Source organism: Bartonella sp. B10834G3 (assembly GCF_016102505.1).
Classification (GTDB): Bacteria; Pseudomonadota; Alphaproteobacteria; order Rhizobiales; family Rhizobiaceae; genus Bartonella; species Bartonella choladocola.
This window is the reverse complement of the sequence record NZ_JACFOM010000001.1, coordinates 288,358-346,028: the sequence shown is the minus strand read 5'-3', so window position 1 is coordinate 346,028 and position 57,671 is coordinate 288,358. Positions and strand designations below refer to the sequence as shown.

Below are 57,671 nucleotides of genomic sequence, written 5' to 3'. Positions count from 1 at the left end.
ACTTTCTGGTTATTACCAAAGGTGCTACCCGTATTGCTGAAGTCGGTGCACGTTTTACTTTGGATGCCATTCCTGGCAAACAGATGGCGATTGACGCCGACTTGTCATCCGGTTTGATTGATGAAAAACAGGCACAGGTTCGCCGTCGTGAACTGGAAGAGGAAAGCTCTTTTTTCGGTTCGATGGATGGTGCTTCAAAATTCGTTCGTGGTGATGCGGTTGCCGGTCTCATTATTACAGCGGTCAACATATTTGGTGGCATTGTCATCGGCGTTACCCGTCATGGCATGGATGTGTCGCAGGCAGCAGACGTTTTCACAAAGCTTTCGGTCGGTGATGGTCTGGTCACACAGATACCGGCTTTGATTGTTTCTCTTGCCGCCGGCCTTCTGGTTTCCAAAGGCGGAACACGCGGCTCAACAGAAAAAGCTGTTTTCGGACAATTGGGTGGTTACCCGAAAGCCTTGTTTGTTGCTTCGGTTCTGCTTGCTGTTTTGGGGTTGATGCCGGGATTGCCAGCCTTCCCGTTTTTGACCATTGCAGCACTTCTTGCCGGTATCGGCTTTTCAATTCCGCGTCGTTTGCAACGTCAGGCGGCAGAAGAACAGGCTATGAAAGCACAGGCTGATGCAATTGCTGAAAAAGAAGAAAGCCAATCGGTCAAAGCTTCGCTGGAAAAACCGGCTATCGAACTTGTATTGGGCAAACAATTGGCAACGCGTCTGTTGCCGCATCAAACAGAGCTTGCCAACCGCGTTGCAAAAATGCGCCGCAAATTTGCGACCGATTTCGGTTTTGTTATTCCTGAAATCGAAGTCTCCGATGATTATAAAACACCGCCGAAATCCTATCAGATCAAATTACATGGAACGGTTGTTGCGAGTTACGAAGTCCGTATCGGAGATGTTCTGGTTATGCTTGGAGAAAAACCGGCACCGAATCTTCCCGGTGAAGAAGTCCGTGAACCGGCATTCGGAATGCGTGCATTTGCAACATCCGAGACATTCCGTTCGGAACTTGCACGTGAAGGCTATATGGCTGTTGACAACATGTCGGTGTTGCTCACCCATTTAAGCGAAGTCTTGCGCAATAATTTGGCACAATTGCTCTCCTATAAAGATATGCGGATTCTTCTGGAACGTCTGGGACCGGAATATCGCAAACTTCTGGAAGAAATTTGTCCGGCTCATCTTTCCTATTCGGGTTTACAATCGGTCTTGAGATTGTTGCTGGCCGAACGTGTTTCCATTTGCAATCTTGACCAGATACTCGAAGCAATCGCGGAAATTGCACCCCATGTCCGCCGTGCCGAGCTTATTGTCGAACATGTTCGCATGCGCTTGTCACAACAAATTTGCGGCGATCTCTCGGATAATGGTGTATTGAATGTCTTGCGCCTTGGCAGCCATTGGGATCTGGTTTTCCATCAGGCATTGAAACGTGACGGCAAAGGCGAGATTGTCGAATTCGATATTGATCCGAGAGAACTTGAAAAATTTGGTACAGAGGCTACAAATGCTATCCGTAAACATATGGAAAAAGGCGAAAGATTTGTTCTTATTACTTCGCCGGAAGCACGTCCTTATGTTCGCATGATTATTGAACGCTTGTTTGCGACCTTACCGGTTCTTTCACACGCAGAAATTGCCCGCGGTGTTGAAGTCAAAACCTTGGGGACGATCGCCGACTAAAAGGAACAGGATATGTCCTTTGCACTTTTGCCCATAGATCAGCTGGTGATTGTCGCCATGCTGATCTTTGCGCGTGTAGGATCCTGCCTGATGTTGATGCCGGGTATATCGAGTGCCCGCATTCCAATGTCCTTCAGACTTTTTTTGGCAATTGCCTTTTCATTGATTATGGTGCCGCTTTCAGGTTCCCAATTTACCGAGATCGCCAAAAATCCCACATTAGCCACATTGGTCGTCGGTATAGCAAGTGAATCGCTTGTTGGTGCAACATTCGGTATTATCGCGCAAGCCTATATGTGGGCATTGCAATTTATGGCCAATATTATCGGTATGTCGATCGGATATTCCGGTCAGCCGGGAACCAGTGTTATCGAATCTATGCCCGAAACCCAGGTGGCCAACATGATAACCATCGGTGCGCTGATGCTATTTTTTGCGGCCGACCTTCATATGGTTGTCATTCGCGGGCTTATGACCTCCTATCAGGTTGTTCCGGTTTCATTAACACCGGCTCCCCAATCGGCTTTGACCGATTTTCAGGATGCGCTTTCGCAAACATTTTTGACAACTTTGCGTATTGCATCGCCTTTTATCATCTATTCGATTTTGGTGAATATAGCTGTCGGACTGATAAATAAATTGACGCCGACGATACCGGTCTATTTCATATCCATGCCATTTGTTATGTTTGGCGGGCTTTTGCTCATTTATTATCTGTTGCCGGAAATATTGACATTTTTGGGTGCCGAATATGCTTCTTGGTTGAATAGGGGGCCATAATGCCAACACAGAGCCAACGTTATGCGAGGCTTTTGAAAGCCCAAAAATTGGTGAAAGCGCGTGATGAAGCCGAGCTTGAGGGCACGCAAAGCCAGCGCTCGGCTTTGGAAGATGAAGACAAGTTTTTGTTTTCATTAATGGAAAATGGCTCACAGTCGGATTTGTTCGACCCGATGATGATTTCGCGACGCCTTGAAAAAAATGCCCGTAACGAAGCTGTTCTTGATAATCTGATTGTAAAGCAAAGGAAGACGCTGTTGCAATCAACACGGCGCTGCGACGTTATTGACGAGAAGCGCAAGGCCGCCGAGGATCTCGAAGAGAGAAAAGAACTGGCAAAAATGCTTGAAGAATATGTTGCTGCAAAAATCGTCAAAGACACCAGTTTGGGATAAGCTTTATCACTTATAGTCAAAAAAGCGGGAAAACCGTGTTGTTCGTGTTTACGGCATTCGGGTGTGAACCGCATAGATGAGATTCCGGTATTTTACCGGATAAGAGCTTATAAGAGGACGAATAATGGCCATTCAACCACCTTCTGACTTGGTACTTGACGTGTCAAAAGCGGCGGATCCTCTCGAATACAGAGCTTCGGTCGAAAAATTGCGCAATGCACAAAGTGCAGTGCGCGCTGCAAATCTTGAAATGTCGGGTGAAGGCTTTTCACAATTGGCAAAAGCCGGTGGTGATACGTCAGTATCATCTGTTACCGGACAATATGCCAATCAGGTTAAAATAAAAGAGAAATCACCGAACAGCGACCATACCGAGGCCTATAAGAAATTTGAAGCTTTCATGTTGCAATCATTTATCCAGAATATGTTTACCACTGATACGCCGTCAGTTTTCGGTAAAGGTCAGGCCGGTGAATATTGGAAATCCATGATGGCAGAGTCAATGGCCAAGGAAGTGGCCGATCGCGGCGGAATTGGTGTGGCGAAAATGCTGGCGCGCGATGAAGAACTCAAACAGGGCAAAGTTCCCGACGGTGGAATACAAGGGATGGGTTCGGCCTTCGGCGATCTTGCACGTACAAACCAGAATACTCAGGCAACTGTTGATAATATTGTCCATAGCCACGATATAAACTTCGTGCGCAAACAGATGACTGAAAATACTTGAACGTTTTATTATGATTTATGGTAACATGCTCAATCAAAGGAGATTCAAATGTCTTTAGCTGAGCAATCAGGCGAACAGAATATGGCTTCGGCTCCGGTCGTAAAGGCGCACATTAATGATCCCGCAGCGAGGGATGTTGCCTTGGCGAGGTTTGCAGCGGTTGTCAACGCTCTTGAAGAAGTTGTCGATTATGAAACAAGTGCGCTCGAACAACATCAAAACCCCGATTATAACGATATTAATGCTCGTAAAGCCCGTGGTTTGCGCGATTTGAATCAATCCATGACCGAAGTTGCCCGTTATTTTGATGATAGCGTGGAAAACAAAGTTGAAACATTGCTGAACGGGTTGAAAAAGAAACTTGAACGCAATAGCCAATTATTGAAAATTCATCTGGAAGCTGTTACCGAACTCTCGCAAATGATGCAAAATGCAGCTCGCGAACAGGAGACAGATGGAACCTATGATCCATTTACTGTCAATAGTGGCCAGCAAAAATGATAAAAACTGTTGTCATCGGACTTTGGGTTTGCATCATTGCCTTAGGGTCATTGATGTTGGCTATCAAAATGGGGTCCGAGCCCAAGTCCGCTGCCGCAACAGAAGAGTCTTCGTCGTCGATTGATTTCGACCGGACAGATGTGATGAGTGTGCCAATTTTAGCCGATGGAAAAGTCGACGGTTATATTATTGCGCAGCTTGTCTATACAGTTGACTCAAACGTCAAAAATAAATTGCATGTCCCGCTGGGACTCATTGTTAATGATGCTGTTTTTAACGTTTTTTACGGCTCCTATACCGATACAAAACGGATCGAACATGTGAAGTTCGAGGACGTAAAGCAAAAAATTATTGACGGCGTCAATCAACGTTTTCCTGAACCGGTGATTAAAGACCTGATGGTGGAGCAATTCAATTTTATTCCGGCCGATCAGGTCAGAGATATGAACAAGGTGAAGTAAATTCATTCGGTTCATAGAGTGAAATCTGTCAAATTATCTGAAACTCTCAGGAAAATTTTAATCTTTGTTCAAGACTTGATCGCAATTCTTTGCTAACCGGTAAGGGACGTTGTGCCGGTTGTCGTGAAGGCGGCCAACGCTGTTTTCCTCATTCCGGATTGGTAACATCACCAATTCAACAATGCTTGATTTCTTTCCCGATAATGGAAACGACGGATTTCGGTTTATGACAACCGGTTTTTCTATTTCCGCGTGTTGAATAATCATTTGCCAGAATTGATTGTCATTCCGGTTATTGCTCCTCGTTAGCGCCGCGGAAAATACCGGTTTGAGGCGTTCAATTCCGCCTTTTGTTAACCGTCGTTTACAAAAAATCGAATAGCCGTACGGAATAAGTTCAACGGCAAAAAAAGTGTGTTGTTTTCGGAAGAAGACTGTTTTCGGCTCCACCGCAGACTAAAATCAATCGGTTATTTTCAAAAATCGGACAAGCAGGCGTATTCATGAAGTGCTGCCCGTTTGGTTCTGTCGTGGACATCGGTAAACAGTTCCATATCGAAAATTGAAGCGTTTGAGCGATAGGCTTCAAAATATTCTGAAAATCCGGTCATGCGGCATGAAAAAGAATAGAAATTCGGGCAAGACATATTCATGGGTAATGCCTGATTTCAGCGGGAATATCGATTGTTCAATTCGAGATGAATATCAATGAATGAAATGTCTTATCGGCAGTCAATCTCTTCTCGCCGACAAAATATATTGGCGCCTATACATATATTGGAGCCTATGCCAAAGATCGAAAAACAGTTGGCAAAGGCGATTGATTTCAATTTGTCTATTCAACGTGTGAATATTGATATTCAACTCTATTTGCCTGACGTTTTTTTAAGCCGCGCATTGTTCAATGCGTCGATCAATTGGCGTGTATCGGTTTCATCATCCTGAGGATTTTCAAAAACGACATTATCAAGTTCGACGCCAAAACCTTCAGGCGACATAATGAGCTGGAAAAAGGCAGTTACGCCGTCATTCGAGAATTCCATATCGAGAGTAATCGTCGGCGGTGTATCCCAGTCCAGTTCAAAGCTTCCCCCATTTGCAAAACGCACGGTGTGGGGATAAAAATGCAGTTCGGTCGCCGCGTCGATAATATCACTGATATTGGCGAAATGCTCATCGTGTAGATAAGCAATGAAATCGGCCGGATCGACAAGTTTCAATTCCGGAATAATTCGCGCGACCTGTTTTGCAATCATCATCTCGCGCATTTCATGGACATCATCTTTTTTCATTTTATTTCATAACAGTTTTAGTAGAAGATTAGGGGTTAAGTATTTTTGTCAGTGTATTTTAGTTTTGTCAGTGTAATTTTTGACTGTTAATATAGCGGATCAATTCCGCTACAGCTTGATAGAATTCTTGGGGTATAACCTGGTCGACTTCTACCTGTTTATAAAGTGCACGTGCAAGCGGTATATTTTCTATAACAGGAACGTCGTTCTCGACAGCAATTTCTCTGATGCGAAGAGCCAGAATATCCTGCCCTTTGGCGACAACCACAGGAGCATAATCGGTAGGCGGTTTATAACGCAACGCAACAGAAAAGTGGGTAGGGTTGGCAACAACGACCGTGGCTTTCGGAACGTTGGCCATCATCTGGCGACGGATACGGTCACGGGCAAGTGATCGCATACGCGCTTTGACCATCGGATTACCTTCGATTTCCTTTTGTTCGTCCTTGAGTTCCTGTTTTGTCATGCGTAACTGCCGACGCCAACTGAAACGTGACCACGCAAAGTCAAAAGCGGCAATTGCGACAACGGCAACCGAAAATGAAATGAGAAGTTGGGCAACTTCCGAACGGATATATTCCGGCAATGCCGATGCAACCGTTCCCAATGCGTCGGTAAAAACTGTATTGCCTTTGAAAAAGGAAAGATAAACAATCAGACTGACGCCAATCAGCTTGGCTAGCGATTTTAAAAATTCAACGAAGCCGCTTTTACCGAAAATGCGGCTGAAACCGGCAGCCGGTGAAATGCGGGAAAATTGCGGACGTATTCTTTCCCCTACAACACGCGGAACATTTTGAATCATAGAGGCGGCAATGCCGACGAGTGGAATAATAACCAGAATAGGAAGCAAAGCCAGCCCCACATGACCACCGACCAGCAGCAAAAGATGTTTCACATCCTCTGCTCCATTCAATCGCCAGCTTTCGGGTCGCTCGATCCATTGCACAAGGAAATTGGAAAGCTTCGACATTGCAGGAAAAGCGATGAATATAGCAATCATGCTATAACCGACAAGACCTGCAAAGGTTGGCAATTCCCGCGAAAACGGAAGGTTACCTTTTTCTTCCGCTTTGCTTATTTTGTGTTCGGTCGGCTCTTCGGTCTGGCTATCCTTATCCGGTTTGTCTTCAGCCATTTGTTATCATTCTTTAGGTTTTTCTGCTTCTTTGGTGTCGCCTTCAGGTGCTTTTTGGTCACCATCGGGTGCGCCACCTGCGGCTCCATTTGCAGTTTCGTCTGCTGCCAGACTTATTTTTCCTTCACTCGAAAGTTTGATCGCCTGTTGTGCGATTGTTCTGCGCGCATTGGTAATATCGGCTTGCGTTATCATGTCATTCGGCGATTTCAACTCGGCTTCAACCATGCGGCGACTGCGTTGTGACAAGGAACCGAGAATAGTTTCGGTTGTCTCTTTGTCAGCGTTCCGCAAAGCAGTGATAATGACATCTGCAGGTATATCGTCGAAAAGCAACAGACGGGCTCTTGCCGACAAACGCGGAATGTCCTCGAAAACAAAAAGCTTCGATTTGATTTTTTCAAGATCTTCAGGATCAAGGCCGTCAAGGCTTGCAAGCATTTCATCAATTTCGCTTTTATCGAGCTGGTTGAGAATGTTTGCAATTTCACCATAATGCGATTGGTCGGCGGTTTCGTTCTTTTGCATCAGTTCGGGACGTAAAGCCTTATCCAACAATTCGTCAACAATCGGCATGACCGAGCGTAAATGCAGTGTGCGGAAGATAATATCGCCGCGTTCGGCCATTGTCTGGAGGAGGAGCAGCTTTGCCGCGAGATCGGAAGGAAGTTTTGATACGATATAAGCAATAACTTGCGGATGTTCCTGTGAGAGATGATCCTGCAATTCTTCAGCCGACATTTTGCCCATGATTTCCCATAGGCTTTCCTCCGGAATAGCCGGTGTTGCATTCGGATCAAGTATTTTTGCCGCTTCATCTTCCGGCAAAGTTTCCTGAACAAGATTATCAAAACGTTCACCGGCTTGCGAAAAAGATACGCCTTCTGCGAAAGCATCCTCGAACTGGTGTACCAGAATGTCAAAATCGGCAAGGCTGATGTTGGGTAATGTATGGGCTTGACCACTCAACCGGCGTAAATCATCAGGTGAAAAATGCTTGAGTATTTTTGCAGCCGCCGGTTTTCCCATAGCAACAAGCAACGCGGCAACTTTTTGTTGCCCCGTCAGGCTGTCAATCACAGAGGATGAAGTTTTTCGCGGGCCGGTTGCAGAAACAACAGGCTCTTCATTTCCGGATATTTTTTCCTGTTCTGTTGACGCCATAGCTGTCTTTCAAAGCATTCAAATAGATTATTTGCCGATAATTTCCGTCAAGCTCACCCCGAAACGGGATGAATCATCTTCCATCACGATAACTTCACCACGAGCAATGACACGACCGTTGACAACGATGTCAACCGGATCACCAATTTGTTTATCAAGTGTAATAACCGCGCCGCGTCCGAGATTCATCAAAGTTGCAACAGGCATTGTTGTGCCACCGAGGACGACTTGTACCTCGACAGGAATGCTCATAATCAGATCGGCATTGCCTGCCGGCTCGCTCTGCTGTGCCTGGGTATTGTGCTGCGTGGCCCCCGACGCTCCGAAACCGCCGCCCGCACCAAAATTCGAGCCGGCAGGTTTTTGCGGGTTCGCGCCAAAGCCGCCGGCGGTTCCTGTATGTGCCCCTGCAAATGGAGCTGCCCCGCCAGTCGGGGCATTGGGTTTGAAGCCTCCCCCCGGCATAGCTGTTCCTGCCGGACGTGGCGGCATTGTCGGCTTGGCACCCATTGGTGGTGGAGTCGTTGTCGGTTTTGTATCGTCTGCCATAGTCTCACCGTTTCATTACAGCTATTGCCGGTTCTGATTAAAATTGTACTCTGTTGCCAAGATCTGCTTTATGTACCCTGCGCTGAACAAAAACCGGCAATCCGTTATTCTGCATTGTCTGCGGCGTTGCAGAACGGGTAGGGGCGGAATTTGCTGTCGGGCCATGCGCCTGTGCCGTCAATATACCGCGCAGACGATTAAAATCTCCTTGCAACTGGTTGCGTATGGTTTCCATATGGGCGACAGAACGGTCAACTTCCCTGCGAATGCGTGACGATTCGGTAATGCGCGCGTCAAGCTTTTTATTTTCATCGCGAAAATCCTGATGTTCTTCACGCAATGCTTTGACTGCGCGATCGAGACTTGATGTTGCAGCATGAACCTGTTCGGCCAATTGCCGTCCCAGACGGATTGTACTGGCCAGTTTGCGCGCGGTAATGACAAACACACCAACGGATGTCATCGCAAGAACGGCGCCAATAATATTAACTATGAACCAGTTCATCATACATTTCCTCTTCTTCATCAATCGGGTCGGTAACCCGTACAGAAAAATTTGACCCCACTTTGCCCAGCGAACATTTGTAAAGGGGTTTGTCTCCGCTGCGCATTCTTACCTGCTTGACTGCATTGGCAGGAAGCGGAAGGACTTGCCCGACTTCTATATGCATCAATTCATTCAACGTCATAGACCCTTGAATGATGTAAGCTTCAATGCCGACATGGGCGCGGCTGACTTCCTGACGCAAGCGTTTCGCCCATAACGGGTCTGTCCGCGTCGAAGGCGCCCTCAATACTCTGGTGACTGCTTCCTGTATCGGACGATGGCAGCTTCTGGGCATAAGCAGATTGAGTGTTGTTTCAACTTCACCCGATTTCACCGATAACAGGCACGAGAACATCCGCAATTGTTCAAATTCTTCAATATCGAACTCTTGTGCATTGGTCGTCTCTTTAAAATTGAAGAGTGTACCATCACCATTTCCGAAAACATCATCCATTGCAGCGGATAAGGCTTGCGCCAATGTTTCGCCTGTTTTGGTCTCGACAGGACTGAAAGGCCGTCCATTGCGGTTAAGAATCGCCGGTTCGGGTGCTCCGAAGAAAGCATCCGTTACAACGCTTACCAGATTTGCATCCAGAACAAACAACACGTCACCACCCCAACGGTCGGCTTCGAACCTGACAACCAGCGTATCTCCGGTTATAATTTTCGGGAGTGCGTCGGCTTTCAAAGTGTCGAGCGATTTAACTTCTATAGTGAAAGTAGCAGACGTATATTGCGCCAACCTTGCGCATAAATTTGTCGCCGCATCTCCGAACACATGCTGGAAAGACTGGAGATCGTCACCGGATATTCCGGCGGCACGCAAAATATGCTCGGCCAGAACATCTTTCTTTTTTTCTTCTACCGATTCTGATGGCGCAGCGCTATTTTCTGCCTCAGGCGCGGCCTGGCTTTTTGCTCCGGCAGTTTGCGTTGTTTTATCAGTGGTTGCTTCCGACATATTTTATGCAGCCTCTTTTGTTGCCGGTTGACCGGAGATTGCTTCTTGTTCAACCACATCTATTGTCGGACGATCTTTTGCCGAAATTGTTTTTCGCCCGTATTCCAAAGCAATTTGTGGCATTGCACCATTCATATAAGCCAGCAAAGTCTGCTTGATTACCGTGTAAATTCGGGTTTTCTTGCCGCGGACAAGTTTGATTTTAGAGGCTATCGGAGCAAATACGGCATAAGCAAAGAAAATACCACCGAATGTACCGACCAAAGCCGCCCCGATATAATGGCCTAAAACTTCCGGAGATTCGTTAAGGTGTCCCATTGCTTTGACCACACCGAGAACGGCGGCAACAATACCTAGTGCAGGCAGCGCATCGGCAACTGTTTGCAAAGACGAAGCCGACTTTAATGCATCTTGTGAAATCGTGTGGATTTCCTCGTCCATCAGTGCTTCGATTTCAAAAGGCCGTGCATTGCCGACAAGAATAAGGCGGCAATAATCGCAAATAAAATTGGTGATCGAGTCATCTTTCAATATTGTCGGATATTGCTGGAATATCGACGATTCCTTGGGATTGTCGAAGTGGCCTTCAACTTCCGAACGTGACTTGGAACGCATTTCGCGCATCAATGCATAGAGAAGGCCGAGTAATGAAAGATAGTCCTTTTGTTTCGGGACAGCTTCTTTCATTGCTTCCAATGTGGCTTTGATCGTATCTTTGATGACCGAGAATGGATTGGCAATGATAAATGTGCCAAATGCGGCGCCCAAGATAATGACAAATTCCCAAGGCTGCATAAGAACAGATACATGCCCCCCCATTGCCATGAAGCTTCCGAGGATACAGCCAAGTGCAATTGCTAGTCCTAGAATAACACCCAACGCAAACGCTCCTATCTTTTAAGTCAACGAATGTATAGAATAGCTGCCTTGTGTGAAGCTTGCCATAATAAAATCTATCATTCAGCCCCGATATTATCGCATGATTCTTGCCAGAACGCTAAAAAACAGCCATTTCTAATATTATATTATAATAATAAAGACTGTTATGGTATAATCATTAACAGAGATAGTAGTGATAACAAACTGTCAGTTTTGTTTGTAACGGCGAGTTCAGCTTCGGGCAAGTTTCATCCGTTACACAAGAAATTACTGAGGAAAGGTAATCCTATGATTGGCACTTACGTCAGCTATAGAAGTACGATAGATAATATGTCAAAGACGCTTGACAGGGTTATGAATGAACCTGCGGTCAAACGGGAAACAGACTATTATACTCAGAACATCAAAAGTGTGAACGATGTTGATGATTTCTTTCGCGATCAACGGCTGTACAACTATGCGATGAAGGCTTACGGCCTTGAAGATATGATCTATGCCAAGGGCATGATGCGCAAGGTTTTAACCGATCCCGATTATGCGACTAGGCTTACAGACAAGCGCTATCAACAATTTGCTGCTGCGTTCAACTTCAACAAATACGGTGATAAGGCTACTTCCCAGGACAGTGCAACAAAAGCTACAGTCAATAAATACATGCAGCAGACGTTGGAAGTCGAATTAGGTAACCAGAATGAAGGTGCGCGTCTTGCACTTTATTTTACGCGTACGATTGGCAGCATGGCAAAAAATGGCAGCTTGTCAGAAGATGGATGGGCTTATCAGATCATTGCGGATAAAGCACTTGCAGAGGTTGTTTACACAGCTCTTGATATTCCCGACAGCATAAGGGGTTCCGATGTCGAAGCGCAGAAACGTCTTCTTGAACAGAAGATGAACTTTGATGATCTGGCTGACGGGACAAAATTGGAAAAATTCATCGGCCGGTTTTCTGCCATGTATGATGCCAAGAACCAGCCGCAGGTCAGTCCTGCATTAACACTTCTGCAAAGCACAGGATCAGGTGGCTCATTCGGATTTTCGAATGCGTCGATGATTGCAATGCAGTCGCTCAAACCGGGCGGCAATTGATCTTATAGCTTTTGCTTTGATCTTTTGTCCGCTCTATTGGAAGCCAGACGGCTTGAAACTGTCTGGGCAAGAAAGGACAAAGATTGATGCAAAATCCGGTCTATGTCGGTGTTTCCGGGCAAATCAGTTTAGAAAAGCGCATGGAAACCATTGCGCGGAATATGGCTAATGTGAACACACCGGGGTTTCGCTCGGAAGAGATGAAGTTTGAATCTCTTGTTTCTCCCGTTGCCCGTGACAATAATCAGAATGTCAATTTCAGTAGCGCCGGCAAATCCTATATTTCAACCAATCGCGGTCCGGTTACACAGACAGGTAACCCTCTGGATGTTGCCGTTAACGGAGATTCCTATTTTTCGCTACAAACGCCTAACGGTCAGGTTTATACCCGCGACGGGCGCATGATTATGACACCGGAAGGCGGGCTTGTTTCGGTTCAAGGTTATCCTTTTCTGGATAATGGCGGTGCACCGATTCAGATTGATCCTGCTAACGGTGCTCCGCGAATTTCGGCCGATGGTGCAATTTACCAAAACAACCTGCAGGTTGCTGCAATCGGCCTTTATCAATTCCAGCCTGATAGCAAGTTGAGTTACGGCCCGAATGCTTCGGTCGTGCCTGATAAAGCTCCCATACCCATGCAGGGAGACGCTGCAAACGGCGTCGTACAAGGCTTTCTGGAAAATTCCAATGTGAATGGCGTTGTTGAAATGACGCGTCTTATCGAAGTTTCGAGAGCTTTTGAACGGGTCGAAGCAATGATGCGTCAACAAGAAGAAAGAGGCACGCAGGCTATCCAGACTCTCGGCGGTAAAAGTCAGTAACGGATCAATCATCCGCAATCATATAAGATCGGGTTGAAAATTTTATGGAAAACACTGGACAAAAAAGTGGGCAGTTAAGCATTTCCCCGAGCAATGCACTGTCTTTGCTTGTCGCATTTGCCGAACAGGAAAAACGTCAACGCTCGCCTCTAGTAAGTAAAGGTGGAATTGTGAGCGATGTATCACGTGTCGCCGTTGCCGCACGTGGCCTTTCCGATGATGTGTCACTTGGAGATAATGTCCTGATTGATTGCGGGCGTGATATGGCTCGCGGTGAAATCATTCGTGTCAATGAAGACCATGTGCTGATTAAACCTTTTGATGAAACTATTGTTCCGGCACTTAATGCCTCGGTATTTCCGAATGGCCCTCTCACTGTTTCACCTGATAAATCATGGCGCGGACGTGTTGTTAATGCCTTGGGAGAAGCAATCGACGATCTGGGACCGATTGTAACCGGCGAAAAGAAGATGCCGGTTGAAACCCACGCAGTGCCTGCATTGAAGAGAGCACGTGTCGGTAAAGGATTGCGCACGGGTGTCAAGGTGATCGATATTTTCACGCCCCTCTGTTTTGGCCAGCGTATCGGCATTTTTGCCGGTTCTGGTGTCGGTAAATCGACTTTATTGGCAATGATGACGCAGACAGATGATTTCGATACTGTTGTATTGGCCTTGACCGGCGAGCGTGGTCGTGAAGTGCGCGATATGCTTGATGATACAATGAAGGGAAAATTATCCAAAGTTGTTACCGTCGTTGCAACGGGTGACGAAAGCCCGATGATGCGTCGTCTTGCTCCGGCAATGGCGACAACAATTGCAGAATATTTCTGTTCCTTGGGTGATAATGTATTGTTGATGGTTGACTCTATTACGCGTTACGCTTTGGCTGCTCGCGAGGTTGCGATTGCAGCGGGCGAACCGCCGGTTTCTCGCGGATTTCCGCCAAGTGTGTTTAGTGATTTGCCACGTTTGTTGGAGCGTGCAGGACCGGGTCCCGAAGGAAAAGGGTCGATTACCGGAGTTTATGCGGTTCTGGTTGATGGCGATGACCATAACGACCCGATTGCCGATGCCATTCGTGGTATTCTGGATGGTCACATTGTGCTTGACAGAGCTATCGCTGCACAAGGCCGTTATCCGGCCATTGATATTCCCGGTTCGATTTCACGTCTTGCTCCCCATAGCTGGACGGCCGAACAGAAAAAGCTCGTAAGAAGTTTGAAAGAAATGATCTCGCGTTATGAAGAGACGCGGGATCTGCGCGCCATGGGGGCTTATCATCCCGGATCGGATCCGGTTCTCGATCAGGCTGTGGTTATGGTGCCGCGAATTTATGCGGCAATGAACCAGTCTCCCGATACGCCGGTTTCCCGTGACCCTTACGATGATCTTGCTAAAGCATTGAGAGCTCAAGCTGCCTAGGATAAGTGCAGGAGAATTCCAGTTATGACAGATATAACAAATTTTGGTTCATCTTTCCCGAATTTTGGCAGCAATGAACGCCAAAGCTTCGGCGGTTTCAGGATGAAAGGCCTTGCAAGCAAAAAACGCGGTGACGATACCGAAAGAGAATTGGCAAAACTTTTGCAGGATCTTGAACACATTGATACCGGCACAGCCAGTTCGGGCAATCCGCGCCAGAGTAAAAATCAACATTGGTTATTTTGGCGAAATCCTGATGAAGATGGCGAGACAGACCTTAACCGTAATTCCGGTATTGTCGAGAAACAAAACACCAATTTGTTCAAGAAAGCTGTAGCAGGAATTTCAGCGGCATTTGCGGGAATTCAATCCATCAGCATTGTAAATTCGGTTGCCGGTTCTTCAAGCGGTATGTTTTTCGGAATATTCAATTCGGTCGATTCACTATTGCGTGCTTTCGGCGTGGCCATGGCAATCGGCTGCGGGAGTTTGCCGTTTGTAGTCTATGCCTTCCAGATTGGCGGGCAGGGTGGAGCCAATACGTCTGACAGCAAGCCGGCAGTGTCAAGCACTTTCAGACCGCATGACGGATGGTACAAACGCTCGCGTTTTGAAACAGTCGACAGGGTAGATCCCTATGCTACACGCGATTATGATTCACAAAAAGCAATCATGTCCAACGGTCGTGGCTTGCCCAAGGCTGCCAATCCCGATGAGACGGACGGGAGTTTGAAACCCACCGCACCCGAAGCACAACCTTATGTCGTCAAAGATGTCGTGAACGGAATGGCGATGATCGAATATGGTCAGGGGTATTGGTTTGCAAGACCGGGTAGCAAATTACCTGACGGAAGTTATTATGTAAGGGTTATGAAAGACAGCCAAAGTGGAAAAGTGGCGTTGAAAACGTCAAGAGGGATTGTTCCGGTTGGTCACTAATCGGAATGCTTCCGGTGCACTATTTTCAGGCTTGACGGGAGAGGTCATAAAGTTATCAGACAAAAGTGGAGCGACCGAACGTTCGTAGAGTGATCGATCGTTCCGGAATATGAAGACAGAAGTTTCGGATAAAGAACATAGAATGCCGCAGACGTTGGCTTTTTCAGGTTCAAACGACGTTTCTTGTGTTACGGGTTATTTCGCCGGATTTTACAGTACCGGACATTTGTCGGATTTATATATAATCGGCAAATGGGCGCCGGTTTTTAATAAAAAAATTGAAAATCGACCGGTTTTTCAACGCCGAAGCCTACAAGAATTGTGATTTTTATTTGTTAACTGATTGATTCAATTTATTTATTTATTGACTTTAAAAAACATTTTCTGACGCAAGTCTCGCGCAAGTTTACGCGCCTATTGTTTATTCTGTTCAATAGAGTATACGACAATGGGTCCGGTAAATCTTTTTGATATAGCAAATAAACAAGCTGACTGGTTGGCAACACGCCAAAAGGTCGTAGCGAGCAATGTTGCGAACGTCAACACACCCGGATACAAATCGCGTGACGTTAAAGACTTCGCTGCAATTCTCAACAATGATACCATGGCGATGACTGTGACAAACAGCAAACACATGGATGTCACGGATAATGGCATGGAAGCCCATGCAATGCGGCCTGAAGATACGATTGAAACCACCCACTCCGGCAATAATGTCAATCTCGAAGAAGAGATGCGCAAAGGTGGCGAAATCGGCCAGCAAATGTCACTCAACACCGTTATCGTAAAAGCCTTTCATCGAATGATGATGGCTACAGTTAAAGGAGGATCGTGATTATGTCTGATCCACTTATTGCAGCAGGACGTGTCGCAACAAGCGGGCTTGCCGCCCAATCCACACGCCTTCGTATTATTGCTGAAAATATGGCCAACGCCAACTCGACCGGCGAAACAGCCGCAGCAAATCCCTATCAACGCAAGACGGTCAGTTTTGAAGCCGCTCTCAATCCCTACGCGGATGCGCAAGGCGTCGAGGTCGCACGGATTTCGACTGATAAATCGCCTTATATCGTTAAATACGAGCCCGGTCATCCGGCGGCCGATGCCAATGGTTATGTGAAATATCCGAATGTGAATGCAATTGTTGAAATGGCCGATATGCGTGAAGCAAACCGGTCTTATGAAGCAAATTTACAAGTTATTCGTCAGGCCAGGGATCTTGTGTCCCAGACAATTGACCTGTTGAGAGGTTAATAAGTTGAAAACCATAATTATAAATAAAGATGAAAATCTTTCTAAGCTTGAAGAACAATTGGGTAATAATGAGATCAATATTAAAGGCCAGATTATAAAGATTAGCGATGAAAGTAATTATAAAGCCAATCTCGAAGTTATCTGCCGGTCTGCACATTTGCTTGCGGGCGCGCTTAAAATGACGGGGATGTAATAATGATACAGTCGTTAACATCAGCAACAACACGTGCCGCTCTTGAAAGGTTGGGGCAATCACAAGGCGCTAATGCCAGCCAGACAACTTCATTAGACACGCAAGCTACAGGTCAGGCTCAGGGTGTAAAAAGTCCTAGTTTCGATCAGGTACTGGCTGAAGTTAGCGGTGCTGTCGGCAACAATCTTGAAAAGGCCGAAAGCCTTTCAATGCAGAAAATGGAAGGTGGCGACGTGTCGGTGCGTGAAGTTGTCAATTCGGTGATGGATGCCGAACGTTCATTGAATACCGCAATCGCCATTCGGGATAAAATTGTTCAAGCTTATCTCGAAATCAGTCGTATGCAGATTTAACCGGTTGGTCCGGATAACAAATTTGAACCAACCAGAGCAATAAAGGGAAAAGTCCAATGGTTATGAGATCTTTATCAATTGCGGCCACCGGTATGAACGCCCAGCAGACCAACCTTGATGTTATCGCAAACAACATTGCTAACATCAATACAACAGGTTACAAACGTTCCCGTGCCGAATTCAGCGATCTTATGTACACGACCGATCGCGCCGTTGGCGTTCCGAACATGATGAACGAAGCGACAATTCCTGAAGGTGCCATTGTCGGTCTTGGTGTTCGCACGGCTGCCGTTCGCAAAAACAATATGCAAGGTTCGTTTGTCCAGACATCCAACTCGCTGGATTTGGCAATCCGTGGCCGTGGTTATTTTGAAATTCAGGATCCGAATGGCAATACGTTTTATACCCGTTCGGGTGCATTCAATCTGAATGAAAACGGGCAAGTTGTTACTCTGGATGGTAATCTTGTCCAGCCGGTCATTACCGTTCCGAACGAAATCGGTAAAAACGGCATTATTACCGTGAGCGCCGATGGACGGGTGACCTACCAGCCGGATGCCGATGCTGCTCCTGTTGAAGCAGGTCGTCTCAATATGATCAATTTCACCAATGAAGCAGGTCTTGAGGCGGTCGGTGATAACCTGTTTCGTGAAACACAGGCATCGGGCGCACCGATTGCCGGTAACCCCGGTGAAGAAAATTACGGGTCAATCATGCAAGGCTATCTCGAAGCTTCCAACGTTGATCCGGTGAAAGAAATTACCGAATTGATAGCTGCCCAGCGCGCTTATGAAATGAATTCCAAAGTCATACAGGCGGCAGATGAAATGTCGGCAGTCGTATCGAAGAATTTAAGGTAATTTAAAATGAAAAAGCTTTCTCTCCTTATTGCTGGTTTATTGTTGTCGACCGCGTCGATAACGCAAGCTTATGCGGATAGGATAGGCTTTCTCGTTCCGACCACAACGGTTTATGCAGGACAACCGGTAAGCAATGTCGGTCTCAGCGAAAGAATGTTTTACATCAAAGTCGATGCCGCACCGTTATATGTAACAGATGTCAAGCAGGCTTTGAACAAAGTGGCCAAACGGACATTGCCGGCAGGCCGGCCGATTTCCTTGTCAGCTCTGGGCGATCCGGTATTGGTCGAACGTGGTCAAAATACAAAACTGGTTTTCAATGCCGGAGACCTCGTCATTACTGCATCGGGCGTTTCTATGGAGCCAGGTAGTGCAGGCGATTTTATCAAGGTTCGCAATGTCGATTCCGGTCGTATTGTGAGCGGTACGGTCTTATCTGACGGTAGTGTCAGGGTAGGTGGGCAATGATTGGTCGTTCGTTTGGGATTGGTCGTTCGTTAAAGATTGGTCGTTCGTTAGGACTTGTCGCGGCTTTATTGATGGGGGTTATGCCCGCATTTGCCGATGAAGGTGGCCGCAATGTACGCCATTTCAATTCCGAAGCGGCCTCTGATGCATCATGGCTCGGGTCGGGTGGTGATCCGGCAAAGATGCGCTATTCCGATCTTTCACGCCCCGGTGTTGTTGCCAGACTGAAAGATATTGCAGAAATTCAGGGTGTTCGTGAAAACCAGCTCGTCGGCTATGGTCTCGTTATCGGTCTTAACGGTACAGGCGACTCGCTACGTAATTCACCTTTCACCGAACAATCTTTGCGTGCCATGTTGGACAATCTGGGCATTAGCCCGCCAGCCGGTGCTTCGCGTGCAAACAATATTGCCGCTGTTATCGTTACGGCCGATATTCCACCATTTGCAACGCCCGGTTCAAGAATTGACGTAAGCGTTTCCTCGCTTGGTGATGCCAAGTCCTTACAAGGCGGTACACTGGTTATGACACCGCTTCTCGGTGCCGATGGCGAAACTTATGCTGTTGCACAAGGTAATATGATTATTTCCGGTTTTGCTGCACAAGGAGCTGCCGAGAGCGTAACACAGGGTGTTCCGACTTCAGGTCGTATTCCGAATGGCGCGCTGGTCGAACGCAAAGTCGAAGGAAACTTCAACCGCGATGCCGATATTGTTCTGGAATTGCATAATCCGGATTTTTCAACCGCTATTCGTGTTGCCGATCTTGTCAATGTTTTTGCCAATAAACGCTATCATCAAAGTGTTGCCAAAGAACGCGATGCAAAAACGGTCGTTTTGAAAAAACCCGCCAGCATTTCGGCTGCCCGTTTCATTGCAGAAATCGAGGGGCTTCCCATTCCGACAGACGAAGTTGCCCGCGTTGTCGTTGATGAACGCACCGGCACAGTTGTCATCGGCGAAAAGGTTCGTGTCTCGCGCGTTGCAATTTCTCACGGCAGTTTGACAGTTCGTGTTACCGAAACGCCTTATGCTTCACAACCCGAACCCTTCAGTGAAAACGGTGAAACAGTTGTAGTGCCACAAACGGCAGTCGACGCAAATGAGCAAACTTCCAATATCGGTATTCTTGGTGGAACCGATCTTGATAATCTCGTCAAAGGGTTAAACCAGATTGGCGTTAAGCCCACCGGTATCATTGCTATCCTTCAGGCGATAAAAACATCTGGTGCACTTCATGCGGAGCTTGTGGTTCAATGATGAGATCGCGGCGTAAAGTTCTGGCAGTTCTGGGTTTGGTTCCGTTTTTCGGGCTTGTTAACACTGCTCTTGCACAGAAGGCGGGCAATACAGCCACTCAAAATAAATCTGCAACAGTTCCTTCAGCCCCGTCTGCACAGCGCACACTTCCCTCTGCCAATGCCTCGCAGGATGAAATTGAAAAATTCTGCGGTAACATTGATAGTCAGGCGGCGGATGCCCGTTTTGAATTGCAAAGCCAGCAATTGCAACAATTACGCACGCAAATTGATGATCGTATAAAAGTTCTGGAAGAAAAACGTCAGGAATATGAGAACTGGCTGAATAAACGGAACGAGTTTTTGGCCAAAGCACAGGATTCGCTGGTCAATATTATTTCCAAAATGCGTCCGGATGCGGCAGCCGCCCAATTGGCGCTGGTTGATGATTTTGCTGCTGCTGCCATTATGCTGAAACTGACGCCGCGTGTTTCGAGCGCCATCATGAATGAATTGCCACCGGAAAAGTCGGCAAATTTGACCAAGGTTCTGGTCAGTGCACAAAAATTACCGCCGGAAAACAAACCGGCACCCAAGGCTGTAAAAGCAGGCCAATGATGAAAGTTGAACAAATGAAAAAACTTTTAGACACCCGTAAATCAAGAGTCGCGCTTATCAGTGTCGTTCTGGCAACGGTTGCGCTTTCTGGCTGTTCTTACAATACAAAGGATTTCAACTCGGTGCCTGATTTTTCGCCGGTTCGGGCAGATCTCGGTTATGCACCGTCAATGAATCCGGATATTTACCCGACCAAGCCGAAAGAAAGCAAATATTCGCTTTACCGCTCTTCGTCGAACAGCTTTTATCGTGACCCTCGCGCCATGAAACCCGGTGATGTGCTCACTGTGCTGATTTTGATTAATGACCGCGCAAACATGAACAACAAAAGCGATCTGAAACGTGATGCCAATGGCAAATATACGTTGGGGGCAACCTATCCGCTTATCGGCAAGAATAGCGGTAGTGTGAACGGTGATTCCACCGCCCACTCGAAGGGTGATGCAAAAGTTGAACGTAAGGAAGACATCAAACTATCAGTCGCTGCGGTTGTCACAGATGTCTTGCCAAATGGTAATCTCGTTATCAACGGTTCACAGGAAGTCCGTGTCAACTACGAATTGCGTGTTCTCAATGTTGCCGGTGTGGTTCGTCCGCGTGATATTACCGGTAACAATACGATCGAATATGATAAAATTGCCGAAGCCCGTATTTCCTACGGTGGGCGCGGTCGTATGAGTGAAATTCAACAGCCGCCTTATGGACAACAGATTTTGAACCAGATCTCTCCGTTCTGATAGGATTGACCGGATATTCGGGCAGGGAGTTCGGTTTTCAACCGGCTTCCTGCCTTTATTATCCGCGATAAAGTCTTGAAAGCATGGTGCTTTAAGGTTTATTCATGTATTTCCGGTTAGGATAATAAACTATAGTTAAAGTGCAAATGCCTTTTAATTTTTAACCCAAGAGGTTTTTATGGCTGGCGAACCTGCAAAAGGCGACGGAAAAGAGAAGAAAGACAGCGGTGTCAAAACGCTGCTTGTTGCCGGTGTTATTTTGACTTTGGTCGCAGCAGGCGGCGGCTGGTTTTTGGGAACACAGATCGGCAAAGAAATTGCTCCCCCTCCCGTCGAACAAAAAAATGAAGCGGAAAAAACGGCAGATACAATCGCTTCAAATAGCAGTGTTACAGTTTTAAATCCTATTCTTACCAATATGGCAGCACCGAACAATGCATGGATTCGTGTGGAATGTTCGCTTGTATCCCAGCCGGGCGAAGTGTTGTCGCCATCCGTCGCGGCGGAAATTTCCAACGATTTTCTGGCATTTCTGAGAAACAGTACGATTGCCCAGATCAAGGGTGCTTCGGGGCTTATGAATCTGCGTGAAGATCTTGTTGAAAGAGCGCGTACGCGTTCAAAAGGCAAAGTCACCAATGTGCTGATTTCCAGTTTGGTGGTCGAGCAATGAAACGCCTTTTTCTGTTCAGTCTTGTTATAGTTATGATCGGCATTGGTTCGGCCTTTGCCCAGGAAGCAAGCACTGCGGCTTCACAAGGGGCGGCCGCCAATTCTCTTTCAAACCTGTTGCCTCAGGCGGGTACGTCGATGAGCGGACGCATTGTCCAACTGTTCGGATTGTTGACGGTTTTATCTGTTGCACCGGGCTTGCTCATAATGGTTACGAGCTTTACCCGCTTTGCCATTGCTTTTTCACTCTTGCGTTCCGGCCTCGGTTTGCAAACAGCGCCTTCCAATCTGGTCATGATCTCGCTTGCTTTGTTCATGACATTTTATGTTATGGCACCAACCTTCAATCAGGCTTGGACCAGTGGTGTGCAACCGCTCATGAATAACCAGATCAATGAGCAGCAAGCGGCAGAACGCATTGGACAACCGTTTCGGGAGTTCATGCTTAGTCAGGTGCGGGAAAAGGACCTTGATCTTTTTGTCGACCTCGCAGACCCTTCATTTCAGGTGGGGTCGGGAGAACAGGTCGATTACCGTGTTCTGGTGCCCGCTTTTATGATTTCCGAATTGCGGCGTGGTTTCGAGATCGGTTTTCTCATTGTCTTGCCATTTCTGGTTATCGACCTCGTCGTTGCGACTTTGACGATGTCTATGGGTATGATGATGTTGCCGCCAACCGTCATATCATTGCCTTTTAAAATTCTTTTTTTCGTTTTGATTGACGGTTGGAATTTGCTTGTAGGAAGCCTTATCCGCTCTTTTAGCTGAATGAAATTGCCTCGAAAGGCGATTTTTAAAAAAAATTTCCAAAAAGGTCTTTATTTTTATTGCTAAGCCGACTAAATACAAGGCGTGACAGGTTAGTGAGGTATTTGAAAGAATACCGGTAAAGCTAATAGGCATGAAGCCGCTCTGTCACCCGCTGGTTGGCCAGCATGTCCCTATTAAAATCTAATCCGAAGGGACAATTATTATGGGTACAAGTCTACTTACTAACCAATCCGCTATGAATGCTTTGCAAACACTGCGTTCCATTGGTGATAGTATGGACATAACGCAGCGCCGTGTTTCAACGGGCTTGCGTATTAACGAAGCATCCGACAACACCGCTTATTGGTCAATTTCATCCATGATGAAGTCCGACCGTAATGCATTAAGTTCTGTTTCCGATGCGATGGCTTTGGGTAAAAGCCAGATTGATGTTGCTAACGCAACCATTGATAAATCGAAAGATTATCTTGATAACATCCAGAAATCCTTGACCACCGCCTATGAAAAAGGTTCAGGCGATGTTGCAAAGATTCAGGCTGATATCAAAGCCAATATGAATGATATTCAGTCCGCTGTTTATTCGGCATCTTTGGCTGAAAAGAACATTCTTGGTAATGGTGGCGAGTCAGTCCGTATCGCCGGTTCTTATCGTCGTGAAGGATCGAATGTCTATGTCGATATGATCGACGTTGGTGGTGCTGACCTTAACTTTGCAACTAAAAACGCCGATGGCACATTCGATTTGACCAAAGGCGTCTTGAAAGACGTTTTTGGTAAAGCAGAAACTGCACCGGATTTTGCGAAATTGGACGATGATCTTCAAAAAGCTCAGGCTGCTCTTGCAGCAAAAGGTGATACTGCCACTGACGCAGATAAGAAAGGCGTAACAGATGCTCAAGACGCCATTACTAACGCTGCCAAGGATATGACCGTTCAGGATTTTGTTGATGCCGATTTCAGTAAAGTTTCGTCGGCAACGATGGAACAGGTTCTGAAAACTGTTCAGAGCAAAGTCACGAATGCAACGTCTAATGTTGTTACTGCCGGTGCAGCTCTTGGTGCTGCGAAAGCTCAGGTTACAGGCCAGATCGACTATGTCAGCAAGTTGATGGATGCCGTTGATAAAGGTGTCGGTTCACTGGTTGATGCCGATATGAATGCAGAATCTGCCCGCCTTGCTTCTTTGCAGGTTCAACAGCAATTGGGCATTCAGGCTTTGTCGATTGCCAACCAGAACAGCCAGAACATCTTGTCGCTGTTCCGTCAATAATAGCAATCATGCTCTTCCGGTTGCAAATGCAACCGGAGTTGCTCTATCAATTTAAAAAGGCCGCGTTTCCGACGCGGCCTTTTTTTATGTGAAATTCTGATTGTTATTGCAGCGTATAGAGCCAATCAAAACATAAGCCGACTAACTATAGTTTTAGATAAAGTTTAAAAAATATCAATAAAAACATAAAGATAAGCGTATGTATAAAATAAAAATAAGGTTTATATTATTTTTATAAAAATATATTTACAATTAATTAAATATAACGTATATATAAGTTGTGACAGGTTAGTAAGGTATTGAAAAGAATACCGGTAAAACTGGCAGGCATGAAGCCGCTCTGTCACCCGCTGGTTGGCCAGCATGTCCCGATTAAAATCTAATCCGAAGGGACAATTATTATGGGTACAAGTCTACTTACCAACCAATCCGCTATGAATGCTTTGCAAACGCTGCGTTCAATTGGCGATAATATGGACACAACGCAGCGCCGTGTTTCAACGGGCTTGCGTATTAACGAAGCATCCGACAACACCGCTTATTGGTCAATTTCATCCATGATGAAGTCCGACCGTAATGCATTAAGTTCTGTTTCCGATGCGATGGCTTTGGGTAAAAGCCAGATTGATGTTGCTAATGCAACCATTGATAAATCGAAAGAATATCTTGATAAAATCCAGAAATCTTTGACCACGGCTTATCAAAAAGGGTCAGGCGACATTAAAAAGATTCAGGCTGATATCAAAGCCAATATGAATGATATCGAGTCCGCTGTTTATTCGGCATCTTTGGCTGAAAAGAACATTCTTGGTAACAATGGTGAGTCAGTCCGTATTGCCGGTTCTTATCGTCGTGAAGGCTCGGCTGTTTATGTTGATATGATCGACGTTGGCGGTGCCGACCTTAACTTTGCCAAAAAGACCACTGATGGTAAATTCGATTTGACCAAAGGTGTTTTGGAAACTGTTTTTGCAAAAGACATAAACACAGACGATACTAAAAAGATTAGTGCTATACTCGCCAGAATTAATAAAGCAGATGCAACTGCAGGCGATATATCTAGTGCAGAATCAGATTTGATTACCAATGCCGGAGATATGACTGTTAAAGATTTTGTTGAAGCCGATTTCAGTAAAGTTTCCGCGCCAACAATGGAAGTACTTTTGAAAGCTGTTCAGGGCAAAGTCACGACTGCAACATCTAATGTTACTACTGCCGGTGCAACACTCGGTGCTGCAAAAGCTCAGGTTACAGGCCAGATCGACTATGTCAGCAAGTTGATGGATGCCGTTGATAAAGGTGTCGGTTCACTGGTTGATGCCGATATGAATGCAGAATCTGCCCGCCTTGCTTCTTTACAGGTTCAACAGCAATTGGGCATTCAGGCTTTGTCGATTGCCAACCAGAACAGCCAGAACATCTTGTCGCTGTTCCGTCAATAATAGCAATCATGCTCTTCCGGTTGCAAATGCAACCGGAGTTGCTCCATTGATTAGAAAGGCCGCGTTTCCGACGCGGCCTTTTCTTTTGCACTATATTTTTCTTCTCTTTTGTTGAATAAATAGTTATTCTTGAAAAGAATATAACAATATCTATTGTAAAAACGTTAATAAAAACAATAATGTAATGGTTATACAATTGATTTTGAGTGCGGTATTGTTTTTAATAATAAAATAGTATTTACAACTAATAATATATATATTATATATAGGTTGTGACAGGTTAGGGGGTAAAGAAAAACCTGAAAGTCTAATAGGCATGATGCCGCTCTGTCACCCGCTGGTTGGCCAGCATGTCCCCGTTAAACTTGTGATCCGAAGGAACAATTATTATGGGTACAAGTCTACTTACCAACCAATCCGCCATGAATGCTTTGCAAACGCTGCGTTCCATTGGTGATAATATGGACACAACGCAGCGCCGTGTTTCAACGGGCTTGCGTATTAACGAAGCATCCGACAACACCGCTTATTGGTCAATTTCATCTATGATGAAATCCGACCGTAACGCATTAAGTTCTGTTTCCGATGCGATGGCTTTGGGTAAAAGCCAGATTGATGTTGCTAATGCAACCATTGATAAATCGAAAGAATATCTTGATAACATCCAGAAATCTTTGACTTCGGCTTATCAAAAAGGGCCGGGCGACATCAAAAAGATTCAGGCTGATATCAAAGCCAATATGAATGATATCGAGTCCGCTGTTTATTCGGCATCTTTGGCTGAAAAAAACATTCTTGGTAATAATGGCGAGGCAGTCCGTATTGCCGGTTCTTATCGTCGTGAAGGCACGGCTGTTTATGTTGATATGATCGACGTTGGCGGTGCCGACCTTAACTTTGCCAAAAAGACCACTGATGGTAAATTCGATTTGACCGGCGGCGTCTTGAAACTTGTTTTTGCACAAGACATAAATACAGATCAGAAGATTAGTGATTTAGTCTCTAATGTTAATAATGCGACAGATGACGCAACACGAAATACAGCAGAAGGTAAACTGGCTGCCGCTGCCACGTATATGACTGTTAAAGATTTTGTTGAAGCCGATTTAAGCAAGGTTTCCGCGAAAACAATGGAAGCACTTTTGAAAGGTGTTCAGGGTAACGTTACAAAAGCAACGTCTAATGTTACTACTGCCGGTGCAACACTCGGTGCTGCAAAAGCTCAGGTTACAGGCCAGATTGATTATGTCAGCAAGTTGATGGATGCCGTTGATAAAGGTGTCGGTTCACTGGTTGATGCCGATATGAATGCAGAATCTGCCCGCCTTGCTTCTTTGCAGGTTCAACAGCAATTGGGCATTCAGGCTTTGTCGATTGCCAACCAGAACAGCCAGAACATCTTGTCGCTGTTCCGTCAATAATAGCAATCATGCTCTTCCGGTTGCAAATGCGACCGGATTTGCTTTATCAATTAGAGAGGCCACGTTTTCGACGCGGCTTTTTTAATTTTGCCCTATATTTTTCTTCTCTTTTGTTGAATAAATAGTTATTCTTGAAAAGAATATAACAATATCTATTGTAAAAACGTTAATAAAAACAATAATGTAATGGTTATACAATTGATTTTTGAGTGAGGTATTGTTTTTAATAATAAAATAGTATTTACAACTAATAATATATATATTATATATAGGTTGTGACAGGTTAGGGGGTAAAGAAAAACCTGAAAGTCTAATAGGCATGATGCCGCTCTGTCACCCGCTGGTTGGCCAGCATGTTCCCGTTAAACTTGTGATCCGAAAGGACAATTATTATGGGTACAAGTCTACTTACCAACCAATCCGCCATGAATGCTTTGCAAACTCTACGTTCCATTGGTGATAATATGGACACAACGCAGCGCCGTGTTTCAACGGGCTTGCGCATTAACGAAGCATCCGACAACACCGCTTATTGGTCAATTTCATCCATGATGAAATCCGACCGTAGTGCATTAAGTTCTGTTTCCGATGCGATGGCTTTGGGTAAAAGCCAGATTGATGTTGCTAATGCAACCATTGATAAATCGAAAGAATATCTTGATAACATCCAGAAATCTTTAACTTCGGCTTATCAAAAAGGACCAGGCGACATCCAAAAGATTCAGGCTGATATCAAAGCCAATATGAATGATATCGAGTCCGCTGTTTATTCGGCATCTTTGGCTGAAAAGAATATTCTCGGTAATAATGGTGAGTCAGTCCGTATTGCCGGTTCCTATCGTCGTGAAGGCACGGCTGTTTATGTTGATATGATCGACGTTGGCGGTAAAGAACTCAACTTTGCAACCAAGGGCGCTAACGGCACATTCGATTTGAGCCAAGGCCAACTGAAGGACATTTTCGGAAAAACCACCCCGGCTGATGGCACTGACCCCAACGGCAAACCCAAAGGTCCTATTGATGTAAAAGACCTCAACGATAATATTGCAACACTGAATTCGTCGAGTGCTACAGCCGATCAAAAAAAAGAAGCCGAAGGTAAAATTAACGGAATCATTAGCAAAATAACAGTTAGCGACTTCGTAAACACAGATCTTTCGTCTGTGGATGCAAATACGATGGAGCGCATCCTGAAGGCCGTTCAGGGCAAAGTCACAAGTGCCACGTCTAATGTTACTACTGCCGGTGCAACACTCGGTGCTGCGAAAGCTCAGGTTACAGGCCAGATCGACTATGTCAGCAAGTTGATGGATGCCGTTGATAAAGGTGTCGGTTCACTGGTTGATGCCGATATGAATGCAGAATCTGCCCGCCTTGCTTCTTTGCAGGTTCAACAGCAATTGGGCATTCAGGCTTTGTCGATTGCCAACCAGAACAGCCAGAACATCTTGTCGCTGTTCCGTCAATAATAGCAATCATGCTCTTCCGGTTGCATTTGCAACCGGATTTGCTTTATCAATTAAAAAGGCCACGTTTTCGACGCGGCCTTTTTTAATTTTGCCTTATATTTTTCTGCCCTTTTGTTGAATAAATAGTTATTATTGAAAAGAATATAACAATATCTATTGTAAAAAACGTTAATAAAAAAATAACGTAATGGTTAAATAATTGATCTTGATGGGCGGTATTTTTTATTAATAATAAAATATTATTTATAACTAATAATATAGATATTACATATAAGTTGTGATAGGTTAGGGGTAAAAAAACTGAAAGTCTAATAGGCATGATGCCGCTCTTCCACCCGCTGGTTGGCCAGCATGTTCCCGTTAAACTTGTGATCCGAAGGAACAATTATTATGGGTACAAGTCTACTTACCAACCAATCCGCCATGAATGCTTTGCAAACACTGCGTTCCATTGGTGATAGTATGGACAAAACGCAGCGCCGTGTTTCAACGGGCTTGCGTATTAATGAAGCATCCGACAACACCGCTTATTGGTCAATTTCATCTATGATGAAATCCGACCGTAGTGCATTAAGTTCTGTTTCCGATGCGATGGCTTTGGGTAAAAGCCAGATTGATGTTGCTAACGCAACCATTGATAAATCGAAAGAATATCTTGATAACATCCAGAAATCTTTAACTTCGGCTTATCAAAAAGGACCAGGCGACATCAAGAAGATTCAGGCTGATATAAAAGCCAATATGAATGATATCGAGTCCGCTGTTTATTCGGCATCTTTGGCTGAAAAAAACATTCTTGGTAACAATGGCGAGGCAGTCCGTATTGCCGGTTCTTACCGTCGTGAAGGTTCGGCTGTTTATGTTGATATGATCGACGTTGGCGGTGCCGACCTTAACTTTGCCAAAAAGACCACTGATGGTAAATTCGATTTGACCGGCGGCGTCTTGAAACTTGTTTTTGCAAAAGACATAGACAAAGTGTATACGATTAGTGGTTTAGTCAATGCGGTTAATTATGCGGCAGATGAAAAAACAAAAGCTAATGCAGAACGTGGCTTGGCTGCCGCTGCCACGTATATGACTGTTAAAGATTTTGTTGAAGCCGATTTAAGCAAGGTTTCCGCGAAAACAATGGAAGCACTTTTGAAAGGTGTTCAGGGTAACGTTACAAAAGCAACGTCTAATGTTACTACTGCCGGTGCAACACTCGGTGCTGCAAAAGCTCAGGTTACAGGCCAGATCGACTATGTCAGCAAGTTGATGGATGCCGTTGATAAAGGTGTCGGTTCACTGGTTGATGCCGATATGAATGCAGAATCTGCCCGCCTTGCTTCTTTGCAGGTTCAACAGCAATTGGGCATTCAGGCTTTGTCGATTGCCAACCAGAACAGCCAGAACATCTTGTCGCTGTTCCGTCAATAATAGCAATCATGCTCTTCCGGTTGCATTTGCAACCGGAGTTGCTTCATCAATTAAAAAGGCCGCGTTTCCGACGCGGCCTTTTTTATGTGAAATTCTGATTGTTATTGCAGCGTATAGAGCCAATCAAAAACATAAGCCGACTAACTATAGTTTTAGATAAAGTTTAAAAAATATCAATAAAAACAAAACAATGAATTTAATAACGGTGTGGTCATAGACGAGATATTGGAATATTTTACAATTATATTTACAATTAAACAAATATAACTTATATATAAGTCGTGACAGGTTAGTGAGGTATTTGAAAGAATACCGGTAAAGCTAATAGGCATGAAGCCGCTCTGTCACCCGCTGGTTGGCCAGCATGTCCCTGTAAAATTCTAATCCGAAGGGACAATTATTATGGGTACAAGTCTACTTACCAACCAATCCGCCATGAATGCTTTGCAAACGCTGCGTTCCATTGGTGATAATATGGACACAACGCAGCGCCGTGTTTCAACGGGCTTGCGTATTAACGAAGCATCCGACAACACCGCTTATTGGTCAATTTCATCCATGATGAAATCCGACCGTAGTGCATTAAGTTCTGTTTCCGATGCGATGGCTTTGGGTAAAAGCCAGATTGATGTTGCTAATGCAACCATTGATAAATCGAAAGAATATCTTGATAAAATCCAGAAATCTTTGACCACGGCTTATCAAAAAGGGTCAGGCGACATTAAAAAGATTCAGGCTGATATCAAAGCCAATATGAATGATATCGAGTCCGCTGTTTATTCGGCATCTTTGGCTGAAAAGAACATTCTTGGTAATAATGGTGAGTCAGTCCGTATTGCCGGTTCCTATCGTCGTGAAGGCACGGCTGTTTATGTTGATATGATCGACGTTGGCGGTAAAGAACTCAACTTTGCAACCAAGGGTGCTAACGGCACATTCGATTTGAGCCAAGGTCAACTGAAGGACATTTTTGGAAAAACCAATAATGGCACAGACGATACTACTCATCAGCCCAAACCTGCTATTGATGTGGGAGCTCTCAAGACAGCAATTGGAGATTATAAAGCAGAGGTAGAAAAAGCAAAGACTGGTAACACTGCGGATCCTGCGAGCAAATTAGCAGAGGTTACGAAGATCACTGAAAAAATAACGGTTAGTGACTTCGTAAACACAGATCTTTCGTCTGCGGATGCGGAAACGATGGAGTACATCCTGAAAGCTGTTCAGGGCAAAGTCACGACTGCAACGTCTAATGTTACTACTGCCGGTGCAACACTTGGTGCTGCAAAGGCACAGGTTACAGGTCAGATCGACTATGTCAGCAAGTTGATGGATGCCGTTGATAAAGGTGTCGGTTCACTGGTTGATGCCGATATGAATGCAGAATCTGCCCGCCTTGCTTCTTTGCAGGTTCAACAGCAATTGGGCATTCAGGCTTTGTCGATTGCCAACCAGAACAGCCAGAACATCTTGTCGCTGTTCCGTCAATAATAGCAATCATGCTCTTCCGGTTGCATTTGCAACCGGAGTTGCTTCATCAATTAAAAAGGCCGCGTGAAGAACGCGGCTTTTTTTTATGGCAAAACATATTCTATCAGCGGTACGCAATTTCACGTAACTATTTTTTTCCGTTAAATAACAACATAAATTGCGCGACCCGATAATCTATCTTCTGTGCAATTTACGTTAATTTGCCGTTATAATTTTCGCCAATTTGCCGGTACAAAAAGAGGCACAACTGGTAATAGCGACAGGCAAGGTTGACGACATTTATCGGGCAACGTTTATTTGTGTAATCATTGCATCGACGTTTTTAAAGGAATAGGGCATAGGAACAGTTTTTTCCAAAGGCGTGGGATAGCGGACATTCGTCTTGGGATCGACATAGTGGGTCAATTTCATGGCGATTGAACAGCGCATAAAATCACCGCTTGGTCCTATAGTACGAGGGTCTGTTAAAGTAATTTTTGCCTTTTGCCCGTCATAATATCCATCCACCCCAATTTGGTAGTTCATCCCGATGACCAATTTGTCATGAAGGGCATCCAATATGTCTTTTGAACTACAGGTCTTTTTTGATCCGCCGCAAGCAATAAGTGGCAGACACAAAGCGGCTGTAAAAAATAAGCGGTACATTGATTATCCTTTTAATTTACAACAATTAGCCATCCCCCGTTGAGACAACATTAAAAATTATGTTGCGGCCTTGTTTACACTTTTATTGATAACTGCTTTACACAGGACAATAAAGTTTATTGATAGCTGTTTTACACAGGACAATAAAATTGCCACGTTGCGGGGATCACGTCAATCCGACCGCAACAATAATATTAACCATAAAGTCGCTTTAGACAAAGTGTGGTTCCGGCGTTTTCCTGTTGTTCATCCTCGCGCAAGCTTCAGCCTCTAAGGTGCAAAGTAAAGTTAGGGATATATCAGCTTTTAAAGTTTATATCCTTGATGAAAACCAACGGGTTTTTACCCAACTTATACGGTAGAGATACATGGATAGAATACTGGCTCTGTTTTCTTCAATTGGCTCGGCCCTCGGCAAATTGGGCGCTAAACGTCTGATAGCTCTGGGGCTGGTCGGAGTTGCACTATTCGGTACGATTCTGTTCTCAAGCTTTTATCTGACCCGTCCGACATACGAGACACTCTATGTCGGGCTTACTCGTGATGACGTGAACCGTATGGGTATGGCATTAGGTGAAGCAGGCATTGCTTTTGATGTTTCTTCCGACGGAACATCTGTTCAAGTGCCCGTAGGGCAAGCAGAAAAAGCACGTATGTTTTTGGCTGAAAAAGGTTTGCCGACATCGAACAATGCCGGCTATGAACTTTTTGATAATATGGGCTCTCTGGGGCTGACTTCTTTTATGCAGGAAATCACCCGTCAACGCGCATTGGAAGGCGAGATTGCACGCACAATCCAAGCTGTGCAGGGTGTCAAAGCGGCGAGAGTTCATATTGTTCTGCCGGATAAAGGTTCTTTCCGTCGTGCCAATCAAAAACCTTCGGCTTCGGTTGTTATTCGCACAGACGGTAATTTTGCCGCTGAATCTGCCCAGTCAATTCGCCAATTGGTGGCTGCTGCCATTCCTTCGCTGGAGGCAAGTTCGGTTACCGTGCTTGATACAAGCGGTAAGCTTTTAGCTTCCGGAACCGACGCGATGAATGGCGCACCGGTCATGATGGCATCTCTCGAACGGCAAGTTGCCGCACAGATTGACGAGAATATCCGTAAACAACTGGCACCTTATCTTGGTATGGATCATTTCCAGACCAGTGTTCAGGTTGCATTGGATACCGATCGTCGCCAGACCAACGAAACGATTTATAATCCCGATTCGCAGGTTGCACGTTCCGTTCGTAGTGTTCGCGATCAGGGGGACAGTCAAAACAACCGGAATAACGGTTCTGTCGGGGTTGAACAGAATATCCCGCAAGAAGAAATTGCCGGTGGTTCGGGTGAAAATTCTTCCGACAAAAAAGACCGTCGTGAAGAGACAACCAATTACGAGATCAACTCGAAAACAATTTCTACTGTAAGCGACGGGTTCAACGTCAAGAAACTGGCTGTTGCCGTTGTCATTGACCGGTCCAGATTGAAACCCAGCGACAAGGACGCACCGGCACCTGCCAACTATGTTGACGATCAGGTCAACCGCATTCGTCAAATGGTTGCGACAGCTTCGGGGCTCGATCCTGATCGTGGTGACATTATTAACGTAACGGCGGTCGATTTCGTCGCGAATGATGACGCAAACATGCAGCCGGTTGCAACACCGATCTGGCAATCATTGTCGAAATATACATCCGGTCTTGTAAACGGTGCAGCTCTTGTCATTGCAGTTTTGCTTATCATGTTTCTTGGTGTACGCCCGCTTATGCGTGAAATGCACGGCAACCAGCTTGCACTTGCCGACAATAATGAAAGTGCTTTGGCAGGACCGGAGAATATGCCTGCTTTGCCGAATGAAGCTAGCAAAAACGAGGGGTTTGATGGTAATATGATACCGGACGAGGACGGGCTACAGGATTTACGTAGCCGTATGCGTGTTCCACCGCAGAACCGGCTTGACCAGATGATTTCAATGGATGAAGACCGTTTTGCAAATGTCTTACGCGAGTGGGTTCAGGAAGATAGCGATAAAGGGACACCTGCTCAGGCAGCTTGACCACAAACAAAACCTCAGGTGAAAGATGACAAGCGCAATGAACAATAGCAATACAGAAATGGATAACAAGAAGGCGGCCTCGCTTTCCCATTTTTTGAGTGATTTTGCTCCGCGCCAGATTCCGGATACCGAAGTAGAGGTTCTGCCGATGGATGCGGAAGTTCCGGTTCATGATCCCTTACCGGCAGAAGAAGCCGGTCAGATGGTGGATTTCAACCATGCTGAAAGTGAACCGGCAGATCATTTTGATGAAGCTTCTCTTGTAACCGAGACAAAAGTCAATGCTGAAGAGCTGAGAAAACAAGCGGTTGACGAAGCGGTAGAAAAAACAAAAGCCGAACTGGAAGCAAAATTTGCAGAAGAAAAAGCTTCTCTTATTGCCAGTCATGAAAAAGAATTGGATGAACTCAAAGTTAAAACCATTGCCGAAGTTGCGGCTAATCTGGATAATGACTTGAAACAAGGCTTTGACAACATACTTGAAGATATAAGCAAAGATGTTGCAAAAGTTCTTGGGGGCTTTATTAGCGAACAAATGCATGATGAAGCGTTAAACGATTTTGCCAAGCGCATTGCCAAAGAAGCAATATCGGCAAAACAGCCGCTTGTGCTTCAAGGCAATAAGGATTTGTTGAAAGCGTTGGAAGCACGCCCCGATTTTGACAAAACAAAGTTTGTTTTGCGCCCCACCGATGCCGGCGACATTCGCCTCGAACTTGGCGATCAGGTAATTGCCACACGCCTTGAACCCGTGATGAAAGAATTGAAAGGGCTGGTACAATGAGTACAGATACGCCCGAATCCCATAATGAAATCATTATCGTTCGTCGTGGAGGACAAGGCGAAGGCGAACATCATGGTGGAGCATGGGAAGTCGCATATGCCGACTTTATGACATCGATGATGGCCTTCTTCCTTGTTATGTGGCTTATCAACGCTGCAAACGAAGAAACCAAAGCTGCTGTCGCCAGTTATTTCAACCCTATCAAACTGGTTGATCGCCGTACAAATCCGAAGGGTATTCAGGATAATGATGCTGTCGGGGATAACGATAAAAAGTCGGGTAACGAAGCTCATGGTGAACCTGTTGGAAAAGAAAAAAGCGAAAACCAGAGCAGTGCCGAACAGCAAAAAATGATGAACGAGCCTTATGAAGAGCTCGATAAAATTGCCGAACATGATGCGGCAACCGAACCTCCTGAAAAAGGGACGGGTGGTAACGCTGAAGGTGGGTCACAAAAAGGGGCAAGCGAAGGCACAGCCTATCGCGATCCCTTTTCACCGGATTATTGGACCAAAAATGCTTCCCATGAAATAGCCGAAGCTGATGGCGGTCCGAGCCAGAATTCCGGCGGGCGTGACCCCAATTTACCGAGTCAGCCGGGTGTCACTTTGCCCCCTAAGACAGGTGAACCGACGGTGGCAGGTAATGAAGGTAAACCGATGCAGGCTGCACAAGAGACTTTACCACCGCAAAATACAGATACGGCTAACCAGAATAAACCGCAAAACGGGGTAAATGGGGAAGCGCAGACGGCTGGCCAGTCGACTGCCGATAAGGGCAAGTCCGGAAATGCAACTGAAAAAGTAGAAAATCCTGCGCAGTCTCCGGAACAGGCTGTTGAGCTCAGTAAGGCTGAAACGCCCCAGGAAGCGGCAAAAGATAAATCTCTGCCACAAGTTGTACGTGAAATTTCTGGCGAGCTTAGCAAGCTTATCACGGATACAAAAAGTACCCAACAACCTATGGTTCGAGTTGTCACGGTCAAGGATGGCGTTGCAATAGAACTGATGGATCAGGCTCATTACGGAATGTTTGCCATCGGTTCGGCCAAACCGGATAAAAAAGTGGTTGATCTTCTGGCCGGTGTTGCAAAAATTTTGCAAAATAAAAAGGGCGAGGTTGTGATTGCAGGACATACGGATTCACGTCCCTATAGAAATGCGACTTATGACAATTGGCAATTATCAAGCTCGCGTGCACAAATGGCTTATTATATGTTGGTACGCGGCGGGCTCGATGAAAAACGCGTTTTGCGTGTCGAGGGTTATGCCGACCGCGAACTCAAGAATAAGGCCGACCCATATGCCGCAGAAAATCGCCGTATAGAAATATTCATGCGCTTGCCACAAGGAGAGACGGAAGAAAAAAACAACAATACCGACAGTGAAAAGGCCAATGGCACAAATAATGTGGAGAAAAAACAATGATGAAGCGTTTTTTCAAAATAATGTGCTGTGCCGGAATTGCTGTTCCTTTGACTGTTGTATCTCCGCTTGAAGCGCAAATGAGCGAGTCTTCCGCACTTGGTCCGGTTCAACTCGTTCGTTCATTGGAAAGTCTGCAAGATGATATTGCAAGTGGTCAACCGGGAGCGCTGCAAATGCAACCGCGTGTGCTTGCCGATATTGGCCAGAAAATGCTGAGCGAGGATCCTTCCATATGGGAAAACCCGCAAAATCTCTTTGCCGCCTTGACCTATCTTTTTAATGGCGGAAATCCCAATGTTGTCGAAACAATTCTCAAGAATGCTCCTGATGGAGTTATTCCTAAAAATTATGTTGTTGGTGCGCTCGCCTATGCCCATCACAGGAAAGACAGGTTTCTGAAAGCTTTCGACGAATTACCTGAAAATGATGACGAAGCTCCGGCGGCACTCTTACTTTCTATTACTTTGAGCACCGTCACGGATATTGCAGACGCAGATCCGGAAAAAGCATCCGAGCGGTTGAACTGGGTAAGACTGGTTGCTCCGGGGTCATTGTTCGAGGAAGCCGCAATACGTCGGCAGTTAAAAGTTGCAACAATGATTGGCGATATAAAACTGTTTCAGCTACTTACGAGAAATTACGTAACACGGTTTTCAAAATCGCCTTATGCCAACGAATTCTGGCGGGAATTTGCAACGTCGCTACCGGCGATGGACAATCGTCTGGACGATCAGCAATTGAGTGATTTTGTAGGCTATGCACCGGCCGCAATCCAGTTGGTTATTTATTTGAAAGTCAGTCGTACGGCATTGATCGAAGCGCGCATGCCGCGCGCCCATTTCGGTGCAGAAAAAGCTCTTGATCTTGCGCATAATCTCAATGTCGATGATTCTTCCGCACGCCTCTATTATGCAGCAAGTTCTGCCGGCACGACCGCAGCCGAAGACGCGGCCGAAATGTTAAAAATGATTTCTGTCAACAGTCTTCCGGAAAAAGATAGGCCATTATTAATGGCAGCAAAAGCTGTTGCGAAAGGTGTTGTGCTTGACACCAATATTTTACCCAAACAGCAAGACGAAGATGAAGATACTGACGATCAATCAACTTTGAAAGAAGCGGTTGGTGTCCCCGTCGATCAAGTGGGGAAAAAACCGGCAGAATCATTGCCAATGCCAACGGCCAGTTCTTCGGGACAAGCAGACGAGAAAAAAACAGCCACTGAAATTGATCAATTCATGCAGCAGACTCAAAAGAAAATTGACGATGTAGACAAACTATTGGAGAAAAAATGATGGTGATTTCGGGGGATTTTACGAACATTATTGCAGCCAACACCCAACCGAAAGCCGACAATAAAAAATCGGCTCAATCCGATCAATCATCGCAAGCAAGTTTTGATGAGATCTTGCATAAAAATGAGGGTGACCGGTCTGCAACTTTGAAAGATACCGACAGGCAATCGGCAAAGGTTGCGTCTGATAAATCCTTATCGGACAAAGCATATCCGGATAAATTCTATGCCGATAAAGTTACTAACGATAAAGTCTCGACTGACAAGGCTGCCAATGACGAACTTGCAACTGACAAGAATGCCAACAATGATAAGGGGCGTTTAAACGAGGTTGCCAAACAAAACGCTTCACAAGCAAAAAACAGTGTGTCCGATAAACCGCAAAAACAGCAAGAAAATGCGAAGACATCTGTTCAGCATGAAGCGGATGATCGGGAAGACCATTCGACTTCGGCTATTCACGATATTCTTCAACAGATGGATGAACAAAAAGCCGCTTCATCAATAGAAAAAAACGCCGCCGGTTTGAATTTGAAAAACGATGAAGAGCGCGACCAATCCGGTTTAAATGGAATTATTTCCAAAGACAAAGTGCATTCGTCCAAGGGCAAAAATGAAAAATCGGACGATGTTGACGGCAACAGCCAAGAAAACACCGGAAATTCTCATGGCTCTGACATTGGCCAATTGGCAACGGTTGACCACATAGTTGTCAATCAGGATAACCACACGAACGACACCAATTCACTTGGCGGAGATAAAACGACAGGTGATATAAATCAAGCGCAAACAACTGACAAAACCGTAGTTTCGTCAAACAATGCGGTAAATCCTTCAGACAATACTGCGGATCCGGCAGTGAAAAATGGAACGGATTTTCGTCTTACAGCCGTAGAACAGAATGGTAACAAAAACGAAGTCCATGCTGATGCAACTCAAATTTCAGGGTTGGAAGGAAGGGCAACAGAAGCATTTGGTAAATTCAAGGGCGATGGAAAACTGGCGGGCAAGGCCGACCTTTCAACCGGCAATGATGATGATCGTGGACAATCGGAATTTACGCTTGAAAATGACGGTAAAACTCGAAACCGGCTGGATGACGCTGTTCCGGAAGTGGCAGATAGCCGTGCTGACCGTTCCGTATCCGGACGCAAACTGAACGGCGAGAGACGTACACAGAACAATATCAACCAAACGTCGGTCAATGGTTCACAGCAGGTAAATTTTGAAGATATGGCCGAAAAATCTCAGGCTGGTTCGACATTGAATATCGGCGACAGAGTAGCCACGACCAATCCGAAGGGGGTAGATCAAACACAATTGGGGCGCATTACCGGCGTCGAGGTAACTGAAAATAGGCAAGTCGGTGATTTACGTGTTCTCCGTATCAAACTTAATCCGGAAAATCTTGGCATGGTCGAGGCACGATTGCGCAAAACAAGTGATGGGCTGCATATCGAAATCCATGCTGAACGACAAGAAACAGCACGCCTTCTTGCCGCAGATCACCATGCTTTGCATAAAGCACTGGAAAAATCCGGTTTTAATGATGACGGGCGCCTGACAATTATGGTCGTCGACAGAAGTTCACAAACAGTCCAACAGGGACAATCGACCAATTCGGGTCAATCAATGTCGCAGCAGGATAATGGCGGTCAGAATTTTAACGGACAGCAGCGGCAATTCTCCGGACAGCAGGGACAAGGTGGGCACAATGGGTCAAGGCAGACATTTACCGAGTTTCCGGTTACCGGCACTCCCTTGCAGGAAGAAGGCGGCCGTGAAGAACGTACTGTTCGCAATCCTCGCCGTCTGGTTGTTTAATTCGCCGATTGTGGCTACAGCCTTTGCCGGTAATGCTTGTGAAGGTGAAATGATTGAAGCTTCAAAACGGTATGATATTCCGTTAGGAATTCTTTATGCCGTGGGGCTTACCGAAACCGGCAACAAAGACTCACTTCAACCCTATGCGCTTAATATTGATGGAAAAGCGGTTTTTGCACAAAATGAGTCGCAAGCATTGCGTATCTTTTATGAGGCAAAACGTCGCGGAGCAAAACTGATTGATGTCGGTTGTATGCAGATCAACCACTATTATCATGGAGAGCGCTTTCCCTCGGTAGCAGCCATGTTCCAGCCCCATCTCAATGTCGATTATGCCGCGCGATTCCTTAAGGAATTAAGGCAACGTGAGGGAAGTTGGACCATGGCAGTTGCCCGTTACCATGCCGGCCCGAATAATAATCCCGCACAGAAGCGTTATGTCTGTCAGGTCATGGCAAACATGATTGCTTCCGGTTTCGGAAAATGGACGCAAGCCTCGCGCCAGTTTTGTCGTGGAGAACTGTAAACGACGTTTTAATAAGCATGGTTAAATTTTATGGTTAACGTGCTTGACTATAACTAAGTATATGAAAATAAACGATTTTTATATAAAAAATAATTGTCGGAAACGGCAAATTGTTAAAAAGGAAGTCTAATTTTGGGAAAATATGGCAGATTCTCGGCAAGAAAAGTTAAAAACGACTTGTAATTTTCGTGGTGAAAGATATTTTAAAGAAAAGTCCTTGTTAAGAATAAGTTCTGGAATTTCAGAATTTGGTAAGGACGTTTATTAGGAATAGGGACATGATAATAGTTGTAGACGAACGTAAGCTGGTGACGGATGGTTATTCTGCCTTGTTCGCACGGGAGGGCATCTCGGCAACAGGTTTATCATCTGCCGATTTTGATGATTGGGTAGAAACTGCCCCCAAATCGGAAATGTCAGCAGTCGAAGCGATTCTTCTTGGCGATTGTAAAGATCGTATCGAATTGCCAAAGAAAATTCGTGCTCACTGCGACGCGCCCGTACTGGCTGTTACCGAAAACAATTCCCTTGAACAGACCTTGGCTTTGTTTCAGGCCGGAATTGACGACGTACTTCGTAAACCCATTCATGTCCGTGAAATTCTGGCTCGTGTTGCGGCAATTCGCCGTCGCATGGGGGGCGAGATCCGTAAATCGGATGCTGCAGTTGTTCTTGGGCCAATCAGTGTATTCAATGACGGACGCGATCCCAAGATCAATGGTGTAGACTTTGTCCTTCCCCGTCGCGAACGTCGCATTCTTGAATATCTGGTTGCCAATCACGGTCGGCGTGTAAACAAAACACAGATTTTCAATGCAATTTATGGTGTCTTTGACACAGATGTTGAAGAAAACGTTGTCGAGAGCCACATCAGTAAATTGCGTAAAAAATTGAAAGCAAAACTTGGAACCGATGTTATCGATTCAAAGCGCTTTCTTGGTTATAGTTTGAATATTGATTAATTTATCGCAACTCCACGCGATTTAAGCCTGCGTTTTCGCAGGCTTTTTTTTGGGCTTTATAAGGACAAATTTGTAAACCTTTTTCTTGAGACCGGTGCTTTGAAATTCTGCTCGTTCGTATCATTTTATTTTACTGTTCAGTCGGTTGATAAAGTTAAAAACACATGAGCCGATCAGCGTTCTATTCTTGGTTTCGAGTTGCCAGTTTGATTTGAACCGGAAAACGGGTTCAGTGCAGCATTTTGATGGGCAGGTTTGACACCAACAATCAGCTAACTTGCTTCAAAACTGTAATAACGCCAGCTTCGCGCAAGGAAACACTTCTATGTTGCAACTATGGTTCTCAACTCAAGGAGATAACAATGGGTATTTACGGTATGATGCGTACCGGCGTTGCAGGAATGAACGCACAGGCAAACAGACTGACAGGTGTTGCAGATAACGTCGCTAACGTTAGTACGGCTGGCTACAAACGGACGGATACCCAGTTTTCCGATCTGGTTATGCCATCAACACGTAATGCTTATCAGTCCGGTGGTGTCACGACAACTGTTCGCCATGATATTTCTATGCAGGGTGCGGGGCGCGGTACAGGAAAACCGGGCGATATCATGCTTGAAGGTAACGGTTTTTTCCGTGTTCAAGATGAATCCGGAACCGAGTATCTAACCCGTGCCGGTTCTTTCCAAAGAAATGGTCAAGGCTATTTGCAAAATGCAGCAGGATTTTATCTGCTGGATGAAACCGGCAAACGTGTCATGATTAAAGGTGGCGCGGGTGAATTGATGCAAGGTAAAGTGACCGAGAATATCAACCTGACCGCCAACTTACAGGCGGATAAAAAAGCAATCAAAAGAACAGGCGAGAATAAAGTAGATTTTGATCCCAAAAAGGAAGACACTTATAATTTTAAAAAATCTAAAACAATTTACGATGAACAAGGCACAGCTGTAGACGTTGATTTTTATTTTACAAAAACAGATGATAATACATGGGAAATAAAAACCTATGTTGGAGATACGAGTATAGCCTTGGCAACTAAAGATCAAAAAGGGAAAACCATTTTAGGACCTGACGGAAAACCGCAAACTGTAATAACTGGCCTTAAATTTGATAAAGACGGAAATCTGGCAGGCCTTGTTGACTCCAAAGGTAATACCATTGTTAAGCCCAATCTCGACACAAAAATTGGTCTTGACGTGCCTAATGTTAATAAAGAGGCAGGTACTAATAATGTAACAACTTTTTCTACAATGGTTAATCTTTATAATCCGGATAAAGATGGGAGAACAAGTTTGACACAGATTGGTGCCAACTTCACATTCGATGCCGAAGCAGATGGTTACGCCCCCGGTACTTATAAAGGCTTCAGTTTTGGAACAAACGGCGAAATACAGGTCAGCTATAGTAATAGTCAGATAAGAACAATCGGCACCGTTGGCCTTTCCACAGTGACAGCGCCTGACTCACTTATTCCTCTTACCGGAACAGTATTCCAGGCAGTACCGGAAGCTGGCGGGCAGACATTTGGTCATCCGGGTGAAGGTACATTCGGCGTTTTGAGAAGTGGTATGTTGGAAGAGTCAAACGCCGATATCGGTGATGAATTGACAGACATGATCGAAGCCCAGCGCAATTATACTGCGAACTCGAAAGTGTTCCAGACGGGGTCGGAAGTAATGGATGTTATTGTCAATTTGAAGCGTTAGGACTAACCTTACTTGAAACCGGCTAAATGGCCGATTACATGAGATAAAAGAAGGCTAAAATGACACTAGGTACAGCACTTTCTACAGCAAGAAATTCACTCAAGACATCGTCTGGACAGATGAGTGTTGTATCCCAGAATATTGGTAGTGCGCGTGACACGAACTATACCCGTCGCACTACCCATGTCCTATCTGGTGCTAATGGCATGGTGAGTTCCAAGCTTATTCGGGATGATAATCCCGAACTTCTTGGAAACTACCTTCTCAAGTCGAGTCAATCGGCCGCGGCTGCGGCTATAAATGACGGGGCAACACAGCTCTCGAACATCTACGGTACAAACGACTTTGAAAATTCTCCGTCGCGTTTGCTTGATGATTTCAAAAAAGCTTTGCAGTTCTACGCCAATAATCCAAGCCAAAGAACAGCCGGTGACGCTGCTATTGACAAGGCAAAAGATCTTGCCAACAGTTTGAATGCCGGTTCCAAAGCAATTGATAAAATACGCACCGACACAGATAGCGAGATCAAGGATTCTGTTGATCATATCAATGATCTTTTAAAGCAATTCCAGCAAGTTGAAAAAGAAATTGCCAATGAAAAAGGGTCGGGGCGCGACGGCTATGCCTATATGGATCAACGTGATGCAATTCTGAAAGAATTGTCTCAGGAAATAGGTATAACAACTGTTACCCATCCTGATGGCTCAATGTCGATCTACGGCATGGATGACAGCACACTTTATGACAAGGTACCACGTCAGGTTTCATATTCTCCAAGCGGACCATTAGTGGCAGGAAAAGCGGGTAGCCCTGTCCTTGTTGATGGCGTTCCTCTTTCGCATGATGCTTTTAATTCTCCTAACGGTTCTGGCAAGCTTGGCGGTTTGCTGAAAGTTCGTGATGAAATTGCGCCGCAATATCAAAAACAACTTGATGAAATAGCAAATGCGCTGACCGATATTTTTAAAGGGCCTCCCGCTCTATTCGAGGGAGGTGACGAAACTAACGTTACCGGAACGGCGGGTAGAATTAGCGTTAATCCGGAATTTGATAGCAATACGGTTGACGGTGGTCCGGAAAAGCTCGGTAACGATATTCAGAAACTGATCGACAATTTGGATAAACCCCGTAATTTCGGTAAAGATACAGGGCTTGATAATACTCAAAGCATCACGTCTTACAGTAAGCAATCTTTGTCATGGATGGAAGGCGTACGCCAGTCCGCAACTTCGGATAACGAATATAAAAGCACAATGTTCAGCCGTGCGGGCGAAGCTTTGTCTAATGAAACGGGCGTAAATACCGATGATGAAATGGCTCTGATGCTTCAATTAGAGCAGACTTATTCAGCAACTGCGCGTATCATAACGACGGTCGGCAAAATGTTGGATGACTTGATGAGTGCGGTAAGATAGGTGTGAAATGAAAATTAACTCGATTTCTACTTATGTATTGAATAATTCGCAACGTTCGATTGTCTCGCAAGCGCAGTCAGAGCTTGATGAAGCAAGTTATGAGGCCGCAACACAACGGATCAGGGATCCCGGCTTGAAACTTGGTCGTCAGACGGGCCGTTTTGTTGAAAATGAAAATCAGATTTCAACATTGCAAGGATTGAAAGATAGCAACAATTTGGCAGCGCAGCGTATGGCTTCGGCACAAACGGCTCTGCAAAGTCTGGTAGAAGCAAGCAGCAAGGATAAACCCGGTGGTAGCCTTATCCAGTTTAATAAAGCGCTGATGGGCGACAGTGTTTCTGCAACTCCGGCAACCATGCAATCTGCTGCACAAACGGCGCTCGACTCTTTCGTCTCGGCGATGAATACGAGCTATAATGGTGAATATGTCTTTGGCGGCACCAATACCAGTCAGCCACCGTTCGATTATTATAAGGCGGGGAGCAATACCGGCACGAGCAAAATTGTGCAAGATACGTTCAGAGATTATTTCGGCTTTAACGTGGATGATCCTCAGGTGGCCAATATTTCTGCCGATGACATGAAATCTTTCATCGATGGACCATTCAGTAAGCTTTTTGATGATCCGAGTTGGAATACAAATTTTTCACGTGCCAAAGATGGCGAAGTGATGAGACGCATTTCACCCAGCGGTGAAAATGCCGATATTTCGGCAAGCGCCAATGATGCGGGCTTCCGTCAGGCTATGAAAAATATGATTCTTGTGGCCGAGTTCGGTAATATCGGATTATCTTCGGCAGCTCAGGGGACAATTTCCGATCGCGCACGGGCTTCTTCGAATAACCAATCGACGGGTAGTGCTGTTAACGAGATTATTACGTCGGCGTCCAATCTCGGTAATTCGCAAAGTCGCGTCACCAATGCCACTAATCATATTAATGCACAGCTCAGTATTTTGAACCAGACACGCAATGACATGATTGGTGCTGATCCGAGCGAAGCAAGTGCGAAGATGATCCAGCTTCAGAACGTATTACAAATTTCATACACTATGACAGCCCGGATCGCTAAAATGACTTTGGCTGATTATATTTAATTTAATCCTTTAGGGGTAAGTTGAATAATACGGATGTAAAATCTGGGGAATTTTGATGTATCAGATGCGGTACGAAGATGTAATGGAAGACGATCAGATGGGAGCGCGTGAGCGCGAAAGCATTCTGTTCGATCGTTGTATAAAAATGCTACGTGCTGCCCAAAAAGCCGGGCCGGGAACTCGTGAAACTTATGAAGCAGTAGCTTTTACACGTAAGTTATGGATTATTTTGATTGAAGACTTGGGGCTGGCGGAAAATGCACTACCGACAGAGCTTAAGGCGTCTCTGATTTCTATTGGTTTCTTTATTTTGAAGGAAATTCAGAGATTGGAAAATGGGGAAACAGCAGACTTCGATGCTTTGGTGGAAATCTCTGAATCCATCAGGGACGGTCTTGCTACAAATCCGGAGAAGAGTGAAAATGACTGATAAAACGATGCATATTACGTTGCGGCCGAATGAAAAGATTTACTTGAACGGTGCTGTTTTACGCCCTGATCGTAAGGTTACACTGGAACTTTTGAATGATGCAACCTTCCTTCTTGAAGCTCACGTCATGCAGGCGGAAGATACCAACACGCCTTTAAAGCAGCTTTATTTCACGGCGCAAGTTATGTTGATCGATCCTGACACGGCTGACAAAACTGTCATGATTTTTGTTGAAATGCTTGGCAAAATGCTACGCACTTACAATGATCCGATCATTCTGGAAGGTCTGCGCAAATGCATTGATTTGACCGAACAAGATAAAATTTTTGACGTTTTGAAAGTTATCCGCGGATTGTTCGACAGAGAAGCAACCATAATGGGCAAAAAGCCTGCGGTTGAAAAGGAACAAAAAACCGCCTGATGTTAGGAGAAAGTTCATGACCATAAGTGCTGTAGACAATAATACATCAAGCCTTATGAAATATACTCCGGCAACCAATTCGGCTGCCGGAAAGTCCGCCGCAGCCACATCCAACTTTGCTTCAGAAACGCAAGCTGCATCCGACATGGATAATACGTCGAAGACAAATACATATGCTTCGACAAATACAAATACTTCGACAACATCAACAACGTCTTCAACTTCTGGTACGAGTAGTACAACTTCTTCCGGGAATACCACTGGAAGCAGCAGTACAACTACCAAGACGCCGAATGCAGATTATAATACTTTCATCAAGTTGCTTATTGCCCAGATGAAAAATCAGGATCCGACCAAACCAATGGATTCGACGGAATTTGTTTCACAATTGGCAAGTTTTTCGGCTGTCGAGCAGCAACAGCAGACAAATACCAAACTTGATACAATGGCACAATCGCTCAAGAACATTATGGTTGATGGGCCAATTTCCCGTGCGGAAGGTTATGTTGGAAAATATCTTTCATATACTGATGAAAAAGGCGTTGTTACTTCCGGTACTGTCCAGTCGGTTACAATTTATAGCGACGGTTTGATCGCCAAACTTGATAATGGAAAAGACTTGCTTATCGGGCCCGGCGTTACGGTCATGAATAGTCAACCGAAACAAGCTTGAATTTTGTTGCGGGAGCTTGAGAATGAATGAAGCCGATGCCGTCGATATGGTAACAGCCGCAGTATGGACCGTTTTGGTAGCAAGCGGTCCAGCCGTTGGTGCGGCTATGGCAATCGGCATTGTTATCGCTCTATTTCAGGCTTTGACGCAAATTCAGGAAATGACGTTAACTTTTATTCCTAAAATCGTTGTGATTTTTGTGGTTCTTGCTTTGACCGCTTCATTTGTAGGCGGCCAAATCTATTCATTTACCCAACTTGTTTATGGACGTATTGAAACCAGTTTCTAATTCCAATTGGCTGAAACTTGAACTATTGCAATGGCTTCAATGGGTTCAATTTTTTTGGTAGAACCGGAAATGGTTGCTATTCGGGCAATCCGGTCAGTAATATTGACGCGACAAACAAACGGAAAACATTGATTGAGTTGGACCCGCTTTCGGCTTTCTTTATGCTGTCGGCCATTTTGATGTCGTTCCGTAAATTGGATAAGTTGTCTCCTGGCAACGCCCGCCTCGATATAGATTTTCTAACCAATTTCCGTGAATGGTCTTGAACGACAACCGGTCTTCAATGAGTGAGAAAACCGGAATGGGTGAGAAAATCGGAGTAGAAATGATTACCATTACTGTCAAGATGTTGTAATGGTTACACGTATTTTCTACCGTTATAATGGTAACTGACTATCCGGTCTCTATTCCATAATGACGTGTTATCAATATTATCGAGCGATTTTATCTATATAAATTTGATAATTCGGAATGAAATAAACCGAAGGAGAATCCCTCTTTAGCTAATTTATAGTTTTCACCAATATAAATATTGTAATCCGCTATCTATGCTGACGTTTGAGCAATGCGGTTTTGATAAAAATCGACACACAATTTGAATTTATTTATGCCGATATAGGCAGACATAAGAATATTTTTAAAAAAAATTAAAAACACTATTCAAATATTTCAAATAAAAAGACAATCACAAATAAAAACTTGTTCAAAAATTCATTTTTTTAACTGAAGACAATAACAGAATGCAATTTTTCTCTAAAGTTTTATAAGCGGGCGTAACCCATCTCGATTATCATTTTTGTTAGAGGGATGAGATTTCAAGCAGCATTCGAGGGAACGATTTCAGGAAAATTTAGTAAACGTGCAGCTAAATAGGATTAGGCAAAAAATTAAAAATGGAAATAACGCCTATAGCAATTATTTCCATATTTATCAGGCTCATTCAGTCGTTATTTTTAAGGAAACTAAATATTTTCCTTCAATGTGTTGTTCTTGACGACATTGTTATCAATTTCAGGCTGATAGTCAGAATTTTCCGAACCGGTTTGCACATTTCCGGCGTTATCCGGCAAATTTTGTAAAGCATCATGAGATGCGCTATCAGTTCCTACACTACCATTCTTTTTATCGGCAGCTTTTACATCCGAAGGCAAATGCGGCAAACGTCCGTTGTTTTTCGACGTCGTCTTTGTATCATTTATTTTGCCACTATTATCTGCATGAACGCCCTTGGCAAGACGATCGTCTGTTGTTCCATCCGTATTTGTAACATCACCCGTATTATCGAATGACATTACTTTATTGTCTTCATTATCAGGAACCTTGATTGTTTGACCATCAATCCCTTTAACTTTCTTGCCATCGGCTTTCGACAAGCTGTCAGTTGCTTCGTTACTATTTACAGCATCATCGGATTGCCTTTGGACAGCCTCGAAAAGCTTCTCCATTTCGGCCCGTGCTTCTTCAAGATTTTTCTGATGCAGGGCTTCTTGAGACGCCGTTTGCTGTTCTTTTATCAGCTCGGTAATATGAGCCATGATTTCAGCGACACTCGCAGAGATCGGATAATGCGGCCGCGGTTCGACCATAGGAATTTGCTCCACAACCGAGTCGGTCCGAGCCGTCTTAGTTGATGGCACCGCTACTTGCACTGTCGTCAACGAACGGGTGCCTGATGTAGCATCAACCGGTTGCATAATTACTCTCCAAAAACTATCAACAAGCTCCAATCTTCATGATTTTTCTTGTTCCGTTTCGAGCTTCTCATAAGCCTATTTGGCATCATATTCTATTTTACGGAAAAAAGCAAGAATTCTTAGTAATTCCCGTTTTTATGAAGAAATAAAAGAATCAAATGCGGTCGGTCAGCAATAAGCCAATCCCCTGTTGCTAAATGACAATACAAACCGTTAAAAATTGTATTCATTTAATCAAGATATTATATCGTGCTTTATCTTGCTATTCAAAACAATTTTTCCCGATCTATTATAGGCGAATATCTTAACGCTATTGTTCGTATATTTAGATTTGCCCGTATAATGATTATTTTAGTCGCCCCGAATATGTTTTGAAAATTGATGTCGAGACGGCAGTAAACCGGTTTGCGACCATTATCACCCCATACGTTCGGAAGCATAACTTCCAGGAGTGGCCGGAAATACGACGGTGCGATTGTCGTTGATGAAAACACGATGATGGATATGTGCGTGAATTGCCCGTGCTAAAACTTGAGCTTCGACATCTCTACCAAGTGCAACATAATCGTCGGCATTCTGTGCATGTGTGACGCGAACAATATCCTGCTCGATTATCGGTCCTTCATCAAGATCGGCTGTTACGTAATGTGCGGTTGCACCGATTATCTTTACACCACGTTGAAAGGCTTGCTTATAGGGATTAGCGCCTTTGAAACTCGGTAAAAAAGAATGGTGAATGTTGATAATCCGTCCGGACATTTCTTTGCATAAGCGATCTGACAGGATTTGCATGTAACGGGCAAGCACCACCAATTCGGTATGTGTTTCGGTGATGATTTCAAACAGGCGATCTTCGGATTCCTGTTTGCGGTCTTTGTGGACAGGAATATGGTAAAAAGGCAGGTCATTATTGACAACCAATTTCTGGTAATCAAGATGGTTGGAAATGACCCCGACGATGTCAATCGGCAGCGCACCTATTCTCCAGCGGTAAAGCAAGTCGTTCAGACAATGTCCGAACTTGGAAACCATGATGAGCACCTTCATGCGTTCGCTCGAATCGAAGAAATGGGCGTCCATCGAAAATTCCCGCGCAATAGGCTGGAAGCTTTGTTCAAGGTCATGAATATTTTTTCCGCCTTCGCTATCAAAACCGATGCGACAGAAAAATTTTCCCGAAATCGGGTCGTCAAACTGGGAACTATTGACAATATTACACGTGTTTTTTGCCAAAAATGTAGAAATAGCGGCGACTATACCCCGCTTTGCAGGACAAACTACAGTTAACACAAAGCTCGACATTGTCATTTAATCAAGGTTTCCTATCAGCCGGTTTTGAATATTTCAACGATTTGGAAGTTGGTTACTCTCGTCTTTAAGTAGAGATTATGAATATAAGGTTATTTTTGTTTTTTCCATGAATGACGGAACCCTCTCTTTTTTCATTATCTTTTTTTTAAGTTTTGTTGAAATAACATGGAAATTGTCGCCTTAACGATATAAAATATCGGAAATTCCCTCGCATGATGGAACGGGAAATTTTAAGTCTTTCAGGCGTATCCAATTTGTCTTCAAGTAAAAATACAGGGTGGTTTGTGGCGGTTGTCGGACCGAGCGGTGCGGGAAAAGACACAATCATCAATGCTGTCCGTAAGATTGTGAAAGATCAACCCGATTTTTTGTTTATACGTCGAACAATTACACGAAAAGCGGGAATATCCGGCGAAGCTCTACAAGCCGGAACCAAGATAAACATAGGCAATGAAGACAATATAGCCGTTTCGGAAGACGAATTTTTGAAGCTATCAAAAAACCATGCATTTTCCATGGAATGGTTTGCTCATGGAATTCATTACGGTTTGCCGAAGAATATTGCCGATAATATTAAACGGGGCAAAATTGTCATAGCAAATATTTCCCGTGAATATCTGGAAGCGGCAAAACAGATGTTCGGACGTATTTTTGTTGTGGAAGTCAATGCGGACATTTCAATTTTAAGAAAACGACTCATCATGCGAAACAGAGAGCAAGCGGAGGATATAAAAGAAAGATTGGGGCGTGCGAATGTGGCAATCCATTTGCCTGTAGGGGCGGGGTATTGCTATATTGATAACTCCGACAATTTGCAGCACGCGGTTGAAAAATTGCTATCGGTTCTTGAAATTTTGGCAGCCGGAAAAATACCCGATATTTCCGATAAGGCGAAGTCAAGCAAAAATAGATAAAAATAACCTTGTTGTTTTCTCGTATAGTTTCTGATGCGCGTCTTTTATTGTCAAAAACTCTTTTGAAAGAAAATGCCGTTTTGCCATAAGTTATTGAAATGGCAATGACCGGTATTTTTCGCAACTTTTTCCCGCCACAAACCGATGTCACTATCAAGCGTCAGGTTGAATCATCGGGATAAACGGGTTCTCGCCCTGATGTCGATTAATATCCTGAAAATTGCAGAAAAATTATTTCCGGAAAAATCCCCGCGGGGAATTGGAGGCGTTAGACAGGCCTCCGCCCCGATGCCGGAAGTTTAATGCCCGACAAATCGAACCGGTTATTCCGGCTCGCCTTTATCCGGCTCACTGGTAAACAGATTTTCACCGACGACATCTCTGTCCTCGTCACTTAAGGGGTTTTCTATATCTTCCTGCCTTTTGTTGCGTGGGCGGAATTCACCATTATCTTCGCCGGTTACGTCATCAAAAATATCAACCGTATCGACCGGACCATTTTTTTCGTCATCCTGTTCGTCGATTTTTTCAACGTCTACTACTTTTACATGTTTGTGCTTATCGTCATTGGTCATTGTAAAATTTCCTGTATTCTTTCGTCCGTTTAGATGTGTGGTCAAAGTGGGTAGACTGCAAGATTAGCCCATTTTTTTATTAGATAAGTAAATGGAGTAAATTTCAACTGCGGCAATTTACCGTTCATTTTGGAAAGGCGCATCAATAAATGAGAATAGTGGTTGTTCCAGAGCCTCTTCAAATACCATTTACGAAATTGGCGTCGCACTCAAAAAAAGCTTGGAGACTTTAAAATTCAAGGGTGAAAATTCGACAATTCCAACAAGTAATGCATAAGCCGCAGATAATGCATAAGCCGCAGATTATTGTTCTGAAGACTGTCTAACCAGTTCCGCAAAATGTTGAGCCGTAAGGCTGTGGAACGCTCGAAAAGTCAAATTTTAAAAGGAAATATTGGCTGGGGAACCTGGATTCGAACCAGGACTGACGGAGTCAGAGTCCGCAGTTCTACCGTTAAACTATTCCCCAGCATTTCTGCTTCAAGCGAGAACAGCATGGCTTTTAACATATCCAGTTCAAGATACAAGCCTAAACTTGAGAAAATAATTTTGCGGGTCAACAATCTCTCGATCGGCGAAAACTTGCCATCAACAACAAGCGGGATGCATGGCCGGAAAATCCGGTATCTTTTTTCAAACACATCATCAATCGACAATCTTGCAATTTTTAAAAAAATGAAGAAGGGCGTCTCCGGCTATTGGTAAAAACGACTAACGCTGTTACATTATAGGTAACGATAGCTCATGAAGTGTCCATTGCGAGAAAATGTCTCCTTGGCACTTTGAAGGAAAGATAAAGATGACTCCGTTGATCGACAACCCGAAAGGGTCGGAACGGGGAAAGCCTGGCGGAGATGGTGCGAAAGGTTTGCACGACCGCTTGGAAAGGCACGAAGATGGTGGCACGGTGCCGCCTTTAGCAGGGTCTTTTGCTGTTCCCTCATCCAAGAAGAAGCGCGCGAAACGGCGCCAAAAAGGTAGATTACGCGAGCATGGCGAAAGCTCATATGAAGGTGGAGCTGAAAAAGTCCATCATAGTAAAAAACGTTCGCGCAAAACGCCAATATTGACCAAACCACAAGGTGATGATGCCCGGTCGAAACGTGAGACAAAAAGCGTTCTCGCAAATGATGTCAATAAACATAGTCATCCGTCGCGCGCTCGCGCGCAGAAAGTTCCGCTTTATGCGGCACTTGATCTTGGTACCAATAATTGTCGTTTACTAATAGCTGCTCCAACGAAACCCGGCCATTTTCATGTCATTGACGCATTTTCGCGTATTGTGCGTTTGGGGGAAGGTTTGGCGCGGACAGGTCGCCTTAATGAAAACGCGATGGAACGGGCTATCGAAGCACTCAAAGTTTGTCGTTTGAAACTCGATCAACGAAAAATAAGGCGGTGTCGTCTCATTGCTACAGAAGCATGCCGATCGGCAGAAAACGGAAAAGTTTTTATCGAACGGGTTGCACGGGAAACAGGAATCAATCTTGAAATTATTGATCGCGAAACAGAAGCGCGATTGGCCGTTGCAGGTTGCGGCACACTGGTCGAAGAAGATACCGACGCAATTGTCGTTTTTGACATAGGCGGAGGTTCATCCGAAATTGTTTTGATCGACCGGTCGAAGAAACGGTCGCCGCGACTGGCTGAACATATTATTGCCTGGACATCGTTACCTGTTGGCGTCATTACTTTGGCCGAACGTTTTGGCGGGGAAAATGTCTCTGTCGATGATTTTGAAAAAATGAAAGATTATGTTCGCTCTTTGTTAAAAGGTTTTAAAGGGCGCGATAAATTGGGTGCTTTGGCGAAAAGCCCCCATTTTCATCTACTGGGAACTTCCGGCACAGTGACCACGCTTGCCGGAATCCATCTGGAACTTGCAAAATATGACCGTCGTCTGATCGACGGTATTTGGCTTAAAAATGATGATGTCGAACGTATGACCAAACGGTTGCTTTCGTGGAATTTGGCCGAACGCGTTGCAAACCCGTGTATTGGTCATGACAGGGCCGATCTGGTGCTTGCCGGTTGCGCTATCCTTGACGTTATCAGGGAAGAATGGCCAGCCGAACGTTTGCGGGTGGCTGATCGTGGTTTGCGTGAAGGGATATTGACCGAATTGATGTCACGCGATGGAGCCTGGCGCAAACGCCGTCATCTGAACGAGCGGTTTTATCTGCGAAAAAATCATGGAAGTGAACGTTTATGACAACAAAAAGGACAGGTGCACATGCAGGCGGGCGGGGTGGAGCCGGCACGCATGAACTCCACACAAGAGTGAAAAAGAAAGCCGGAACGATAAAAGCTTCCTCACGGCGGTGGCTTGAACGTCACCTGAACGACCCTTATGTGCATCAATCGAAAATTGACGGTTATCGTTCACGGGCCGCGTATAAACTTATCGAAATCAATGAACGGTATCATCTCTTGAAAAAAGGCCAGAAGATTATTGATCTCGGTGCTGCTCCGGGTGGGTGGTGTCAGGTGGCAGCCAATATTGTCGGCTCCACCAACGATCATCCTTCTGTCGTCGGTATTGATTATCTCCATGTAGACCCGTTACCGGGTGTTACAATGCTGGAAATGGATTTTCTCGATGATAATGCGCCTCAAAAGCTCATGGATGCGTTAGGTGCGAAGCCTGATCTTGTTATATCCGATATGGCAGCACCAACGATCGGCCACAAGCAAACCGATCATATCAGGACAATTCACCTTTGCGAGGTTGCCGCAGATTTCGCTATATCGGTTTTGAAGCCGGGCGGGCATTTTCTTGCCAAAACCTTCCAAGGCGGGGCAGAAAATGAATTGCTGACAACGCTTAAACAGAATTTTAAAAAAGTCTATCATGTCAAACCGCCGGCAAGCAGGGCTGAATCAGTGGAACTTTATTTGTTGGCCTATGAGTTTAAAGGTAAACCGGCCTGAACCGGTTTATCCGACTGTCGCGTGAAGCATTTGTTGTTCCGGAAAAGCGCTATAAAATCCGTTTTTTGAAAAACCATCGGTATGAAACTTTTTTTCTTCAATCCAATCGGAAAAAGGTCGGCAAACCAAAAAGTATAAACAATAATGCTGAAATCATCGGGTTTATCTTCTTTTTTTGAATGCCTGTCCAATTGATAGCGGATATTGAAATTAGGCGAATTTTTCAGCCCGCTTTAAAAAGCAGGGCAAATCCGGCATTTATGATGATTGGCAAGATTGCGAAAGTTTATAAAACCGGTAGCAGCAAAAAGGTGTCTCATAATCCGCTTCTCTTCGCCGAAATCACTGATTGTGCTGACTTTTTGCCTGTAATTGACAAAACGGGCAAGTCAAATATTTCGCCATCTATCAATTATGTTGTCTCTATGGCGTTGTTTGAAACTTTGCGCTATGAGAGGAGCCAAGACCAACGAAGAGTATGAATAATGAAATTTCTCGATCAGGCGAAAGTTTATATCCGTTCCGGAGATGGCGGAGCAGGTGCAGTTTCTTTCCGGCACGAGAAGTTTCTCGAATTTGGCGGGCCGGATGGTGGCGACGGTGGTCGTGGCGGCGATGTCTTTGCGGTTGCCGTCGAGGGGCTCAATACATTGATAGACTATCGCTATCAGCAGCATTTCAAGGCTAAAACCGGTATGCATGGCATGGGGCGCAACATGACAGGCGCCAAAGGCGCCGATGTTATATTGAAAGTACCGGTTGGCACGCAAATTTTTGAAGAAGATAATCAAACGCTGATTTGCGATTTGACAAAGGTCGGGCAAAAATTCTGTCTGGCGAAGGGGGGAAATGGCGGTTTTGGCAATCTTCATTTTACCACTTCAACCAATCGGGCGCCCCGTCGCGCCAATCCCGGACTTGAAGGTGTCGAACGTACTCTATGGTTGCGTTTGAAATTGATTGCCGATTGCGGACTTGTCGGCCTTCCGAATGCCGGAAAGTCGACTTTTCTTGCCTCTGTTACCGCTGCAAAACCCAAAATTGCCGATTATCCGTTTACGACATTGCATCCCCATCTTGGAGTGGTGCGTATTGACGGGCGTGAATTTGTTCTTGCGGATATTCCCGGTCTTATAGAAGGCGCCCATGAAGGTATCGGCATTGGTGACCGCTTTTTGGGGCATGTCGAACGTTGTCGGGTTTTGCTCCATCTTGTTTCTGCTCAGGAAGAGGATGTCGTCAAGGCGTATGAGATTATCCGCGAGGAACTTGCAGCCTATGGTCACGGGCTTTCGGAAAAACCGGAAGTTGTTGCCTTGAGCCAAATTGATATTCTTGATGAAGAAACAAAACAGACAAAACAAAAACAACTTGAACAAAAATCAGGGAAAAAAGTCCACCTGTTATCTGCAGTCACACATGAGGGAACCGAAACTGTGTTGCGTTCCATTGCGCGGATTATCGAAGAAAGTCGCAAAGAGGATTCAGAAAGAGCAGCCGGGGAATAGAGATTTATGGTGCAGGAACTAAAAAAGCTCGATCAATATAAGCGGATTGTTGTCAAAATCGGATCAGCTCTTCTTGTCGATCGCAAGCATGGTCTGAAAGTCGAATGGCTTGAAAGTCTGATTAATGATGTAGCCGGATTGGAAAAAAAGGGGGTCGAGATTCTTTTGGTATCCTCCGGCGCTATCGCCTTGGGGCGCACATTGTTGAAATTGCCTTCAGGTTCGCTTAAACTCGAACAAAGTCAGGCTTGCGCGGCAATCGGTCAGATCGAGCTTGCAAAAGCCTATGGCGCGGCACTTTTACACCATGGCTTGATGACTGGGCAGATTCTTCTCACCCTCATTGATACGGAAGAGCGCCGCCATTATCTCAATGCAAGGGCAACAATCAATACATTGCTGAATTTGGGTGCGGTTCCTGTTGTTAACGAGAACGATACGGTTGCAACCGGTGAAATCCGTTATGGCGATAATGATCGTCTGGCAGCACGCGTTGCCACAATGATGGGAGCCGATCTTCTTATTCTTTTGTCCGATATTGACGGCCTTTATTCTGCGCCGCCGCATCTTGACGACCATTCGCAGTTCATTCCCTATATCAGGGCGATTAATCCCGCCATTGAAAAAATGGCAGGGCAGGCTGCGTCCGAATTATCGCGGGGGGGAATGAAAACAAAACTTGAAGCAGGAAAAATTGCCAATCAATCCGGAACGGCCATGATTATTACATCGGGCAAACGCCTCAATCCCCTGGCTGCTATTGATCGTGGCGAGAGAGCGAGTTTTTTTGCAGCGAGCGAAAAGCCCGTCAGTGCATGGAAAACATGGATTTCCGGTCAGCTTGATCCGTCGGGTACATTGACGATTGACGAGGGAGCTGTCCGTGCCTTGAAAAGAGGAAAATCGCTTCTTGCTGCAGGCGTTATTGCCCTTGAAGGTAATTTCCATCATGGCGATACAGTGGCGATCGTCGACAAGGACAATCAGGAAATAGCAAGAGGCCTTGTAAGTTATGATCGGGAAGAGGCCGATCGTATTATCGGATTGAAAAATTCCGAAATAGAAACGGTTCTGGGTTACGAACCAAGATCGGCGATGGTTCATCGCAATGACATGGTTTTGCGGAATTAGCCGGAATGACTTTAACGGTCATGTTTTATACGTTAAGCGGGTTATATTTTTAAACCGGCTCAAGAATAATTGTGCTTATATTTATATTGAGTTATCGGCTTTGATGTGTCTAACTACCGGATGACATGTGTTTAATTAAGGGAAGCGTTTCATGACAAGTTTGCATGATAGTCTATTGAAGATGGGGAAAGATGCCCGTTCGGCTGCCCGAACGCTGGCGCTTACCCCCTCACACCAGAAGACGCAAGCGCTTGAAGCTATCGCAAAAAATATCCGCGATTTTAAAGACAATATATTGTCGGCCAATGCCAAAGATATCGAAAACGCACGAAAAAATGGCATGAGTGCGGCTCTTGTCGACAGGCTGTTATTGGATGAAAAACGTGTTTTGTCGATCGCTGATGCTGTTCATACAATTGCCAATCTTCCTGATCCTGTTGGCGAAATTATGAGCGAATGGAAGCGCCCGAACGGGTTACAAATCCAGCGCGTTCGCACACCGCTTGGCGTGATAGGCGTTATTTATGAGAGCCGGCCCAATGTGACTGCCGATGCAGGTGCTTTATGTCTGAAAGCGGGAAATGCTGTTATTCTGCGCGGTGGTTCCGACAGTTTCCTGTCATCCAAAGCCATTCATGAAGCGATGGTTGAAGGCTTGAAGTCTGCAAATCTTCCTGAAAAATCAATCCAGTTTGTCGACACAGTCGATCGTGATGCGGTGGGTGAATTGCTTACCGGACTTGATGGCAATATCGACGTTATTGTTCCAAGAGGTGGCAAAAGTCTTGTTGCACGTGTGCAACGGGAAGCACGCGTTCCTGTGTTTTCGCACCTTGAAGGTTTGTGCCATATCTATATTGATAAATCTGCCGATCTCGATATGGCAAAGAAGATTGTCATTAATGCAAAATTACGCCGCACAGGGATATGTGGTGCCGTTGAAACCATTCTTGTTGACAGGAAAATTGCCGACAAGATTGTGCCGGTTATTATTGCACTGCAACAGGCGGGCTGCGAAATACGTGCAA

Annotated in this window: 57 protein-coding genes, 1 tRNA gene and 2 pseudogenes (2 of these 60 only partly in view); 47 read left to right on the top strand and 13 right to left on the bottom strand. The window is 45.1% G+C overall.

The window, feature by feature from the left end:
- The 6 genes and pseudogenes from flhA to H3S94_RS01480 all read left to right on the top strand — a co-directional run.
- Positions 1 to 1,691: the 3' portion of a flagellar biosynthesis protein FlhA gene (gene flhA / locus H3S94_RS01505; protein WP_077990990.1), read on the top strand. It extends 403 nt beyond the left edge of the window; the window shows 1,691 of its 2,094 coding nt (coding positions 404–2,094); its start codon lies beyond the left edge, outside the window; it ends in the stop codon at positions 1,689 to 1,691.
- A 12-nt stretch (positions 1,692 to 1,703) separates the two neighbouring features.
- Positions 1,704 to 2,471: a flagellar biosynthetic protein FliR gene (gene fliR, locus H3S94_RS01500; RefSeq protein ID WP_077990991.1), complete on the top strand. Its 768-nt coding sequence runs from the start codon at positions 1,704 to 1,706 to the stop codon at positions 2,469 to 2,471.
- Complete coding sequence (locus H3S94_RS01495) at positions 2,471 to 2,866, top strand: hypothetical protein (protein WP_077990992.1); 396 nt, start codon at positions 2,471 to 2,473, stop codon at positions 2,864 to 2,866. The genes fliR and H3S94_RS01495 overlap by 1 nt, the downstream gene beginning before the upstream one ends.
- 376 nt (positions 2,867 to 3,242) lie before the next feature.
- A pseudogene (locus H3S94_RS12070) lies at positions 3,243 to 3,414 on the top strand (rod-binding protein); the annotation flags it as partial.
- 227 nt (positions 3,415 to 3,641) lie between these two features.
- Entirely contained in the window at positions 3,642 to 4,094 is a 453-nt protein-coding gene (locus H3S94_RS01485) for a flagellar protein FlgN (protein WP_198230670.1), read from the top strand.
- A complete protein-coding gene (locus H3S94_RS01480) occupies positions 4,091 to 4,555 on the top strand; it encodes a hypothetical protein (RefSeq protein ID WP_198230671.1) in 465 nt (154 codons plus the stop codon). The genes H3S94_RS01485 and H3S94_RS01480 overlap by 4 nt, the downstream gene beginning before the upstream one ends.
- A 476-nt stretch (positions 4,556 to 5,031) precedes the next feature.
- On the opposite strand, the gene H3S94_RS01475 is transcribed toward H3S94_RS01480, so the two are convergent.
- The 8 genes and pseudogenes from H3S94_RS01475 to motA all read right to left on the bottom strand — a co-directional run bounded on the left by H3S94_RS01475 (position 5,032) and on the right by motA (position 11,085).
- Positions 5,032 to 5,208, bottom strand: coding sequence for a hypothetical protein (locus H3S94_RS01475; protein ID WP_198240076.1), 177 nt, complete (start codon positions 5,206 to 5,208; stop codon positions 5,032 to 5,034).
- A gap of 213 nt (positions 5,209 to 5,421) precedes the next feature.
- Entirely contained in the window at positions 5,422 to 5,847 is a 426-nt protein-coding gene (locus H3S94_RS01470; RefSeq protein WP_198240075.1) for a hypothetical protein, read from the bottom strand.
- A 67-nt stretch (positions 5,848 to 5,914) separates the two neighbouring features.
- A complete protein-coding gene (gene flhB / locus H3S94_RS01465; protein ID WP_198240074.1) occupies positions 5,915 to 6,985 on the bottom strand; it encodes a flagellar biosynthesis protein FlhB in 1,071 nt (356 codons plus the stop codon).
- A gap of 6 nt (positions 6,986 to 6,991) precedes the next feature.
- Positions 6,992 to 8,149 (bottom strand): flagellar motor switch protein FliG, encoded by a 1,158-nt coding sequence (locus H3S94_RS01460; RefSeq protein WP_198230675.1) that lies wholly within the window; start codon positions 8,147 to 8,149, stop codon positions 6,992 to 6,994.
- Between the two features lie 27 nt (positions 8,150 to 8,176).
- Positions 8,177 to 8,416, bottom strand: a pseudogene (gene fliN / locus H3S94_RS01455) (flagellar motor switch protein FliN); the annotation flags it as partial.
- Between the two features lie 319 nt (positions 8,417 to 8,735).
- Positions 8,736 to 9,206 carry a BAB2_0123 family type IV secretion system effector gene (locus H3S94_RS01450; protein ID WP_246786389.1) on the bottom strand — a complete coding sequence of 157 codons (471 nt, stop codon included), beginning with the start codon at positions 9,204 to 9,206 and terminating at the stop codon, positions 8,736 to 8,738.
- On the bottom strand, positions 9,184 to 10,206 hold the full coding sequence (locus H3S94_RS01445) for a FliM/FliN family flagellar motor switch protein (RefSeq protein WP_198240073.1): 1,023 nt from the start codon (positions 10,204 to 10,206) through the stop codon (positions 9,184 to 9,186). Before H3S94_RS01445 ends, H3S94_RS01450 begins: the two co-directional genes overlap by 23 nt.
- Positions 10,207 to 10,209: 3 nt before the next feature.
- A complete protein-coding gene (gene motA, locus H3S94_RS01440) occupies positions 10,210 to 11,085 on the bottom strand; it encodes a flagellar motor stator protein MotA (RefSeq protein WP_077991012.1) in 876 nt (291 codons plus the stop codon).
- Positions 11,086 to 11,373: 288 nt separating this feature from the next.
- Here motA and H3S94_RS01435 point away from each other — a divergent pair, with 288 nt between their 5' ends.
- From H3S94_RS01435 to H3S94_RS01335, 21 genes are all read left to right on the top strand, one after another.
- On the top strand, positions 11,374 to 12,174 hold the full coding sequence (locus tag H3S94_RS01435) for a DUF1217 domain-containing protein (protein WP_198240072.1): 801 nt from the start codon (positions 11,374 to 11,376) through the stop codon (positions 12,172 to 12,174).
- Between the two features lie 83 nt (positions 12,175 to 12,257).
- On the top strand, positions 12,258 to 12,998 hold the full coding sequence (gene flgF / locus H3S94_RS01430; protein WP_188318070.1) for a flagellar basal-body rod protein FlgF: 741 nt from the start codon (positions 12,258 to 12,260) through the stop codon (positions 12,996 to 12,998).
- An 80-nt stretch (positions 12,999 to 13,078) separates the two neighbouring features.
- Positions 13,079 to 14,422 (top strand): flagellar protein export ATPase FliI, encoded by a 1,344-nt coding sequence (fliI, locus tag H3S94_RS01425; protein ID WP_188318096.1) that lies wholly within the window; start codon positions 13,079 to 13,081, stop codon positions 14,420 to 14,422.
- Positions 14,423 to 14,446: 24 nt separating this feature from the next.
- Entirely contained in the window at positions 14,447 to 15,361 is a 915-nt protein-coding gene (locus tag H3S94_RS01420; RefSeq protein WP_198240071.1) for a hypothetical protein, read from the top strand.
- Between the two features lie 448 nt (positions 15,362 to 15,809).
- Positions 15,810 to 16,196 carry a flagellar basal body rod protein FlgB gene (gene flgB, locus H3S94_RS01415; RefSeq protein WP_077991028.1) on the top strand — a complete coding sequence of 129 codons (387 nt, stop codon included), beginning with the start codon at positions 15,810 to 15,812 and terminating at the stop codon, positions 16,194 to 16,196.
- Positions 16,196 to 16,615: a flagellar basal body rod protein FlgC gene (flgC, locus tag H3S94_RS01410; RefSeq protein WP_188318097.1), complete on the top strand. Its 420-nt coding sequence runs from the start codon at positions 16,196 to 16,198 to the stop codon at positions 16,613 to 16,615. The genes flgB and flgC overlap by 1 nt, the downstream gene beginning before the upstream one ends.
- 4 nt (positions 16,616 to 16,619) lie before the next feature.
- Positions 16,620 to 16,808, top strand: a complete 189-nt coding sequence (locus H3S94_RS01405; RefSeq protein WP_198230679.1) for a hypothetical protein — start codon at positions 16,620 to 16,622, stop codon at positions 16,806 to 16,808.
- 2 nt (positions 16,809 to 16,810) lie between these two features.
- The gene (locus H3S94_RS01400) at positions 16,811 to 17,161 is read left to right on the top strand and encodes a flagellar hook-basal body complex protein FliE (protein WP_077991033.1); all 351 of its coding nucleotides are present in this window, start codon (positions 16,811 to 16,813) and stop codon (positions 17,159 to 17,161) included.
- Between the two features lie 62 nt (positions 17,162 to 17,223).
- The gene (flgG, locus tag H3S94_RS01395; RefSeq protein ID WP_188318098.1) at positions 17,224 to 18,021 is read left to right on the top strand and encodes a flagellar basal-body rod protein FlgG; all 798 of its coding nucleotides are present in this window, start codon (positions 17,224 to 17,226) and stop codon (positions 18,019 to 18,021) included.
- A gap of 6 nt (positions 18,022 to 18,027) precedes the next feature.
- On the top strand, positions 18,028 to 18,489 hold the full coding sequence (gene flgA / locus H3S94_RS01390; protein ID WP_077991040.1) for a flagellar basal body P-ring formation chaperone FlgA: 462 nt from the start codon (positions 18,028 to 18,030) through the stop codon (positions 18,487 to 18,489).
- Complete coding sequence (locus H3S94_RS01385) at positions 18,486 to 19,748, top strand: flagellar basal body P-ring protein FlgI (protein WP_198230680.1); 1,263 nt, start codon at positions 18,486 to 18,488, stop codon at positions 19,746 to 19,748. Before flgA ends, H3S94_RS01385 begins: the two co-directional genes overlap by 4 nt.
- Positions 19,745 to 20,344, top strand: a complete 600-nt coding sequence (locus H3S94_RS12065; protein ID WP_077991044.1) for a MotE family protein — start codon at positions 19,745 to 19,747, stop codon at positions 20,342 to 20,344. The genes H3S94_RS01385 and H3S94_RS12065 overlap by 4 nt, the downstream gene beginning before the upstream one ends.
- A gap of 14 nt (positions 20,345 to 20,358) precedes the next feature.
- Complete coding sequence (flgH, locus tag H3S94_RS01375) at positions 20,359 to 21,081, top strand: flagellar basal body L-ring protein FlgH (protein ID WP_077994443.1); 723 nt, start codon at positions 20,359 to 20,361, stop codon at positions 21,079 to 21,081.
- A gap of 178 nt (positions 21,082 to 21,259) precedes the next feature.
- Positions 21,260 to 21,754 (top strand): flagellar basal body-associated protein FliL, encoded by a 495-nt coding sequence (gene fliL, locus H3S94_RS01370; protein WP_198230681.1) that lies wholly within the window; start codon positions 21,260 to 21,262, stop codon positions 21,752 to 21,754.
- Positions 21,751 to 22,521, top strand: a complete 771-nt coding sequence (gene fliP / locus H3S94_RS01365; protein WP_198230682.1) for a flagellar type III secretion system pore protein FliP — start codon at positions 21,751 to 21,753, stop codon at positions 22,519 to 22,521. The genes fliL and fliP overlap by 4 nt, the downstream gene beginning before the upstream one ends.
- A gap of 205 nt (positions 22,522 to 22,726) precedes the next feature.
- A complete protein-coding gene (locus H3S94_RS01360) occupies positions 22,727 to 23,794 on the top strand; it encodes a flagellin (RefSeq protein ID WP_198240070.1) in 1,068 nt (355 codons plus the stop codon).
- Positions 23,795 to 24,195: 401 nt separating this feature from the next.
- Positions 24,196 to 25,236 (top strand): flagellin, encoded by a 1,041-nt coding sequence (locus H3S94_RS01355; RefSeq protein ID WP_077991050.1) that lies wholly within the window; start codon positions 24,196 to 24,198, stop codon positions 25,234 to 25,236.
- Positions 25,237 to 25,625: 389 nt separating this feature from the next.
- A complete protein-coding gene (locus H3S94_RS01350; RefSeq protein WP_198240069.1) occupies positions 25,626 to 26,657 on the top strand; it encodes a flagellin in 1,032 nt (343 codons plus the stop codon).
- 392 nt (positions 26,658 to 27,049) lie between these two features.
- On the top strand, positions 27,050 to 28,126 hold the full coding sequence (locus H3S94_RS01345) for a flagellin (RefSeq protein ID WP_198240068.1): 1,077 nt from the start codon (positions 27,050 to 27,052) through the stop codon (positions 28,124 to 28,126).
- 390 nt (positions 28,127 to 28,516) lie between these two features.
- On the top strand, positions 28,517 to 29,548 hold the full coding sequence (locus H3S94_RS01340; RefSeq protein ID WP_198240067.1) for a flagellin: 1,032 nt from the start codon (positions 28,517 to 28,519) through the stop codon (positions 29,546 to 29,548).
- Between the two features lie 402 nt (positions 29,549 to 29,950).
- Complete coding sequence (locus tag H3S94_RS01335; RefSeq protein ID WP_198240066.1) at positions 29,951 to 31,039, top strand: flagellin; 1,089 nt, start codon at positions 29,951 to 29,953, stop codon at positions 31,037 to 31,039.
- Between the two features lie 279 nt (positions 31,040 to 31,318).
- Here the strand turns inward: H3S94_RS01335 and H3S94_RS01330 are convergent, their stop codons facing one another.
- Positions 31,319 to 31,684, bottom strand: a complete 366-nt coding sequence (locus H3S94_RS01330) for a hypothetical protein (RefSeq protein ID WP_077991058.1) — start codon at positions 31,682 to 31,684, stop codon at positions 31,319 to 31,321.
- A gap of 368 nt (positions 31,685 to 32,052) precedes the next feature.
- Here H3S94_RS01330 and fliF point away from each other — a divergent pair, with 368 nt between their 5' ends.
- The 14 genes from fliF to fliQ all read left to right on the top strand — a co-directional run bounded on the left by fliF (position 32,053) and on the right by fliQ (position 46,579).
- Entirely contained in the window at positions 32,053 to 33,729 is a 1,677-nt protein-coding gene (gene fliF, locus H3S94_RS01325; protein ID WP_198230688.1) for a flagellar basal-body MS-ring/collar protein FliF, read from the top strand.
- A 25-nt stretch (positions 33,730 to 33,754) separates the two neighbouring features.
- A complete protein-coding gene (locus H3S94_RS01320; protein ID WP_198240065.1) occupies positions 33,755 to 34,513 on the top strand; it encodes a hypothetical protein in 759 nt (252 codons plus the stop codon).
- A complete protein-coding gene (locus H3S94_RS01315; protein WP_198230690.1) occupies positions 34,510 to 35,940 on the top strand; it encodes a MotB family protein in 1,431 nt (476 codons plus the stop codon). Before H3S94_RS01320 ends, H3S94_RS01315 begins: the two co-directional genes overlap by 4 nt.
- Positions 35,937 to 37,232 carry a hypothetical protein gene (locus H3S94_RS01310; protein ID WP_077991065.1) on the top strand — a complete coding sequence of 432 codons (1,296 nt, stop codon included), beginning with the start codon at positions 35,937 to 35,939 and terminating at the stop codon, positions 37,230 to 37,232. Before H3S94_RS01315 ends, H3S94_RS01310 begins: the two co-directional genes overlap by 4 nt.
- Entirely contained in the window at positions 37,229 to 39,055 is a 1,827-nt protein-coding gene (locus H3S94_RS01305) for a flagellar hook-length control protein FliK (RefSeq protein ID WP_198240064.1), read from the top strand. Before H3S94_RS01310 ends, H3S94_RS01305 begins: the two co-directional genes overlap by 4 nt.
- Positions 39,012 to 39,581: a transglycosylase SLT domain-containing protein gene (locus H3S94_RS01300; RefSeq protein WP_198230693.1), complete on the top strand. Its 570-nt coding sequence runs from the start codon at positions 39,012 to 39,014 to the stop codon at positions 39,579 to 39,581. Before H3S94_RS01305 ends, H3S94_RS01300 begins: the two co-directional genes overlap by 44 nt.
- Before the next feature lie 278 nt (positions 39,582 to 39,859).
- Positions 39,860 to 40,543 carry a response regulator transcription factor gene (locus H3S94_RS01295; RefSeq protein ID WP_077991072.1) on the top strand — a complete coding sequence of 228 codons (684 nt, stop codon included), beginning with the start codon at positions 39,860 to 39,862 and terminating at the stop codon, positions 40,541 to 40,543.
- A gap of 362 nt (positions 40,544 to 40,905) precedes the next feature.
- Positions 40,906 to 42,252, top strand: a complete 1,347-nt coding sequence (locus tag H3S94_RS01290; RefSeq protein ID WP_198230694.1) for a flagellar hook protein FlgE — start codon at positions 40,906 to 40,908, stop codon at positions 42,250 to 42,252.
- Between the two features lie 59 nt (positions 42,253 to 42,311).
- Positions 42,312 to 43,667, top strand: coding sequence for a flagellar hook-associated protein FlgK (flgK, locus tag H3S94_RS01285; RefSeq protein WP_198230695.1), 1,356 nt, complete (start codon positions 42,312 to 42,314; stop codon positions 43,665 to 43,667).
- Between the two features lie 7 nt (positions 43,668 to 43,674).
- On the top strand, positions 43,675 to 44,766 hold the full coding sequence (locus H3S94_RS01280; RefSeq protein ID WP_198230696.1) for a flagellar hook-associated family protein: 1,092 nt from the start codon (positions 43,675 to 43,677) through the stop codon (positions 44,764 to 44,766).
- 55 nt (positions 44,767 to 44,821) lie between these two features.
- Positions 44,822 to 45,196: a flagellar biosynthesis regulator FlaF gene (flaF, locus tag H3S94_RS01275; protein WP_077991079.1), complete on the top strand. Its 375-nt coding sequence runs from the start codon at positions 44,822 to 44,824 to the stop codon at positions 45,194 to 45,196.
- Positions 45,183 to 45,617 (top strand): flagellar biosynthesis repressor FlbT, encoded by a 435-nt coding sequence (flbT, locus tag H3S94_RS01270; protein ID WP_369805683.1) that lies wholly within the window; start codon positions 45,183 to 45,185, stop codon positions 45,615 to 45,617. The genes flaF and flbT overlap by 14 nt, the downstream gene beginning before the upstream one ends.
- Positions 45,618 to 45,633: 16 nt before the next feature.
- Complete coding sequence (gene flgD, locus H3S94_RS01265; RefSeq protein WP_369805682.1) at positions 45,634 to 46,290, top strand: flagellar hook assembly protein FlgD; 657 nt, start codon at positions 45,634 to 45,636, stop codon at positions 46,288 to 46,290.
- Between the two features lie 22 nt (positions 46,291 to 46,312).
- The gene (gene fliQ, locus H3S94_RS01260; protein WP_077991086.1) at positions 46,313 to 46,579 is read left to right on the top strand and encodes a flagellar biosynthesis protein FliQ; all 267 of its coding nucleotides are present in this window, start codon (positions 46,313 to 46,315) and stop codon (positions 46,577 to 46,579) included.
- A gap of 962 nt (positions 46,580 to 47,541) precedes the next feature.
- Here fliQ and H3S94_RS01255 read toward each other — a convergent pair.
- The gene (locus H3S94_RS01255) at positions 47,542 to 48,165 is read right to left on the bottom strand and encodes a hypothetical protein (protein ID WP_198240063.1); all 624 of its coding nucleotides are present in this window, start codon (positions 48,163 to 48,165) and stop codon (positions 47,542 to 47,544) included.
- Between the two features lie 525 nt (positions 48,166 to 48,690).
- Positions 48,691 to 49,575 (bottom strand): formyltetrahydrofolate deformylase, encoded by an 885-nt coding sequence (purU, locus tag H3S94_RS01250; protein WP_198240465.1) that lies wholly within the window; start codon positions 49,573 to 49,575, stop codon positions 48,691 to 48,693.
- A gap of 221 nt (positions 49,576 to 49,796) precedes the next feature.
- Here purU and phnN point away from each other — a divergent pair, with 221 nt between their 5' ends.
- The gene (gene phnN / locus H3S94_RS01245; RefSeq protein WP_198240062.1) at positions 49,797 to 50,498 is read left to right on the top strand and encodes a phosphonate metabolism protein/1,5-bisphosphokinase (PRPP-forming) PhnN; all 702 of its coding nucleotides are present in this window, start codon (positions 49,797 to 49,799) and stop codon (positions 50,496 to 50,498) included.
- A 323-nt stretch (positions 50,499 to 50,821) separates the two neighbouring features.
- Here phnN and H3S94_RS01240 read toward each other — a convergent pair whose 3' ends face one another.
- Together H3S94_RS01240 and H3S94_RS01235 are read right to left on the bottom strand one after the other, a co-directional pair.
- Entirely contained in the window at positions 50,822 to 51,073 is a 252-nt protein-coding gene (locus H3S94_RS01240; protein ID WP_077991099.1) for a hypothetical protein, read from the bottom strand.
- Positions 51,074 to 51,468: 395 nt separating this feature from the next.
- A tRNA-Gln gene (locus H3S94_RS01235) sits at positions 51,469 to 51,542 on the bottom strand.
- Positions 51,543 to 51,872: 330 nt separating this feature from the next.
- Here H3S94_RS01235 and H3S94_RS01230 point away from each other — a divergent pair.
- From H3S94_RS01230 to H3S94_RS01210, 5 genes are all read left to right on the top strand, one after another.
- Positions 51,873 to 53,285, top strand: a complete 1,413-nt coding sequence (locus tag H3S94_RS01230) for a Ppx/GppA phosphatase family protein (protein ID WP_246786387.1) — start codon at positions 51,873 to 51,875, stop codon at positions 53,283 to 53,285.
- A complete protein-coding gene (locus H3S94_RS01225; protein WP_198240060.1) occupies positions 53,282 to 54,004 on the top strand; it encodes an RlmE family RNA methyltransferase in 723 nt (240 codons plus the stop codon). The genes H3S94_RS01230 and H3S94_RS01225 overlap by 4 nt, the downstream gene beginning before the upstream one ends.
- Before the next feature lie 485 nt (positions 54,005 to 54,489).
- Positions 54,490 to 55,512 (top strand): GTPase ObgE, encoded by a 1,023-nt coding sequence (gene obgE / locus H3S94_RS01220; RefSeq protein ID WP_198230701.1) that lies wholly within the window; start codon positions 54,490 to 54,492, stop codon positions 55,510 to 55,512.
- A 6-nt stretch (positions 55,513 to 55,518) separates the two neighbouring features.
- The gene (proB, locus tag H3S94_RS01215; RefSeq protein WP_198240059.1) at positions 55,519 to 56,643 is read left to right on the top strand and encodes a glutamate 5-kinase; all 1,125 of its coding nucleotides are present in this window, start codon (positions 55,519 to 55,521) and stop codon (positions 56,641 to 56,643) included.
- A gap of 151 nt (positions 56,644 to 56,794) precedes the next feature.
- Positions 56,795 to 57,671 carry the 5' portion of a glutamate-5-semialdehyde dehydrogenase gene (locus H3S94_RS01210; RefSeq protein WP_198240058.1) on the top strand. The gene runs 383 nt beyond the window's last position, so only the first 877 of its 1,260 coding nucleotides appear in the window; its start codon is at positions 56,795 to 56,797; its stop codon lies off the right edge, out of view.

Bases quoted from the DNA above. Each gene is read 5' to 3' on its own strand.
- fliQ (WP_077991086.1), top strand. From the start codon at position 46,313: ATGAATGAAGCCGATGCCGTCGATATGGTAACAGCCGCAGTATGGACC.
- H3S94_RS01335 (WP_198240066.1), top strand. From the start codon at position 29,951: ATGGGTACAAGTCTACTTACCAACCAATCCGCCATGAATGCTTTGCAA.
- H3S94_RS01355 (WP_077991050.1), top strand. From the start codon at position 24,196: ATGGGTACAAGTCTACTTACCAACCAATCCGCTATGAATGCTTTGCAA.
- H3S94_RS01470 (WP_198240075.1), bottom strand. From the start codon at position 5,847: ATGAAAAAAGATGATGTCCATGAAATGCGCGAGATGATGATTGCAAAA.
- flgG (WP_188318098.1), top strand. From the start codon at position 17,224: ATGAGATCTTTATCAATTGCGGCCACCGGTATGAACGCCCAGCAGACC.
- fliL (WP_198230681.1), top strand. From the start codon at position 21,260: ATGGCTGGCGAACCTGCAAAAGGCGACGGAAAAGAGAAGAAAGACAGC.
- H3S94_RS01475 (WP_198240076.1), bottom strand. From the start codon at position 5,208: ATGAATATGTCTTGCCCGAATTTCTATTCTTTTTCATGCCGCATGACC.
- H3S94_RS12065 (WP_077991044.1), top strand. From the start codon at position 19,745: ATGATGAGATCGCGGCGTAAAGTTCTGGCAGTTCTGGGTTTGGTTCCG.
- H3S94_RS01340 (WP_198240067.1), top strand. From the start codon at position 28,517: ATGGGTACAAGTCTACTTACCAACCAATCCGCCATGAATGCTTTGCAA.
- H3S94_RS01480 (WP_198230671.1), top strand. From the start codon at position 4,091: ATGATAAAAACTGTTGTCATCGGACTTTGGGTTTGCATCATTGCCTTA.
- flaF (WP_077991079.1), top strand. From the start codon at position 44,822: ATGTATCAGATGCGGTACGAAGATGTAATGGAAGACGATCAGATGGGA.
- H3S94_RS01290 (WP_198230694.1), top strand. From the start codon at position 40,906: ATGGGTATTTACGGTATGATGCGTACCGGCGTTGCAGGAATGAACGCA.
- H3S94_RS01310 (WP_077991065.1), top strand. From the start codon at position 35,937: ATGATGAAGCGTTTTTTCAAAATAATGTGCTGTGCCGGAATTGCTGTT.
- H3S94_RS01450 (WP_246786389.1), bottom strand. From the start codon at position 9,206: ATGATGAACTGGTTCATAGTTAATATTATTGGCGCCGTTCTTGCGATG.
- H3S94_RS01360 (WP_198240070.1), top strand. From the start codon at position 22,727: ATGGGTACAAGTCTACTTACTAACCAATCCGCTATGAATGCTTTGCAA.
- flgA (WP_077991040.1), top strand. From the start codon at position 18,028: ATGAAAAAGCTTTCTCTCCTTATTGCTGGTTTATTGTTGTCGACCGCG.
- H3S94_RS01315 (WP_198230690.1), top strand. From the start codon at position 34,510: ATGAGTACAGATACGCCCGAATCCCATAATGAAATCATTATCGTTCGT.
- H3S94_RS01345 (WP_198240068.1), top strand. From the start codon at position 27,050: ATGGGTACAAGTCTACTTACCAACCAATCCGCCATGAATGCTTTGCAA.
- H3S94_RS01460 (WP_198230675.1), bottom strand. From the start codon at position 8,149: ATGGCGTCAACAGAACAGGAAAAAATATCCGGAAATGAAGAGCCTGTT.
- H3S94_RS01495 (WP_077990992.1), top strand. From the start codon at position 2,471: ATGCCAACACAGAGCCAACGTTATGCGAGGCTTTTGAAAGCCCAAAAA.
- H3S94_RS01330 (WP_077991058.1), bottom strand. From the start codon at position 31,684: ATGTACCGCTTATTTTTTACAGCCGCTTTGTGTCTGCCACTTATTGCT.
- flgH (WP_077994443.1), top strand. From the start codon at position 20,359: ATGAAAAAACTTTTAGACACCCGTAAATCAAGAGTCGCGCTTATCAGT.
- H3S94_RS01295 (WP_077991072.1), top strand. From the start codon at position 39,860: ATGATAATAGTTGTAGACGAACGTAAGCTGGTGACGGATGGTTATTCT.
- phnN (WP_198240062.1), top strand. From the start codon at position 49,797: ATGATGGAACGGGAAATTTTAAGTCTTTCAGGCGTATCCAATTTGTCT.
- H3S94_RS01485 (WP_198230670.1), top strand. From the start codon at position 3,642: ATGTCTTTAGCTGAGCAATCAGGCGAACAGAATATGGCTTCGGCTCCG.
- H3S94_RS01445 (WP_198240073.1), bottom strand. From the start codon at position 10,206: ATGTCGGAAGCAACCACTGATAAAACAACGCAAACTGCCGGAGCAAAA.
- fliF (WP_198230688.1), top strand. From the start codon at position 32,053: ATGGATAGAATACTGGCTCTGTTTTCTTCAATTGGCTCGGCCCTCGGC.
- H3S94_RS01280 (WP_198230696.1), top strand. From the start codon at position 43,675: ATGAAAATTAACTCGATTTCTACTTATGTATTGAATAATTCGCAACGT.
- H3S94_RS01385 (WP_198230680.1), top strand. From the start codon at position 18,486: ATGATTGGTCGTTCGTTTGGGATTGGTCGTTCGTTAAAGATTGGTCGT.
- H3S94_RS01230 (WP_246786387.1), top strand. From the start codon at position 51,873: ATGACTCCGTTGATCGACAACCCGAAAGGGTCGGAACGGGGAAAGCCT.
- purU (WP_198240465.1), bottom strand. From the start codon at position 49,575: ATGTCGAGCTTTGTGTTAACTGTAGTTTGTCCTGCAAAGCGGGGTATA.
- H3S94_RS01400 (WP_077991033.1), top strand. From the start codon at position 16,811: ATGATACAGTCGTTAACATCAGCAACAACACGTGCCGCTCTTGAAAGG.
- H3S94_RS01240 (WP_077991099.1), bottom strand. From the start codon at position 51,073: ATGACCAATGACGATAAGCACAAACATGTAAAAGTAGTAGACGTTGAA.
- fliR (WP_077990991.1), top strand. From the start codon at position 1,704: ATGTCCTTTGCACTTTTGCCCATAGATCAGCTGGTGATTGTCGCCATG.
- flgB (WP_077991028.1), top strand. From the start codon at position 15,810: ATGGGTCCGGTAAATCTTTTTGATATAGCAAATAAACAAGCTGACTGG.
- flhB (WP_198240074.1), bottom strand. From the start codon at position 6,985: ATGGCTGAAGACAAACCGGATAAGGATAGCCAGACCGAAGAGCCGACC.
- H3S94_RS01435 (WP_198240072.1), top strand. From the start codon at position 11,374: ATGATTGGCACTTACGTCAGCTATAGAAGTACGATAGATAATATGTCA.
- H3S94_RS01350 (WP_198240069.1), top strand. From the start codon at position 25,626: ATGGGTACAAGTCTACTTACCAACCAATCCGCCATGAATGCTTTGCAA.
- H3S94_RS01305 (WP_198240064.1), top strand. From the start codon at position 37,229: ATGATGGTGATTTCGGGGGATTTTACGAACATTATTGCAGCCAACACC.
- fliP (WP_198230682.1), top strand. From the start codon at position 21,751: ATGAAACGCCTTTTTCTGTTCAGTCTTGTTATAGTTATGATCGGCATT.
- flgD (WP_369805682.1), top strand. From the start codon at position 45,634: ATGACCATAAGTGCTGTAGACAATAATACATCAAGCCTTATGAAATAT.
- proB (WP_198240059.1), top strand. From the start codon at position 55,519: ATGGTGCAGGAACTAAAAAAGCTCGATCAATATAAGCGGATTGTTGTC.
- H3S94_RS01320 (WP_198240065.1), top strand. From the start codon at position 33,755: ATGACAAGCGCAATGAACAATAGCAATACAGAAATGGATAACAAGAAG.
- H3S94_RS01225 (WP_198240060.1), top strand. From the start codon at position 53,282: ATGACAACAAAAAGGACAGGTGCACATGCAGGCGGGCGGGGTGGAGCC.
- flgK (WP_198230695.1), top strand. From the start codon at position 42,312: ATGACACTAGGTACAGCACTTTCTACAGCAAGAAATTCACTCAAGACA.
- H3S94_RS01255 (WP_198240063.1), bottom strand. From the start codon at position 48,165: ATGGTCGAACCGCGGCCGCATTATCCGATCTCTGCGAGTGTCGCTGAA.
- obgE (WP_198230701.1), top strand. From the start codon at position 54,490: ATGAAATTTCTCGATCAGGCGAAAGTTTATATCCGTTCCGGAGATGGC.
- H3S94_RS01420 (WP_198240071.1), top strand. From the start codon at position 14,447: ATGACAGATATAACAAATTTTGGTTCATCTTTCCCGAATTTTGGCAGC.